This window comes from Pseudomonas sp. G.S.17 (assembly GCF_038096165.1).
GTDB lineage: Bacteria > Pseudomonadota > Gammaproteobacteria > Pseudomonadales > Pseudomonadaceae > Aquipseudomonas.
The window spans coordinates 5,988,289-6,044,645 of record NZ_CP151076.1 but is presented as its reverse complement, the minus strand read 5'-3'; the positions used below and the strand labels follow the sequence as shown (position 1 = coordinate 6,044,645).

54 protein-coding genes (2 of these 54 only partly in view) are annotated in these 56,357 nt (G+C 59.7%); 34 read left to right on the top strand and 20 right to left on the bottom strand.

Features of this window, described 5'->3' with window-relative positions; genetic code table 11:
* Both AABC73_RS28195 and AABC73_RS28190 read right to left on the bottom strand, forming a co-directional pair.
* Positions 1-280, bottom strand: the 5' portion of a protein-coding gene (locus AABC73_RS28195) for a Bro-N domain-containing protein (protein ID WP_341521812.1). 230 nt of this gene lie to the left of the window's left edge; 280 of the gene's 510 nt are visible here — the first part of the coding sequence; it begins with the start codon at positions 278-280; the stop codon falls past the left edge of the window.
* A complete protein-coding gene (locus tag AABC73_RS28190; RefSeq protein ID WP_341521811.1) occupies positions 277-843 on the bottom strand; it encodes a hypothetical protein in 567 nt (188 codons plus the stop codon). The genes AABC73_RS28195 and AABC73_RS28190 overlap by 4 nt, the downstream gene beginning before the upstream one ends.
* Positions 844-1,489: 646 nt before the next feature.
* Here AABC73_RS28190 and AABC73_RS28185 point away from each other — a divergent pair.
* The 4 genes from AABC73_RS28185 to AABC73_RS28170 are packed head-to-tail and all read left to right on the top strand — an operon-like array spanning position 1,490 to position 4,645.
* On the top strand, positions 1,490-2,887 hold the full coding sequence (locus AABC73_RS28185; RefSeq protein WP_341521810.1) for a hypothetical protein: 1,398 nt from the start codon (positions 1,490-1,492) through the stop codon (positions 2,885-2,887).
* Positions 2,888-2,900: 13 nt separating this feature from the next.
* Positions 2,901-3,272, top strand: a complete 372-nt coding sequence (locus tag AABC73_RS28180; RefSeq protein WP_020293315.1) for a YcfL family protein — start codon at positions 2,901-2,903, stop codon at positions 3,270-3,272.
* A gap of 41 nt (positions 3,273-3,313) precedes the next feature.
* Positions 3,314-3,901: a penicillin-binding protein activator LpoB gene (gene lpoB / locus AABC73_RS28175; protein WP_177325450.1), complete on the top strand. Its 588-nt coding sequence runs from the start codon at positions 3,314-3,316 to the stop codon at positions 3,899-3,901.
* Between the two features lie 3 nt (positions 3,902-3,904).
* Positions 3,905-4,645, top strand: a complete 741-nt coding sequence (locus AABC73_RS28170; RefSeq protein ID WP_341521809.1) for a penicillin-binding protein activator LpoB — start codon at positions 3,905-3,907, stop codon at positions 4,643-4,645.
* Positions 4,646-4,699: 54 nt separating this feature from the next.
* Here AABC73_RS28170 and AABC73_RS28165 read toward each other — a convergent pair whose 3' ends face one another.
* Both AABC73_RS28165 and rph read right to left on the bottom strand, forming a co-directional pair.
* Entirely contained in the window at positions 4,700-5,068 is a 369-nt protein-coding gene (locus tag AABC73_RS28165) for a DUF4870 domain-containing protein (RefSeq protein WP_331149049.1), read from the bottom strand.
* A gap of 23 nt (positions 5,069-5,091) precedes the next feature.
* Positions 5,092-5,814, bottom strand: a complete 723-nt coding sequence (gene rph, locus AABC73_RS28160; protein WP_331149050.1) for a ribonuclease PH — start codon at positions 5,812-5,814, stop codon at positions 5,092-5,094.
* Between the two features lie 301 nt (positions 5,815-6,115).
* Here rph and AABC73_RS28155 point away from each other — a divergent pair, with 301 nt between their 5' ends.
* The 6 genes from AABC73_RS28155 to AABC73_RS28130 all read left to right on the top strand — a co-directional run bounded on the left by AABC73_RS28155 (position 6,116) and on the right by AABC73_RS28130 (position 11,381).
* Complete coding sequence (locus AABC73_RS28155) at positions 6,116-6,979, top strand: YicC/YloC family endoribonuclease (protein WP_341521808.1); 864 nt, start codon at positions 6,116-6,118, stop codon at positions 6,977-6,979.
* A gap of 13 nt (positions 6,980-6,992) precedes the next feature.
* A complete protein-coding gene (gene gmk / locus AABC73_RS28150; RefSeq protein ID WP_341521807.1) occupies positions 6,993-7,613 on the top strand; it encodes a guanylate kinase in 621 nt (206 codons plus the stop codon).
* Positions 7,614-7,760: 147 nt separating this feature from the next.
* Positions 7,761-8,024, top strand: coding sequence for a DNA-directed RNA polymerase subunit omega (gene rpoZ, locus AABC73_RS28145; RefSeq protein ID WP_020293322.1), 264 nt, complete (start codon positions 7,761-7,763; stop codon positions 8,022-8,024).
* A 60-nt stretch (positions 8,025-8,084) separates the two neighbouring features.
* Positions 8,085-10,190 (top strand): bifunctional GTP diphosphokinase/guanosine-3',5'-bis pyrophosphate 3'-pyrophosphohydrolase, encoded by a 2,106-nt coding sequence (spoT, locus tag AABC73_RS28140; protein WP_341521806.1) that lies wholly within the window; start codon positions 8,085-8,087, stop codon positions 10,188-10,190.
* 23 nt (positions 10,191-10,213) lie between these two features.
* Complete coding sequence (locus tag AABC73_RS28135) at positions 10,214-10,594, top strand: RidA family protein (protein WP_065831783.1); 381 nt, start codon at positions 10,214-10,216, stop codon at positions 10,592-10,594.
* A gap of 52 nt (positions 10,595-10,646) precedes the next feature.
* Entirely contained in the window at positions 10,647-11,381 is a 735-nt protein-coding gene (locus AABC73_RS28130; RefSeq protein WP_341521805.1) for a hypothetical protein, read from the top strand.
* 307 nt (positions 11,382-11,688) lie between these two features.
* On the opposite strand, the gene AABC73_RS28125 is transcribed toward AABC73_RS28130, so the two are convergent.
* Positions 11,689-12,537: an SDR family oxidoreductase gene (locus AABC73_RS28125; RefSeq protein ID WP_341521804.1), complete on the bottom strand. Its 849-nt coding sequence runs from the start codon at positions 12,535-12,537 to the stop codon at positions 11,689-11,691.
* Positions 12,538-12,752: 215 nt separating this feature from the next.
* Here AABC73_RS28125 and exbB point away from each other — a divergent pair, with 215 nt between their 5' ends.
* From exbB to AABC73_RS28095, 6 genes are all read left to right on the top strand, one after another.
* The gene (exbB, locus tag AABC73_RS28120) at positions 12,753-13,709 is read left to right on the top strand and encodes a tonB-system energizer ExbB (RefSeq protein WP_341521803.1); all 957 of its coding nucleotides are present in this window, start codon (positions 12,753-12,755) and stop codon (positions 13,707-13,709) included.
* 3 nt (positions 13,710-13,712) lie between these two features.
* Complete coding sequence (gene exbD / locus AABC73_RS28115; RefSeq protein WP_341521802.1) at positions 13,713-14,138, top strand: TonB system transport protein ExbD; 426 nt, start codon at positions 13,713-13,715, stop codon at positions 14,136-14,138.
* Positions 14,135-14,887 carry an energy transducer TonB gene (locus AABC73_RS28110; protein WP_341521801.1) on the top strand — a complete coding sequence of 251 codons (753 nt, stop codon included), beginning with the start codon at positions 14,135-14,137 and terminating at the stop codon, positions 14,885-14,887. Before exbD ends, AABC73_RS28110 begins: the two co-directional genes overlap by 4 nt.
* A 92-nt stretch (positions 14,888-14,979) precedes the next feature.
* A complete protein-coding gene (locus AABC73_RS28105; protein ID WP_331149873.1) occupies positions 14,980-15,903 on the top strand; it encodes a hydrogen peroxide-inducible genes activator in 924 nt (307 codons plus the stop codon).
* Positions 15,904-15,911: 8 nt separating this feature from the next.
* Positions 15,912-17,987 carry an ATP-dependent DNA helicase RecG gene (gene recG / locus AABC73_RS28100; protein WP_341521800.1) on the top strand — a complete coding sequence of 692 codons (2,076 nt, stop codon included), beginning with the start codon at positions 15,912-15,914 and terminating at the stop codon, positions 17,985-17,987.
* 86 nt (positions 17,988-18,073) lie between these two features.
* Positions 18,074-19,474 carry an HDOD domain-containing protein gene (locus AABC73_RS28095; protein ID WP_341521799.1) on the top strand — a complete coding sequence of 467 codons (1,401 nt, stop codon included), beginning with the start codon at positions 18,074-18,076 and terminating at the stop codon, positions 19,472-19,474.
* Between the two features lie 147 nt (positions 19,475-19,621).
* Here the strand turns inward: AABC73_RS28095 and AABC73_RS28090 are convergent, their stop codons facing one another.
* Positions 19,622-20,023 (bottom strand): GFA family protein, encoded by a 402-nt coding sequence (locus tag AABC73_RS28090; protein WP_341521798.1) that lies wholly within the window; start codon positions 20,021-20,023, stop codon positions 19,622-19,624.
* 332 nt (positions 20,024-20,355) lie between these two features.
* On the opposite strand from AABC73_RS28090, the gene AABC73_RS28085 reads away from it, so the two are divergent.
* The 9 genes from AABC73_RS28085 (at position 20,356) to AABC73_RS28045 (ending at position 30,925) form a co-directional block, all read left to right on the top strand.
* On the top strand, positions 20,356-21,663 hold the full coding sequence (locus tag AABC73_RS28085; RefSeq protein ID WP_341521797.1) for a CitMHS family transporter: 1,308 nt from the start codon (positions 20,356-20,358) through the stop codon (positions 21,661-21,663).
* Positions 21,664-21,732: 69 nt separating this feature from the next.
* Positions 21,733-22,500: a TerC family protein gene (locus tag AABC73_RS28080; RefSeq protein WP_331149878.1), complete on the top strand. Its 768-nt coding sequence runs from the start codon at positions 21,733-21,735 to the stop codon at positions 22,498-22,500.
* 221 nt (positions 22,501-22,721) lie between these two features.
* Complete coding sequence (locus AABC73_RS28075; protein WP_341521796.1) at positions 22,722-24,374, top strand: Na/Pi cotransporter family protein; 1,653 nt, start codon at positions 22,722-22,724, stop codon at positions 24,372-24,374.
* 72 nt (positions 24,375-24,446) lie between these two features.
* The gene (locus AABC73_RS28070; protein WP_341521795.1) at positions 24,447-25,829 is read left to right on the top strand and encodes an insulinase family protein; all 1,383 of its coding nucleotides are present in this window, start codon (positions 24,447-24,449) and stop codon (positions 25,827-25,829) included.
* A 222-nt stretch (positions 25,830-26,051) separates the two neighbouring features.
* On the top strand, positions 26,052-27,239 hold the full coding sequence (locus AABC73_RS28065; RefSeq protein WP_341521794.1) for a DUF5924 family protein: 1,188 nt from the start codon (positions 26,052-26,054) through the stop codon (positions 27,237-27,239).
* 11 nt (positions 27,240-27,250) lie between these two features.
* Entirely contained in the window at positions 27,251-28,438 is a 1,188-nt protein-coding gene (locus tag AABC73_RS28060; RefSeq protein ID WP_341521793.1) for an ABC transporter permease, read from the top strand.
* A 5-nt stretch (positions 28,439-28,443) separates the two neighbouring features.
* Entirely contained in the window at positions 28,444-29,232 is a 789-nt protein-coding gene (locus tag AABC73_RS28055; protein WP_341521792.1) for an ATP-binding cassette domain-containing protein, read from the top strand.
* A 2-nt stretch (positions 29,233-29,234) separates the two neighbouring features.
* Positions 29,235-30,173: an MlaD family protein gene (locus tag AABC73_RS28050; protein ID WP_341521791.1), complete on the top strand. Its 939-nt coding sequence runs from the start codon at positions 29,235-29,237 to the stop codon at positions 30,171-30,173.
* 80 nt (positions 30,174-30,253) lie between these two features.
* Positions 30,254-30,925, top strand: a complete 672-nt coding sequence (locus tag AABC73_RS28045; protein ID WP_341524347.1) for an ABC-type transport auxiliary lipoprotein family protein — start codon at positions 30,254-30,256, stop codon at positions 30,923-30,925.
* On the opposite strand, the gene AABC73_RS28040 is transcribed toward AABC73_RS28045, so the two are convergent.
* From AABC73_RS28040 to AABC73_RS28015, 6 genes are all read right to left on the bottom strand, one after another.
* Entirely contained in the window at positions 30,895-32,136 is a 1,242-nt protein-coding gene (locus tag AABC73_RS28040) for a nucleoside recognition domain-containing protein (protein WP_341521790.1), read from the bottom strand. The genes AABC73_RS28045 and AABC73_RS28040 overlap by 31 nt on opposite strands.
* A gap of 221 nt (positions 32,137-32,357) precedes the next feature.
* Positions 32,358-33,689: a glutamate/aspartate:proton symporter GltP gene (gene gltP / locus AABC73_RS28035; protein WP_341521789.1), complete on the bottom strand. Its 1,332-nt coding sequence runs from the start codon at positions 33,687-33,689 to the stop codon at positions 32,358-32,360.
* 665 nt (positions 33,690-34,354) lie between these two features.
* Positions 34,355-34,822 carry an inhibitor of vertebrate lysozyme family protein gene (locus tag AABC73_RS28030; protein WP_020293346.1) on the bottom strand — a complete coding sequence of 156 codons (468 nt, stop codon included), beginning with the start codon at positions 34,820-34,822 and terminating at the stop codon, positions 34,355-34,357.
* Between the two features lie 3 nt (positions 34,823-34,825).
* Entirely contained in the window at positions 34,826-34,990 is a 165-nt protein-coding gene (locus AABC73_RS28025) for a DUF1328 domain-containing protein (RefSeq protein ID WP_002555679.1), read from the bottom strand.
* Between the two features lie 62 nt (positions 34,991-35,052).
* Positions 35,053-35,334, bottom strand: a complete 282-nt coding sequence (locus AABC73_RS28020) for a hypothetical protein (protein WP_341521788.1) — start codon at positions 35,332-35,334, stop codon at positions 35,053-35,055.
* A gap of 247 nt (positions 35,335-35,581) precedes the next feature.
* Entirely contained in the window at positions 35,582-36,430 is an 849-nt protein-coding gene (locus AABC73_RS28015; RefSeq protein ID WP_341521787.1) for a BON domain-containing protein, read from the bottom strand.
* A 243-nt stretch (positions 36,431-36,673) separates the two neighbouring features.
* On the opposite strand from AABC73_RS28015, the gene algB reads away from it, so the two are divergent.
* The 3 genes from algB to AABC73_RS28000 all read left to right on the top strand — a co-directional run bounded on the left by algB (position 36,674) and on the right by AABC73_RS28000 (position 40,888).
* Complete coding sequence (algB, locus tag AABC73_RS28010; RefSeq protein WP_341521786.1) at positions 36,674-38,020, top strand: sigma-54-dependent response regulator transcription factor AlgB; 1,347 nt, start codon at positions 36,674-36,676, stop codon at positions 38,018-38,020.
* 10 nt (positions 38,021-38,030) lie between these two features.
* Positions 38,031-39,818 carry a KinB sensor domain-containing domain gene (locus AABC73_RS28005; RefSeq protein WP_341521785.1) on the top strand — a complete coding sequence of 596 codons (1,788 nt, stop codon included), beginning with the start codon at positions 38,031-38,033 and terminating at the stop codon, positions 39,816-39,818.
* A 641-nt stretch (positions 39,819-40,459) separates the two neighbouring features.
* Entirely contained in the window at positions 40,460-40,888 is a 429-nt protein-coding gene (locus AABC73_RS28000; RefSeq protein ID WP_341521784.1) for a hypothetical protein, read from the top strand.
* A 217-nt stretch (positions 40,889-41,105) separates the two neighbouring features.
* Here the strand turns inward: AABC73_RS28000 and AABC73_RS27995 are convergent, their stop codons facing one another.
* From AABC73_RS27995 to AABC73_RS27970, 6 genes are all read right to left on the bottom strand, one after another.
* Positions 41,106-42,725 carry an EAL domain-containing protein gene (locus AABC73_RS27995; RefSeq protein ID WP_341521783.1) on the bottom strand — a complete coding sequence of 540 codons (1,620 nt, stop codon included), beginning with the start codon at positions 42,723-42,725 and terminating at the stop codon, positions 41,106-41,108.
* An 83-nt stretch (positions 42,726-42,808) separates the two neighbouring features.
* The gene (locus tag AABC73_RS27990) at positions 42,809-43,585 is read right to left on the bottom strand and encodes an N-acetylmuramoyl-L-alanine amidase (protein ID WP_341521782.1); all 777 of its coding nucleotides are present in this window, start codon (positions 43,583-43,585) and stop codon (positions 42,809-42,811) included.
* A gap of 77 nt (positions 43,586-43,662) precedes the next feature.
* Positions 43,663-45,753, bottom strand: coding sequence for a diguanylate cyclase (locus AABC73_RS27985; protein WP_341521781.1), 2,091 nt, complete (start codon positions 45,751-45,753; stop codon positions 43,663-43,665).
* Entirely contained in the window at positions 45,750-46,628 is an 879-nt protein-coding gene (locus tag AABC73_RS27980) for an endonuclease/exonuclease/phosphatase family protein (protein ID WP_341521780.1), read from the bottom strand. Before AABC73_RS27980 ends, AABC73_RS27985 begins: the two co-directional genes overlap by 4 nt.
* 12 nt (positions 46,629-46,640) lie before the next feature.
* Positions 46,641-47,273, bottom strand: a complete 633-nt coding sequence (locus AABC73_RS27975; protein WP_341521779.1) for a thiol:disulfide interchange protein DsbA/DsbL — start codon at positions 47,271-47,273, stop codon at positions 46,641-46,643.
* A gap of 310 nt (positions 47,274-47,583) precedes the next feature.
* Positions 47,584-48,198 carry a c-type cytochrome gene (locus AABC73_RS27970; protein ID WP_065834613.1) on the bottom strand — a complete coding sequence of 205 codons (615 nt, stop codon included), beginning with the start codon at positions 48,196-48,198 and terminating at the stop codon, positions 47,584-47,586.
* A 355-nt stretch (positions 48,199-48,553) separates the two neighbouring features.
* Between AABC73_RS27970 and yihA the strand changes: the two genes are divergently transcribed.
* Positions 48,554-49,207: a ribosome biogenesis GTP-binding protein YihA/YsxC gene (gene yihA / locus AABC73_RS27965; RefSeq protein ID WP_341521778.1), complete on the top strand. Its 654-nt coding sequence runs from the start codon at positions 48,554-48,556 to the stop codon at positions 49,205-49,207.
* Between the two features lie 379 nt (positions 49,208-49,586).
* Here yihA and polA read toward each other — a convergent pair whose 3' ends face one another.
* Positions 49,587-52,349 carry a DNA polymerase I gene (polA, locus tag AABC73_RS27960; protein ID WP_341521777.1) on the bottom strand — a complete coding sequence of 921 codons (2,763 nt, stop codon included), beginning with the start codon at positions 52,347-52,349 and terminating at the stop codon, positions 49,587-49,589.
* 74 nt (positions 52,350-52,423) lie between these two features.
* Here polA and AABC73_RS27955 point away from each other — a divergent pair, with 74 nt between their 5' ends.
* Together AABC73_RS27955 and AABC73_RS27950 are read left to right on the top strand one after the other, a co-directional pair.
* A complete protein-coding gene (locus AABC73_RS27955) occupies positions 52,424-52,711 on the top strand; it encodes a DUF2782 domain-containing protein (RefSeq protein ID WP_020293359.1) in 288 nt (95 codons plus the stop codon).
* A 36-nt stretch (positions 52,712-52,747) separates the two neighbouring features.
* Positions 52,748-53,698, top strand: a complete 951-nt coding sequence (locus AABC73_RS27950; protein WP_341521776.1) for a homoserine kinase — start codon at positions 52,748-52,750, stop codon at positions 53,696-53,698.
* 127 nt (positions 53,699-53,825) lie between these two features.
* On the opposite strand, the gene AABC73_RS27945 is transcribed toward AABC73_RS27950, so the two are convergent.
* Positions 53,826-54,749, bottom strand: coding sequence for a zinc ABC transporter substrate-binding protein (locus AABC73_RS27945; RefSeq protein WP_341521775.1), 924 nt, complete (start codon positions 54,747-54,749; stop codon positions 53,826-53,828).
* Positions 54,750-54,816: 67 nt separating this feature from the next.
* Here AABC73_RS27945 and AABC73_RS27940 point away from each other — a divergent pair, with 67 nt between their 5' ends.
* The 3 genes in view from AABC73_RS27940 to znuB are tightly spaced (each overlapping or abutting the next) and all read left to right on the top strand, a layout consistent with a single transcriptional unit that may run on beyond the window.
* The gene (locus tag AABC73_RS27940) at positions 54,817-55,299 is read left to right on the top strand and encodes a Fur family transcriptional regulator (protein ID WP_341521774.1); all 483 of its coding nucleotides are present in this window, start codon (positions 54,817-54,819) and stop codon (positions 55,297-55,299) included.
* On the top strand, positions 55,299-56,096 hold the full coding sequence (znuC, locus tag AABC73_RS27935) for a zinc ABC transporter ATP-binding protein ZnuC (protein WP_341521773.1): 798 nt from the start codon (positions 55,299-55,301) through the stop codon (positions 56,094-56,096). Before AABC73_RS27940 ends, znuC begins: the two co-directional genes overlap by 1 nt.
* Positions 56,089-56,357, top strand: partial view of a zinc ABC transporter permease subunit ZnuB gene (znuB, locus tag AABC73_RS27930; RefSeq protein ID WP_341521772.1) — the 5' end (the start) only. 520 nt of this gene lie beyond the right edge of the window; the window shows 269 of its 789 coding nt (coding positions 1-269); the start codon lies at positions 56,089-56,091; the stop codon falls past the right edge of the window. The genes znuC and znuB overlap by 8 nt, the downstream gene beginning before the upstream one ends.

The following is a 56,357-nucleotide window of genomic DNA, read 5'->3' as shown; positions in this document are numbered from 1 at the left end:
GCAAACCCCGATTGGCATCAGTCAGGTGGTACACCAGCAGTGCGTAGACGCCCGACTCGCTGAGCATCAGCGCTTGCTCGGCTTCGCCGTAGCGATATAGCCACAGCGTTTGACGTTGGTCCGGGTCAAGCTTGCGCGCCAGACGCCCATCGAGAAAAAAGCCCATCAGATGCCCCAGATCACGAGCGCAGAACCAGGCCTGATTGTCGATCAGCAGGGCGTGGAGTCGGGTTTTGTTGCGGGTGAAGCAAATTGGGGTGTGCGGCAAGGTTGCTGTCATATCAGTAAAAATCTCTTCTGTTTCATCATCGCCGCCCAAACCGTCGCCAAACAGAAAGGGTGGCCGTTGTGTGCAGGTTGGCGAACCGGCAGAAGAGCAAATCCGGCAGACCCGAAGGTCTCCCACACACAACCGCCATTACGAAACCAAGCCATCAACGACCTGGTTTTGAAATGCTCGCACATTGTGAACGCTCTAATTCGGATCGCCAAACCCGGTGCTGAATCGTCAGCAGGCGGAGAATATGGCCGTGATATGCCCCGGGCAAGCCTGAATGCCGAGGGGACAGAAGCTTCAGTCTTGGCTGACTGGAAGATGGTTTTTGCCCTACAGCCGAGTCGGAATCGTCTGATTTCAAGCCGTGAGAGATAGCTGAATACTACGGCGCACACTCTCTGCCACAGGCTATTCCAATGACCAACAAGTCGCCTGAACCGCCCTTTCAAGTCTGCCGTGACCTCGCGCGAATCCATGCCGCCGCCGAGCAGCGAGGTGGCATCTGCCTGAGCGATACCTACCAAGGCATACAACACCGCTACCACTTGCGCTGTAATGCCGGCCACGAATGGCTCTCGACAGGCAGCAACATAATGTTGGGCCGATGGTGCGAGATCTGTTTCAAGGCAAGCACGCGATTGAGCCTCGACAGCGCCCGCCAGCTAGCAGTGGAAAGGGGCGGTCAATGCCTGTCGACGGAATACAGAGGTGTGAAGACGTTGATGCAGTGGTCGTGTGCCCGAGGTCATGTGTGGGAAGCAAGGTTCACCAACATTCGCCAAGGGGCATGGTGCCGACTGTGTTACGACCAGTGCCGTAGTGCAGTCCCGATAAAACGGGAGAAGTACCAAGGCACGTCCGTCGAAGCTGACTAAACGAAGAAACTTTGCCTACAACAATGCCGGAAACGTCTGGTTTCACCTGTTTCAGACGATGGATACCATTCGTGTTCCGGCAACCGCTCGCAGGGTTCTACCGCTGATCATGTCTCGAGACGAGAAATTGAACTTATTGCAGAATTTGTAACAGTGGTCACACAACATGGATGTCAAATCGCTACTTCAGCGTTTACAATCCCGCGCTCTCTCTTTTCGCCGACAGCTTTTCAACACGCGGAAGAAGGCCCATCGAGCAGTGCAACTGCTCATTCAAACGGACTTGAATAGCGCGACGCCTTCGGCCTGCTATCGAATTTCAGGGATTGAACGCTCTATGTCATCTCGTGCCTTGACCGCGCTTACGCTGATTGCTGCCATCCAATTGGCGGGCTGTTCCGCCTTTCGCAGCTACGATAATGAACTCAAGGAAACCAACCAGAACCTGGTCAGCGGCAACGTTGATGGGGCGTTGGTCATTCTTGAGAAGAACAACACCAGCGCCGACAAAGACCTGCTCTATTACTTCGAGAAGGGTGAGTTGCTGCGTGCCAAGGGCGATCTCGCTGGCAGCCAGACCGCATGGCGCGCCGCCGATCTGGTGGTCTACAAGTGGGAAGAATCGGTCAAGCTCGACACCGACAAGTACCTGGCCCAGTTCGGCAGTTTCCTGGTCAACGACAAGGTCCGTCGTTACGAAGGCTATGACTACGAAAAGGTCATGCTGACCACGCAGATGGCGCTGAACCTGCTGGCCAAAAACGATTTCGAAGGCGCACGGACCGAGATCAAGAAGACTCACGAGCGTGAAGCCGTGATCGCCGATCTGCGCGACAAGGAATACCTCAAGAGTGAGCAGGAAGCCGAAAGCAAGGGCGTGAAGACCGAGTTCACTGAGCTGAAGGGCTATCCGGTTGCGTCCCTGGATGCGCCGGAAGTCGTCGGCTTGAAAAACAGCTACCAAAGTGCGTTCAGTCATTACCTGTCAGGCTTCGTTTATGAAGCGCTGGGTGAAAAAGGTCTGGCGGCACCGGGTTATCGCAAGGCTGCCGAGTTGCGTCCGAACACGCCGCTGCTCAAGGAAGCCCTGCTCAAACTCGACGATGCGCAAAGCAAGGACGGCTACAGCGAAGTCCTGATCGTGGTGCAAAGCGGCTTTGCCCCGGCGCGCGACTCAGTGCGCATCCCGCTGCCGTTGCCGATCAGTGGCAATCTGGTGATTACGCCGCTGTCGTTCCCGGTGATCAAGCCGGACACCTCAACCGCAGCGTTCTCGCAGATCGGTCTCGACGGCCAGCAGATCAACCTGACCAAGCTCAACAGCACCACCGACATGTCGCGCCGCGCCCTGCGTGACGACATGCCGGGCATCATTTTGCGCACCACGGTCCGCGCGATCACGCGCGGCGTGGCGCAGAAGCAACTCAACGACGTGAATCCGCTGGCCGGTCTGGCCGTGGGCATTGCTTCGGCCATTACTGAGGGCGCCGACACCCGCACCTGGCGCACCTTGCCGGACAACACGCTGGTCGCGCGTCTGCGTCTGCCGCAAGGCGTCCATCAAGTGATATTGCCTTCGTCCACGGGCGGCACTCATGTGCAGGTCAAGGTCGATCAGCGTTATCAAGTGATCGCCTTGCGCGCCATCGGCAATCAGGTTTTCGCTGACGGGCTGGCCGCCAATGTCATGCCGTCGTCCCTGCCACAAGCCGTGGCCACTACCAAACAACCCTGATCGGAGACATTCCATGCGTATCAAGATTTTCGGCGTGCTGGCGCTGGCCCTGCTCGCCGGATGCGCGACCCCGCCGCCTCCCGCTCCCGGTAGTGCCGCGAGCAAAGTTGTCGCCATGGGTGACATGAAGAACATCGAAGTGGGCGCCATGCGTGTGGCCCGGGAAAACGGTTTTCTGACCGTCAATGTGCAGCTCAATAACACCAGCAGCCGCAACAAACAGATGTATTACCGCTTCGCCTGGCTGGGCAACGACGGTTTCCCGGTTGCCGATGCCGAGGGCTGGAAAAGCCTGACGCTGTACGGCTCGCAGACCAGTTTCCTGCCTGCCATTGCGCCGGTGCCGAAGGCGACTGACTTTCGCCTCGAAGTGAAAACGCCTTGATCCACCCCTTATTTTGTTCAGTTGAAGAGAACTCTCGCATGTTGTCGATTCGTCTTTGCTCCATCGCCGCCGTCGCCCTGCTGGCCACCGGTTGCGCCAACAATTCCCCGTCCCTGGGCAGCAAGAACATCAACTACGGCGATACCAAGGCTGTGGAAACCGTGACCAACGAATTCGGCTCGACCGATTTGCAGATGATCGCCGAGTCCATGACCCGCTCCCTGGCGCAATCCGGCATCCTGCAAGGCCGCCCGGTGGTTCAGGTCTACGACGTGAAGAACAAGACCAGCGAGTACATCGATACCCGCGAGATCACTACGTCGATCAAGACCCAGCTGATGAAAACCGGCACCGCCCGTTTCGCCAGTGACAACACCCAGATGCAAAGCCAGGTCGATCAGCTCAAGCTGCAAAACCAGAGCGGCCTGTACAAACAATCGACGGTCAACAAGACCGGCAACATGATCGCCGCCAAGTACCGCCTGGAAGGCTCGATCAGCTCCATCGTCAAGCGCAGCAGCGATTACAAGGACGTGTTCTACAAATTCAGCCTGCAATTGATCGACGTTGAAAGCGGTCTGGCCGAGTGGATGGACGAGAAAGAAATCCGCAAAACCACGGAGCGCTAAGCAATGCGTGCATGGATGGGCATCGTCGGCCTGATGTGCGCCTTTGGCGTACAGGCCGCGCCGAAAATCGCAGTGACGGACATGGCATTCCAAGAACGTGTGGAGCATTACATCCACACGGTTTCGGCGCAGAGCAACGTGCGGATCAATGCCTACAGCGCCAGCGGGTCGGCCAGTTACAACGAATACGAAGAGCGTTACAGCTACATCGAGCAAGGCGAGCTGCGCAAATTCAGCGGCGACATCAAGGGCGAGATTCTCAAGTCCGGCATGTTCCAGCTGGTGCAGGGCACGCCTTACACGGCCAAGTCCAAGGAAGACGTTTATGACGTCATCAAGCGCATCAAGAACGGTAACTTCAGGGGCGCGGACTACGTGCTGTTCGGCACGGTGTCGGATATCGACTTCCGTCAGGACATCAACGAGCTGGCGAACACTGACAGCCATTCTGCGGTTCTGGGGCTGACGCTGGTCAGCGACTTCAGCCTGATCAACACGCGCACCTTTGAAATCACCTCGGCCTTCACGGCCATGGGCGAAGGTCAGGACACCAAGCTGGTGAACGGTCGGGATATCAAGGTCACGCCCAATCGCGGTCGGGTCGTGCGGGATGTGTCCAAGTCGATTGGCATGGACGTCGCCCGCCAGCTGCGCGAGCAACTGCGTGGCGAAGTGGAGTACACCGATCAGCCGATGCCGCAGAACAATCTGCCGCGCGATGAAGCGCCGCGGATCCTGCGCTGATTCAGGCTATCGACTGGCGAGCAATGCGCCCATGCCAATGGGCGCATTTGATCGTTACTTGATCAGGCGCCAGGTGAACGGATAGCGATAGGCCAGACCATCGTTGGCTTTCAAGCCGCCAATAATGGTCAGGACCAGCGCGCCGATACCCACCAGGGCCATCAGCGGGAAGCCGATGATCAGCACCATGAGCAACATGCAGATCATGACGGCGATGGAAACGGTGATCTGAAAGTTCAGCGCTTCCTTGCCCTGGGCATCGATGAATGGATCGGCTTCTTTCTTGATCTGCCAGATGATCAGCGGCCCCAAGAGGTTGCCGAACGGGAAGATCAAGCCGAAGAACGCGGCAAAGTGACAGAACATCGCCCACTGGCGAATCTCTGAGCTGGGTTTCGGAAGCGGTAGCTGGCTGTCACTCATGTGCGATCCCTCGGGTTTGTCGATCAGTCGGCCAAAGCAGCGGTTTGCAGCGCGAACAATTCAGCAATGCCCTTCTGGGCCAGAGCCAGCATCGCGTTCAGCTCTTCCGGCTGGAACGGCGCGCCTTCAGCGGTGCCCTGCACTTCAATGAAGCCGCCTGCGCTGGTCATGACCACGTTGAGGTCGGTCTCGGCTGCGGAATCTTCAAGATAGTCCAGATCGAGCACAGGCTCGCCCTGATACATGCCCACCGAAACGGCGGCGATCATTTGCTTGAGCGGGTCACCGCCTTTGAGGCCGCCGCGTTTCTTGATCACTTTCAAGGCATCGGCCAGGGCAACCATGGCGCCGGTGATGGACGCTGTGCGCGTGCCGCCGTCAGCCTGAATGACATCGCAATCGACGTAGAGGGTCACGTCGCCCAGCTTGGACATGTCCAGTGCCGCGCGCAGCGAACGACCGATCAGACGCTGGATTTCCAGCGTGCGACCGCCTTGCTTGCCGCGACTGGCTTCACGCTGATTACGCTCGCCGGTGGCGCGCGGCAGCATGCCGTATTCTGCGGTCAACCAACCTTGGCCCTGACCTTTGAGGAACCGCGGTACGCCGCTCTCGACGCTGACGGTGCAAATCACTTTGGTATCACCAAACTCGACCAGTACAGAACCCTCGGCGTGTTTGGTGTAGTTGCGGGTGATGCGGATCGAGCGCAGCTGATCGGCGGCGCGACCACTTGGACGTTTCATTGGGAATACCTGTACTAAGACGGAAAACTGCCGAGCATTATAGAGGCGACAGTCGAGACTGGGCACATCTAAAACTCAGGTGAGGCCGATCCAGCGTGCTGGCAGGCTCTGGAACGGGAGTTTGCAGGCGCTGACGGCGCGGCGCGCGACACCATGCATCGCTTGTCGCATTCCCGGATTGGGAGCATCCGTCGCACTGCGCTACAATCCTGCGCCTTTACAGCCTCTCGACTTTTCGTGACATCTTTTGGTCACTGGCCGAAACAGTGCGCTGTTCACCGGATTTATAGAGGTGTTTGCCATGGTCCACAGCATGACGGCTTTTGCCCGGGTCGAACGGGCCGGGGCTCAGGGCACACTGAGTTGGGAGCTGCGCTCGGTCAATCATCGTTATCTGGAGCCGCATCTGCGCCTGCCAGAATCCTTCCGCGACCTCGAAGGCGCGATCCGCGAAGCGCTGCGCCAAGGGCTTTCCCGAGGGAAAGTGGAATGCACCCTGCGTTTCGTCGAAGAAACCGCCGGCAAGCCGCTGCAGGTTGATCGCGAACGCGCCGCTCAGTTGGTGGCCGCCGCAGAAATCGTGGCCAGCCTGATCAAGCAGCCCGCGCCGCTCAATCCTTTGGAAGTGCTGGCCTGGCCTGGCGTTCTGGTGGGCGATGCCAGCGATCCGCAGGCACTTAATAATGAAGCATTGGCGTTGTTCAATGAGGCGCTGACCGAGCTGAAAAACGGTAGGGGCCGCGAAGGTGCCGATCTGGCCAAGCTGCTCAATGAGCGCCTGGACTCGATCACCGCCGAAGTCGCAACCCTGAAAACCCTGGTGCCGCAGATGCTCGCGGCCCAGCGCCAGAAGGTTCTGGACCGTTTCGCCGACATGAAGGCCGAACTTGATCCGCAACGCCTGGAGCAGGAAATGGTCCTGCTGGCACAGAAAAGCGATGTCGCCGAGGAGCTTGATCGCCTCAGCACCCACGTCACTGAGGTGCGCCGTGTGCTAAAAGCTGGCGGCCAAGCCGGGCGTCGTCTGGATTTTCTGATGCAAGAGCTCAACCGCGAAGCCAATACCCTGGGCTCCAAAGCCTTCGACACGCGCAGCACCCAAGCGGCGGTCAACCTCAAAGTGTTGATCGAGCAAATGCGCGAACAAGTGCAGAATATTGAGTAAGGCTAACCCTGACATGACCCACAGCACCGGCACCCTGTATATCGTTTCCGCCCCTTCCGGCGCAGGCAAGACCAGTCTGGTCAAGGCCCTGGTCGACGCTCAGCCGTCGATCCGCGTTTCGGTTTCGCACACCACCCGCGCCATGCGTCCGGGCGAAGTGGACGGCGTGAACTATCACTTCGTTGATCGCGCCGAGTTCCTGCGCATGATCGAGCACAACGATTTTCTCGAGCAGGCCGAGGTTTTCGGCAATCTGTACGGCACCTCGCAAAGCCATTTGCAGCAGACGCTGGACGAAGGCCATGACCTGATTCTGGAAATCGACTGGCAGGGCGCCGAGCAGGTTCGCGCAGTGATGCCGTCGGCCACGTCGATCTTTATTCTGCCGCCGACCCAGCAAGCGTTGCGTCAGCGCCTGACCAATCGCGGCCAGGACAGCGATGAAATCATCGAGGGCCGCATGCGTGAAGCGGTCAGCGAGATGAGTCATTACAAGGATTACGACTACGTTGTGATCAATGACGATTTCGCCACCGCGCTGGAAGACCTGAAAGCGATTTTCCGCGCCAATCTGCTGACCCAGCCGCATCAACAGCAGCGTTTCAGTCACTTGCTCGCGCAATTGCTGGCCTGAAATTGACCCATTGCAAGCCCCCTTCGGCCAGCTAAATAAGGCCGCTGGTGGCTTGCCGCTTGAAGCATAGGGCTCCGAGCTTGTAAACTACCGAGTCCGCTCGCCCATCCGGGCATCGCGCATCCGCATTTGCTACGAGGAATACCCATGGCCCGCGTAACCGTTGAAGACTGCCTAGAACACGTGGATAACCGCTTTGAGCTGGTCATGCTCTCCACCAAGCGTGCCCGTCAACTGGCAACCGGCGGCAAAGAACCAAAGCTGGCCTGGGAAAACGACAAGCCCACCGTTATGGCCCTGCGTGAAATCGCAGCGGGCTTGATGAGCTACACCGTAATCGCCGAAGCTGAAATCGTTGAAGATGAACCATTGTTCGCAGCGTTTGAGGACGAGTCCAACGAGGCCGTCTAAGCCTATGCCGGGTCGACGTAGTACGGCGCAGGGTACAAGCCATCGGCAGGGGGTAATCCCTTGCCGAGCATAGACGCCCTCGCCGAAAGACTGTCGACCTACCTCGGCAAGGAACAGGTCAATCTGGTCCGCCGAGCGTATTTCTACGCCGAACAAGCCCACGACGGCCAACGCCGTCGCAGCGGTGAAGCCTACGTCACGCATCCTCTTGCGGTGGCCAATATCCTTGCTGACATGCACATGGATCATCAAAGCCTGATGGCCGCGATGCTGCATGACGTCATCGAAGACACCGGTATCGCCAAGGAAGCGCTCTGCGCCCAGTTTGGCGAAACCGTGGCCGAACTGGTCGACGGGGTCAGCAAACTGACCCAGATGAACTTCGAGACCAAGGCCGAGGCCCAGGCCGAGAACTTCCAGAAAATGGCCATGGCCATGGCCCGCGACATTCGGGTGATTCTGGTCAAGCTCGCCGACCGGCTGCACAACATGCGTACCCTGGAAGTCCTTTCCGGTGAAAAGCGCCGCCGTATCGCCAAGGAAACCCTGGAAATCTATGCACCCATTGCCAACCGGCTGGGCATGCACAGCATTCGTATCGAATTCGAAGACCTGGGCTTCAAGGCCATGTACCCGATGCGCTCGTCGCGTATCGGTCAGGCGGTCAAGCGCGCGCGGGGCAACCGCAAAGAGCTGGTCAACAAGATCGAAGAATCCCTGAGCCATTGCCTGGCGGTCGATGAGATCGAAGGCGAAGTCAGCGGGCGGCAGAAACACCTGTACGGCATCTACAAGAAGATGCGCGGCAAGCGTCGCGCCTTCAATGAAATCATGGATGTCTACGCGTTTCGCATCATCGTCGACAAGGTCGATACCTGCTACCGCGTGCTTGGCGCTGTGCATAATTTGTACAAGCCGCTGCCCGGCCGCTTCAAGGATTACATCGCGATTCCCAAAGCCAACGGCTATCAGTCGCTGCATACGACTTTGTTCGGCATGCATGGCGTACCCATCGAAATCCAGATTCGTACACGCGAAATGGAAGAAATGGCCAATAACGGGATCGCCGCTCACTGGCTGTACAAGTCCTCGGACGACGAAGTGCCAAAAGGCACTCACGCCCGGGCTCGCCAATGGGTCAAGGGCGTGCTGGAAATGCAGCAGCGCGCCGGCAATTCGCTGGAATTCATCGAGAGCGTGAAGATCGACCTGTTCCCGGACGAGGTGTATGTCTTCACGCCCAAAGGCCGGATCATGGAGCTGCCCAAAGGCTCCACGGCAGTGGACTTTGCCTATGCGGTGCATACCGATGTGGGCAACAGCTGCATCGCCTGTCGGATCAATCGTCGTTTGGCGCCGTTGTCCGAACCGCTGCAAAGCGGCTCGACGGTCGAGATCGTCAGTGCGCCGGGTGCGCGTCCGAATCCGGCATGGCTGAATTTTGTCGTCACCGGCAAGGCTCGCACCCACATCCGCCACGCCCTCAAGCTGCAACGCCGCTCCGAGTCCATCAGCCTTGGTGAACGCCTGCTGAACAAAGTGTTGAACGGCTTTGAGAGCAGCCTGGAAAAAATCCCGGCCGAGCGTGTGCAGCTGGTTCTGGCTGAATACCGCGTCGAAGTCATCGAAGATCTGCTTGAAGACATCGGTCTGGGCAATCGCATGGCTTACGTGGTCGCGCGCCGCCTGTTGGGCGAAGGCGAACAACTGCCGAGCACCGAAGGCCCGCTGGCGATTCGCGGCACCGAAGGTCTGGTGCTCAGCTACGCCAAGTGCTGCACGCCGATTCCTGGCGACCCGATTGTCGGCCACCTGTCCGCAGGCAAAGGCATGGTTGTGCACCTGGACAACTGCCGCAACATCAGTGAAATCCGCCACAACCCGGAAAAATGTATCCAGCTTTCCTGGGCCAAGGACGTCACCGGCGAATTCAATGTCGAGCTGCGCGTCGAGCTGGAGCATCAACGCGGCCTGATCGCGCTTCTGGCCAGCAGCGTCAACGCCGCCGACGGCAACATCGAAAAAATCAGCATGGATGAGCGCGATGGGCGCATCAGCGTGGTTCAGCTGGTGGTCAGCGTTCATGACCGTGTGCATCTGGCCCGCGTTATCAGAAAACTGCGTACCTTGACCGGGGTCATCCGCATTACCCGCATGCGTGCGTAGCCAACCATAATCAGGAGTTCTTCATGACCAAGACTGTTATCACCAGCGACAAGGCACCTGCGGCCATCGGCCCTTACTCTCAGGCCATCAAAGCTGGCAATACTGTCTACATGTCCGGGCAGATCCCGCTGGACCCGAAAACCATGGAGCTGGTCGAAGGCATCGAAGCCCAGGTCGTTCAGGTGTTCGAAAACCTGAAGTCGGTTGCCGAAGCTGCGGGCGGTTCGTTCAAGGACATCGTCAAACTCAACATCTTCCTGACTGATCTGGGCAACTTCGCCAAGGTCAACGAGATCATGGGCAAGTATTTCGAGCAGCCTTACCCGGCACGTGCAGCCATCGGCGTTGCGGCCCTGCCGCGCGGCTCGCAGGTCGAAATGGACGCGATTCTCGTCATCGAATAAATCCCCAGCGGGGCGCCACCGCCCCGCCGCACCTGAAAGGAAGGACTCTGTTATGCGCTTTGCGCTTGCCCTCTCGCTGGTTGCCGTTTTTTTGACCGGCTGTGCCAGCCACGCTGACCGCAATCCCGACGGCACCTGGATCAACCAGGCTGCCATCGACGCCGCCGTCAAGGGCGACAATCTCCGTCAGGCGTTGCTCGCCAACGGTCCGAACCTGGAATGGCAAATTAACACCAAAGCTGCTCAAGCCCTGTATTCGAACGGTTTTGAAGTGGGCGAAGGCAAGATTGCCAGCGCCGCCGATGGCAAACTGCGCATCGACTACTACAACTCTGTCGAAAACTTGCAGATCAAGGGCGATCAGTTGATTCAGGCCGCCAGCGAATCCGGCCCGGAACAGCGCTTCCAGAAACCTGAGACCCCTGCTCCTGTGGGTGCTCCAGCGGGCAGCAGCTTCGAAAAAGCCCTGTACGGTGCTTATCTGGGCGGCAAATGGACCATCGTCAGCGGCGACGGCCAAGGCAGTTCCGTGCAGTTCATGGCGGATGGCAGCGTGCAGGGTCTTCCGGAAAACGATCGTTACGCGCTGTGTCTGGCGGGCGATTGTGCGGCGATGAGCGGCGAATACGACAGCATGTGGCTGGAAAAAGCCGAGCAAGGCAATGCGTGGATCTTCTCGCGCACCGGCAAGCAGTTGGAGATATTCCAGGCAGTCAACAACGCTGGCGCAGACCAGATGCCAGAGCTACGCCCAGGCGCACGCCGCTGGTTGCTTGAGCGCAATTGATTTAGCGCGGTTCCCGCAACCATTTGAATTGGAATGCATTTCGTAGGACCGGCTTCAGCCGGGAGGGGGCAGCCACTCGCAGCAATTGCGTCGGCTGACCCCATGCTCTCCCGGCTGAAGCCGGTCCTACGGAGCCATGTTCAACCAAGCAACGCCGCATACCCTTCCCGATACGTTGCTATAGCGTTTGCTCCCGGATTTCGTATTTCGTAGGACCGGCTTCAGCCGGGAGGGGGCAGCCACTCGCAGCAATTGCGTCGGCTGACCCCATGCTCTCCCGGCTGAAGCCGGTCCTACGGAGCCGTGTTCAACCAAACAACGCCGCATACCCTTCCCGATACGTCGCATAACGCGGCATCCAGCCCAATGCTTTGGCGCGGGCGTTGCTGCAGCGTTTGCTGCCGGAGCGGCGCAGGGCTGAGTTTTCCGCCCACTCGGTGACACCCAGGTAGTCGCGCATCCAGTCGACCACCTCGGCCAGCGGCGCGGGTGCGTCGTCGACGCCGATGTAGCACTCTTCCAGCGTAATTCCCCGAGAATCCGCCTCAAGCAGGTAGGCCAGCAGCCCCGCTGCGTCATCGGCGTGAATCCGGTTGGCATATAAAGGTGGTTCTACGGCCACGCTGTATCCCTGACGAACCCGGTTGGCCAAATCGCTGCGCCCTGGCCCATAAATCCCGGTCAAGCGCACGACGCTGGCCGGAAAACCGCTCTGCAGTGCGACTTGTTCCGCCTCCAGCATGACCTTGCCGGAAAAGCCGCTGCCGTCGGTCGGCGAGGTTTCGTCGACCCATTCGCCGTGCTGCTGACCATAAACGCTGCTGCTGGACACGAAAACAATGCGCTTGGGCTGCTGGCCATGTTGGGCGAGCCAGGCCAGTACGTGCTGCAACCCTTCTATATAAGCTGCGCGATAACCGGCTTCGTCGCGCTCGGTCGGGGTGGCGCAATACACCAGGTAATCGAGGTCAGTTGCAGGCCAGTCGGCGGGCGCCTGGGCTTGAAACAGATCGCCCGCAATCCCGATCACACCTTCTGGCAACTGGGCAATCGTGCGGCGCAGCCCGTAGACGGTCCATTGCTGGGGCAGCAGCTGATTAGCCAGACGGCTGCCGATATCGCCACAGCCAGCAATCAAAACGGAGGGGGCAGACATGTCGAATCTCCACAACAAATGGCGTGTTAAAGCAGCTGGAACGGGGGTGAAAGCTGATCAGCCAACTGCGATTGATAGAAAAAAAGATACTGTATTACTTTTGTTAACAAGAATTACTTGCAATAATGACGGCCCGTTTGTTCTCCTCCCTGCGTCGAACGCATCGCGCGACGTAGCAGAACGACCCACCTTTTCTTCTCTCAGGTCCGGCCAGCATGACACGTATCAACTCTTCCGCTTCGCCAACCAAACTCCCCAGCCTGCCACGCGCATGGCGGGCAATCGCAGCGTTGCTGCTGAGCCTGATGATCGTCCCTGTCGCATTGGCCGATCAAGCTGCGCCAACCGCGCCGGCCGGCACACCAGCGACTTCGGCTGCTCCGGCACCGGCCGCAGCGCCGGTTCTGCAGGAGAACACCGCGCCCGTTGAAGGCCCGGCAGTTGTCGAAGAAGATAACAGCCTGGGCATGGCCCATGACCTGTCGCCGTGGGGCATGTACCAGAACGCCGACATTATCGTCAAAGCGGTAATGATCGGTCTGGCAATTGCCTCGATCATTACCTGGACCATCTGGATCGCCAAGGGTTTCGAGCTGCTGGGCGCCAAGCGCCGTCTGCGCACCGAAATCGCCAACCTGAAAAAGGCGCGCACCCTGACCGAAGCCAGCGAAAGCGCCGCCAAACAAGGCACGCTGGCAAATCTGCTGGTCCACGACGCCCTGGAAGAAATGCGTCTGTCGGTCAACAGCCGCGAACGTGAAGGCATCAAGGAACGCGTCAGCTTCCGTCTTGAGCGTCTGGTTGCAGCCTGTGGCCGCAACATGAGCATGGGCACCGGCGTCCTCGCGACCATCGGTTCCACTGCGCCGTTCGTAGGCTTGTTCGGTACCGTCTGGGGCATCATGAACAGCTTCATCGGCATCGCCAAAACCCAGACCACCAACCTCGCCGTGGTTGCGCCGGGTATCGCCGAAGCCTTGCTGGCTACCGCGTTGGGCCTGGTTGCCGCGATTCCTGCGGTGGTCATCTACAACGTCTTCGCCCGTTCCATTGCCGGTTACAAGGCGCAAGTGTCCGACGCATCGGCTCAAGTCCTGCTGCTGGTCAGCCGTGACCTTGACCACCAGCCGAACGAACGCTCCCAGTCGCCGCACATGGTCAAGGTGGGCTAAACCTTGGGCATGCATCTGAAGGAAGGCGACGACGATCTCGCCGAAAACCACGAAATCAACGTAACGCCGTTCATCGACGTCATGTTGGTCCTGCTGATCATCTTCATGGTGGCCGCGCCATTGGCAACGGTCGATATCAAAGTCGACCTGCCTGCCTCGACCGCCAAGCCGCAGCCTCGGCCTGAGAAGCCGATCTTCCTCAGCGTCAAGGCTGACCAAAGCCTGTTTCTGGGCGATGACAAGGTTGCCCGTGAACAGCTCGGGCAGATTCTCGATGCCAAGACCAAAGGCAAGAAGGAGACGACGATCTTCTTCCAGGCCGATAAAGGTGTGGATTACGGCGATCTGATGGAAGTCATGAACGCCCTGCGCGGCGCGGGCTACCTGAAAGTCGGTCTGGTCGGTCTCGAGACGGTTGGTAAGAAATGATCAATTCGCGCCAAAAACTGACGCGCTATGGCGGTAGTCTGTTGTTGGTGCTTGCCGTGCATGCCATCGCAATCGTTGTTGCGCTGCGCTGGCCGGCATCCCAGGCAATCGAGCTACCACCGGCGGCAATGATGGTCGAGCTGGCTCCCGAGCCTGTTCCGGCACCGCCGCCTCCACCTGCCGTCGTGCAGCCGCCGCCACCGCCAGAGCCCGAGGAGCAGATCCCCGAGCCGAAAGTGGCTGAAGCGCCGAAGCCGGAAATCGCCGTGCAGAAGCCGGTGGAGAAACCCAAGCCCAAGCCCAAACCACAGCCGCCCAAGCCGATCAAGAAACCTGAGCCGCCTCAGGAAAAACCGGTCGAAGAAAAGCCGATGGACACGCCGCCGACGACCGCCAAGGTCGAGAAATCTGCTGCGCCGACCCCGCCGAGCCCACCTTCGCCGCCGAGTACGGCGTTGCCAAGCTGGCAAGGCGACTTGCTGCGCCACCTGGCCAAGTTCAAGAAGTATCCCGAGGACGCACGGCGGCGCGGCATGCAGGGCGTCAGCCGTCTGCGTTTCGTGGTCGATGCCGATGGCAACGTCTTGTCGTACTCGATTGCCAGCAGCTCAGGCAGTTCGTCACTGGATCGGGCCACGATGGAAATGATCCGTCGCGCCCAGCCATTGCCCAAGCCGCCGGCAGAAACCCTGAACAACGGCACTATCGAGATCCTGGCGCCGTTCGTTTATTCGCTGGATAAGCGCTGAAACGCAGTTTTGATACACAGGAGTGGCCTTGATAACGTGCGTCTATCGATTGCAGCCGCTATGCTGGGGCCGCAACTTCATGGACGCATGCTATGACTCTCACAGAATTGCGCTACATCGTTACCCTCGCCCAGGAACAGCATTTCGGCCACGCGGCTGAACGTTGCCACGTCAGCCAGCCGACATTGTCGGTGGGCGTCAAGAAGCTGGAAGACGAACTGGGTGTGCTGATCTTCGAGCGCAGCAAGAGCGCCGTGCGCCTGACTCCGGTCGGCGAAGGCATCGTCGCTCAGGCGCAGAAGGTTCTCGAACAGGCTCAAGGCATCCGCGAACTAGCGCAGGCCGGCAAGAACCAGCTGACCGCTCCCCTCAAGGTCGGCGCGATCTATACCGTCGGTCCTTACCTGTTCCCGCATCTGATTCCGCAGCTGCATCGCGTCGCGCCGCAAATGCCGTTGTACATCGAAGAAAACTTCACCCATATCCTGCGCGACAAGCTGCGCAACGGTGAACTGGACGCGATCATCATTGCGCTGCCGTTCAACGAAGCCGATGTGCTGACGCTGCCGCTGTACGACGAACCCTTCTACGTCTTGATGCCCGCAGACCATCCGTGGACCAAGAAAGACTCCATCGATGCCTCGGCGCTCAACGACAAGAGCCTGCTGTTGCTGGGCGAAGGTCACTGCTTCCGGGATCAGGTGCTTGAAGCCTGCCCGACGCTGGTCAAAGGCAGCGAAGGCGCACGACACACCACGGTGGAATCCAGCTCACTGGAAACCATTCGCCACATGGTCGCGTCCGGCCTGGGTATTTCGATCCTGCCAATGTCCGCTGTCGACAGCCATCACTATGCCCCGGGCGTGATAGAGGTTCGTCCGCTGACGCCACCGGTGCCGTTTCGTACCGTGGCCATCGCCTGGCGCGCAAGCTTTCCACGGCCTAAAGCGATTGAAATCCTCGCGGACTCCGTGCGGCTGTGTTCCGTCGCGCGTCCGAAAGCCGAAGCGAGCTAAGTCGGGCCATGGGCGAGCTTTCCACGGTTTCGGTCACGGCGCTCAAGGGCGTCGGCGAGGCCATGGCTGAAAAACTGGCCAAGGTCGGTCTGGAAAACCTGCAGGACGTGCTGTTCCACCTACCCTTGCGTTATCAGGATCGCACCCGTGTGGTGCCCATCGGCCAGCTGCGACCTGGACAGGACGCGGTAATCGAAGGTGTGGTCAGCGGCGCCGACGTGGTCATGGGCAAGCGGCGCAGTCTGCTGGTGCGGCTGGGCGATGGCACTGGCACTTTGAGTCTGCGCTTCTACCATTTCAGCAATGCGCAGAAGGAAGGCATGAAGCGCGGCACCCATTTGCGTTGTTTTGGCGAAGCGCGTCCTGGCGCGTCCGGACTGGAAATCTATCACCCGGAATACCGCGCCCTGACCGGCGCCGAACCCGCGCCCGTCGAACAAACCCTGACCCCGATCTACCCGACTACCGAAGGCCTGACCCAGCAACGTTTGCGTCAATTGTCCCAGCAGACATTGGCGATGCTGGGTCCGAAAAGCCTGCCTGACTGGCTGCCTGAAGAGCTGGCGCGGGATTATCAACTGGCGCCGTTGGACGACGCGATTCGTTACCTGCATCACCCGCCGGCCGACGCCGATGTTGAAGAGTTGGCTATCGGCCACCATTGGGCGCAGCACCGCCTGGCCTTCGAAGAGCTGCTGACCCATCAACTGTCGCAGCAGCGCTTGCGTGAAAGCCTGCGTTCCCAGCGCGCCCCGGCCTTGCCCCTGGCGAAGAAGCTGCCGAAGCAATTTCTCGATAATCTGGGCTTCCCGCCCACGGGTGCGCAACAGCGTGTCGGAAATGAAGTGGCCTATGACCTGAGCCAGCCCGAACCGATGCTGCGCCTGATTCAGGGTGATGTCGGCGCCGGGAAGACCGTGGTTGCGGCGATGGCGGCGTTGCAGGCGCTGGAAGCCGGTTATCAGGTGGCGCTGATGGCGCCCACGGAAATCCTCGCCGAACAGCACTTCATCAACTTCCAGCGCTGGCTTGAGCCGTTGGGCATTGAAGTCGCGTGGCTGGCGGGCAAGCTCAAGGGCAAGGCGCGGGTTGCGTCGCTGGCGCAGATTGCGGGCGGCACACCCATGGTGGTGGGCACCCATGCGCTGTTTCAGGACGAAGTGCAGTTCAAGAATCTGGCGCTGGTGATCATCGACGAGCAGCACCGCTTCGGCGTGCAGCAACGTCTGGCCCTGCGCAAAAAAGGCGTCGGCGGCCTGATGTGCCCGCATCAGTTGATCATGACCGCAACGCCCATCCCGCGAACCCTGGCCATGAGCGCGTACGCCGATCTTGATACTTCGATCCTCGATGAGCTGCCGCCGGGCCGAACGCCGGTCAATACCGTGCTGGTAGTGGATACCCGGCGCATCGAAGTGATCGAGCGGGTGCGCGCGGCCTGCGCCGAAGGGCGTCAGGCCTATTGGGTCTGCACCTTGATCGAAGAATCCGAAGAACTGACCTGCCAGGCAGCCGAGACAACCTTTGAAGACCTGACCAGCGCCCTGGGCGAATTGCGCGTCGGCCTGATCCACGGGCGCATGAAGCCCGCCGAGAAAGCCGCAGTGATGGCGGAGTTCAAGCAAGGCGCGTTGCAATTGCTGGTGGCGACCACTGTCATCGAAGTCGGCGTGGACGTGCCCAACGCGAGCCTGATGATCATCGAAAACCCCGAGCGTCTGGGGCTGGCGCAATTGCACCAGTTGCGCGGGCGTGTCGGTCGGGGCAGTGCAGCCAGTCATTGCGTTCTGCTTTACCACCCGCCATTGTCACAGATCGGCCGTCAGCGCCTGGGCATCATGCGCGAAACCAACGACGGCTTTGTCATTGCCGAAAAAGACCTGGAGCTGCGTGGCCCCGGCGAAATGCTCGGTACCCGGCAAACCGGCTTGCTGCAGTTCAAGGTGGCCGACCTCATGCGCGACGCAGACTTGTTGCCTGCGGTGCGTGACGCCGCGCAAGCGTTGCTCGAACGCTGGCCGCAACATGTCAGTCCGCTATTGGAGCGCTGGCTGCGACACGGCCAGCAATATGGTCAGGTGTGATGCGGGTCAGGCTTTGATGAGTGCTTCACACTCTGAATAACTAAGCTGGTTATACTTCAGCGATTGTAGGAACTTGGATACAGACCATGACAGAAGTCGCCCACGTTGATGACGCTCCCCATGCGCCGACCGTTATTCGTCAATTGCTTGGCAAACTAGCGATCAGCTACAGCGAAGTTCTTGAGGACACTCACCTGCCTGCAGAGCGCAAGGTGCAGGCGGTGTTGGTCGAGGACGCTGTCGGCGCGCTTCTGATCCTGTTTCCGCAAAATCAGTTGCTGGATCTGAACCGGATCACCGAGTTGACCGGCCGCAAGCTGACGGCGGTCCCTCATGATCGTTTGCTGCGCATGCTGGCCAAACACAGCCTGCACACGCTGCCGGGCATCCCGGCGCTGACCAGCTCACCGTGTCTCTATGAAGAGCGCCTGCTGCACGAGCCAACCGTGCTGGTTGGATCCGGGGAACCGGGCATTCTGCTGGAAATCAGCAGTGAAGACTTCAAGACCATGCTCAACAAAGCCAGCGCTGCGCATTTCGGCGAGCTGTTGAGCACGATTCATCCCAACCTGGATCGTCCCGACGACGACCGCGAAGAAATCACCCAGGCGATGCACGCCTTCACGGCGCGGCGCATCCAGCAGCGCCTGGAAGCGACCCTTGAAATCCCGCCGCTGGCCGAAACGGCGCAGCGCATCATCAAGCTGCGCGTCGATCCCGATGCCACTATCGATGACATTACCGGCGTGGTCGAAACCGATCCGGCGTTGGCAGCTCAAGTGGTAAGTTGGGCGGCGTCGCCGTATTACGCGTCGACCGGCAAGATTCGCTCGGTGGAAGACGCCATCGTGCGCGTGCTGGGTTTCGATCTGGTGATCAATCTGGCGCTGGGCCTGGCGCTGGGCAAAACCCTCAGCCTGCCCAAGGATCATCCGCAACAGACCACACCTTACTGGCAGCAGTCGATCTACACCGCTGCGGTCATCGAGGGCCTGACTCGCGCGATGCCTCGCGCCAAACGCCCCGAAGCCGGCCTCACCTACCTGGGCGGTCTGCTGCACAATTTCGGCTATCTGCTGCTGGCCCACGTGTTCCCGCCGCATTTCTCGCTGATCTGCCGCCAGCTGGAGGTCAACCCGCACCTGCATCACAGCTATGTCGAGCAGCATTTGCTGGGCATCAGCCGCGAACAGATCGGCTCCTGGCTGATGCGCTACTGGGACATGCCGGACGAACTGGCCACCGCGCTGCGCTTTCAGCACGATCCGTCTTATGACGGCGAACACTCCGAGTACGCCAATCTGGTGTATCTGTCGGTGCGTTTGCTACGCCAGAACGGCATCGGTTCCGGCCCCAAGGAAGAGATTCCCGAAGAACTGTTCGAGCGCCTGGGCCTGAGCCGCGAAAAAGCCGAAGATTCGGTGCGCAAGGTCCTGGAAGCCGAAGTGCTGCTGCGCGAACTGGCTTCTCAGTTTGCGCCGCAGTAAAACCGCCATGGCACCTTGATTGCAATCCCGGTAGGACTTGTCCCCGAAAAGGCCGCCCTGCCGGTGCTGATCTGACTGACGGATTTCCGTATCCGGGCCGACGCCTTCCCGGACAAGTCCGGTCCTACCAAAGGGAGCAAATCGCTCTTACAACGTCTCCCCCGGCTCTTTTGGCAAATGCTCGTCCAGATGCAGCCACGGCAAGCGGTTGGCGGTCCAGATGTGGCGGTCGGCGGGTGCCTGTTCCGGGTGATCGAGGGTGGCGATGGTCACGTCCATCTCTTCGGGGCTGTTGCGGGAAAACAGCGCCAGTTGCGCGCCACAGTTGCCACAGAAATAGCGCACGCAGGTCGGGCCTGAATCGTAGGTCGCCGGGCTGCCTTCAACCCACTTGAATGACGTCAACGGCACCGTTATCCAGGTCATGACGATGCCGCCCGAGGTCCGTCGGCAGATCGAACAATGACAATGGGCGATGTCCTGCAAGGGCGCATCGAACTCATAACGCAGACTGCCGCAATGGCAGCCACCGGAATGTATCTGGCTCATATCCCCTCCTCTTTGCGGTCAGCGCCGACACTACCTGTGACCGCTGCCGCCGGAAATTGTCTTCGCAACAAATGATCAGTGGTTCGGGCAGCGAAAGCTGGATGAAAGTTTGGCCCATTAGGATCCTTTCACCGCCGGCAACAGACCGGTCAGCCAAACGAGTGTTTTTCTCGCGCTCAATGGCCCAGTCAACAACAACAATGGTGAACCTGATGCCCTGCAATGTCCTCCTGCACGCCCTGACTCCGCTCCGACTCCACGCGCCGCTCTTGTTGAGCTGATTCGTCGCCCTCGCCTTTTCCCAAGTCGCGTTCCGCCTGGAGTAATTCCCTATGTTGACCTTCCTCGGCTTTGCCATGGTTGTCGCCTTCATGTACCTGATCATGAGCAAGCGCCTGTCGGCGTTGATTGCCCTGATTCTGGTGCCGATCGTCTTTGCCCTGTTCGGCGGCTTCGCGTCCGACATCGGCCCGATGATGCTGACCGGCATCACCAAACTTGCGCCAACCGGCGTGATGTTGATGTTCGCCATTCTCTATTTCGCGCTGATGATCGACTCGGGCCTGTTTGACCCGGCGGTGCGCAAGATCCTGCAGCTGGTCAAAGGCGACCCGGTGAAAGTCTCCGTGGGCACCGCCGTGCTCGCGCTGGTGGTTTCCCTGGACGGCGACGGCGCAACCACGTACATGATCTGCGTCGCGGCCATGCTGCCGCTGTACAGCCGCATCGGCATGAGCCCGCGCATCATGGCGGGCCTGATCATTCTGGCCGGTGGCGTGATGAACATGACGCCTTGGGGTGGCCCGACCGCACGCGCTGCCAGCGCCTTGCATGTGGACCCTTCGGACATCTTCGTCCCGATGATCCCGGCCATGGCCTTCGGCGTGATCGCGATTCTGGTCATCGCCTACTTCTACGGCAAACGCGAACGTGCTCGTCTGGGCGAACTGCATCTGGTGGATGACGAAGTCGATCACAGCGAAATCAGTGTTTCCCAGTTCCCCGGCGCGCGTCGTCCGAAGCTGATCTGGTTCAACGGCCTGCTCACCCTGGCCCTGATGGTTGCGCTGATCATGGGGCTGCTGCCGTTGCCGGTGCTGTTCATGATCGCCTTCAGTATCGCGATGATCGTCAACTACCCGAACCTGCAAGATCAAAAGGACCGTATCGCCGCCCACGCAGGCAGCGTGCTGGCAGTGGTCGGACTGATCTTCGCGGCCGGTATTTTCACCGGTATCCTGTCCGGCACCGGCATGGTCGATGCCATGTCCAAGAGCCTGCTGGCAGTGATTCCGGACGCGCTCGGCCCTTACCTTGCAGTGATTACTGCGCTGGTCAGCATGCCGTTCACGTTCTTCATGTCCAACGACGCTTTCTACTACGGTGTGTTGCCAGTGTTGGCCGAAGCCGCTGCCCACTACGGCATCAGCCCGGTGGAAATGGCCCGCGCTTCGATTGTTGGTCAGCCGGTTCACCTGCTCAGCCCGCTGGTTCCATCGACTTACCTGCTGGTGGCCTTGGCCGGTATCGAGTTCGGCGATCACCAGCGCTTCACCTTGAAGTGGGCAGTCCTGGTTTGCCTGTGCATAATGTTTGCCGCCTTGCTGATGGGGATTTTCCCTCTGTACAGCAGTCTGTAAAAATCGGATCACTTGCCTCAAGGCCTGCCATTGCAGGCCATGAGAGTTTAACCGCTCAAAGGAATACCTATGGAATGGCTGACCAATCCTGAAATCTGGATTGCTTTCTTCACCCTGACTGCCCTGGAAATCGTCCTGGGCATCGATAACATCATCATGATTTCGATCCTGGTCAGCCGCATGCCCAAGCATATGCAGCCGCGCACCCGGATCTTCGGCCTGGCGCTGGCCATGGTCACGCGAATCCTGTTGCTGCTGTCGATCACCTGGGTCATGCGCCTTACCGATGAACTGTTTTCGATCATGGGCAAGGGCTTCTCCGGCCGCGACCTGATCCTGTTCTTCGGTGGCCTGTTCCTGCTCTGGAAAAGCTCGCAAGAGATCTACCACGGCCTGGAAGGTGAAGAAGAAACCATCGACGAGCCGAAAGGCAAGGGTGGTCAGTTCATCTACACCATCATCCAGATCGCGATCATCGACATCGTGTTCTCGCTGGATTCGGTGATTACCGCAGTCGGCATGGTTTCCCACGTGCCGGTCATGATCGCCGCCATCGTCGTTGCCGTGCTGGTGATGATGGTCTGCGCGGGCGCCATCAGCAGCTTCATCGACAAGCATCCATCGCTGAAGATGCTGGCCCTGTCGTTCCTGATCGTCGTCGGTACGGTGTTGATCGCCGATTCGTTTGGCGTGCATGTGCCAAAAGGCTACGTTTACTTCGCCATGGCGTTCTCGCTGGCGGTGGAAGCCATCAACATCAAGATGCGCATGGCCACGGCCAAGAAAAAGGCCCAGAGCGATCCGGTCAAACTGCGTAAGGATGTGCCCGGCCAATAAGCCGTTACACTCTATGAAGCGGGGCTCCATGCGAGCCCCGTTTTTCATTGAGCGAAGGCTAGAACACTGATTTATGACAGATTTGTTTCAATCGGTCCGAAGGCTATGCGATGCTTGCAGGCCAATGGCCTTAGTCAAGCGCTGCTCATAATCGCTTCGCTCGCTACACGCTGCACCTTCACTTTTTTGCCCGGTTGGGCAAACCTCAGGGGGCTCTTTGTATGCTGACCCTGCTCGATTTGTTGTCAGCGGTCGCCCTATTGATCTGGGGCACACACATCGTGCGTACCGGCATCCTTCGGGTGTACGGCTCGCAACTGCGTCAAGTCATCAGCCAGAACATGTCCAGGCGACCGCTGGCTTTCATTGCTGGCATTCTGGTCACTGCGCTGGTGCAGAGCAGCAACGCCACGGCGATGTTGGTCACCTCGTTCGTCGGTCAAGGCCTGATGGCGCTCACACCGGCACTGGCGATCATGCTCGGCGCCGACGTCGGCACCGCGCTGATGTCGCGAATCCTCACCTTCGACCTGTCGTGGCTGTCGCCGCTGCTGATCTTCCTCGGGGTGATTTTCTTCCTGTCGCGCAAGCAGACGCGCATCGGCCAGCTTGGGCGCGTCGGCATCGGCCTGGGGCTGATCGTGCTGGCGCTGCAATTGATCGTCACGGCTGCCGCGCCGATTACCCAGAACGCCGGGGTCAAGGTGCTGTTCGCCTCGTTGACCGGGGATTTGCTGCTCGATGCGCTGGTGGGTGCGATGTTCGCGCTGATCTCCTATTCCAGCCTCGCTGCGGTATTGCTCACTGCGACACTGGCCGGCGCGGAAATCATCAGCCTGCCGGTGGCCATCGGCCTGGTGATCGGCGCCAACATCGGCAGCGGTTTGCTGGCGTTCCTCAGCACCAGCATGCAGAACGTCGCCGGGCGGCAAGTGGCGCTGGGTAGCCTGCTTTACAAGCTGTTCGGTCTGCTGCTGATCATTCCGGTGCTCGATCCGCTGGTGCGCTGGATGGACACCCTGGGTTTCAGCCCGCAAGACATGGTCATCGGCTTTCACCTGACCTACAACACCGCGCGCTGCCTGCTGATGCTGCCCACGGTCGGTCCGATGGCGCGGCTTTGCTCGGCGATTCTGCCGGAGCGGCCCGAAGTCAACGGCCTGGCCAAACCGCGCCATCTGGACCTCACGGCGCTGTCGACACCCAGTCTGGCGTTGGCCAACGCGGTGCGTGAAACCCTGCGCATGGGCGACCTGATCGAAGGCATGCTCAGCTCGATGCTCGAAGTGCTGCGCGGCACCCAAACAGCGGTTACCCAGGAAATGCGCCGCCTCAATGACGACGTCGAAGCGCTGTATAGCGCGATCAAGCTGTATCTGGCGCAGATGCCTCGGGAAGATCTCAGCGAGCAGGACAACCGACGCTGGGCGGAAATCATCGAGCTGACGATCAACCTGGAACTGGCGGCCGGGCTGGTCGAGCGCATGTTGCGCAAGATCCAGCAGCAAAAAACCTCGCAACGCCGTTCCTTTTCCGAAGTTGGCCTGGAAGAGCTGGCCGGGCTGCATTCGCAGCTATTGTCGAATCTGCGCCTGGGCCTGTCGGTGTTCCTCAGCGGCGATCCGGAAAGCGCCCGCCAGTTGCTGCGCGAAAAACGTCGTTTTCGCGCCCAGGAGCGGCGTCTGGCCCATGCCCACGTCAGTCGTCTGCAACGCAAAGTGGTGCAGAGCCTCGAAACCAGCTCGCTGCACCTGGAGCTGATTGCCGACATGAAGCGCCTGAACTCGCTGTTCTGCAGCAGCGCCTACGCGGTGCTGGAAACGGCCGATACCGGCGCGTTGTCCAGCGAAAGCCAGCCGGATCAGTCTGCGTAAACAGACTCGGTGTGAACGTACCGGGCGCATCGAAGTCTGTTAAACATACTGGCCCGCAAGGAAGCATGTTTTATGCGTTGCCTGCTGTTCGCTTGTCTGTTTTTGCTTTCATCCGCGTCACATGCACTCGACCGCTTTCAGGTCGAGGGCTATCTGCTGCCCAACGGTTTGCAATTGCTGCTCAAGCCCGGCTATGAAAAAGGCCATGTGGCGATTCGCCTGGTGGTCGGCATCGGCTTTGATGATTTCAGCTGCGCGGACAAGGAACTGCCGCATTTGCTTGAGCATTTGCTGTTCAGCGGCATTGATGACAGCGGCGAAGGCGGGCTGGAAGAGCGCATGCAGGCACTTGGCGGCGACTGGAATGCGTTTACCAGCAACACTGACACGACATTCGTCATCGAAGCCCCGGCGCAGAATCAGCGCAAGGTGCTCGATCTATTGCTGGCGGTGCTAACCAAAACCCATCTGGATCAACCTGCGCTGGATACCGTGAAGCGCATCGTCGAGCGCGAAGACGGCGGCCATTATTCACACCTGCAACGCTGGCTGGATCGCAAGGATCTGGGCCACAGCGCCAGCAGTCAGCTGGCCGTCGAACTGGGTTTGAAGTGCCCCGAGCGTCCGGAGGTGGATCATCTGACCCTGGAACAGATCGAGGACGTCTACAAAAGCTGGTATGCACCCAATAACATGACGCTGATCGTGGTCGGCGATCTGGATCGATTGCTGCCCAGCTACCTGGAGCGCACTTATGGCGAACTCGATGCCGTTGACCCCATCGATCATCCGCCGCTGGATCAGGCGCGCAATACAGCCCAGGCCGAACGCAGGCTGATTCGCGGCGGTATTGGTGAAGGTGCGCGGCTGCACTTGATCCTGCCCGAGCCGCAGCTGGACGATCAGCCCGATGAAACCATGGAACTGGTCAAGGCCTATCTGGACTGGGCGCTGTACAGCGATTTGCGCCTCAAGCACGGTTTGTCTTACGGCCCGTCGATCGAGCGCGAGGTCTTCGGTGACAGCGGATTCATGAGCCTGAATGCCGATGTCGAGCGCGATGATATCGATGAAGCCAGGGACGACATCCGCGCGCTGCTCCAGCGTCTGCAAAAAGATGGCTTCGACCCGGCCACCTTCGCCCGCCTGCAGCAGACCGCCATCGCCAAGCAAGCCTGGGCGGTGCAGGGCAACAGCGCGTTGGCTGATTATTACTGGGGCGCGCTGAACGATTACGAAAAAGGCCGCTTCGCCGATCCGTCCAGGCGCATTAAGTCGGTCAGCCTGGACAACGCCAATCGAGCCATGCGCAAACTGCTGGATCAGCCGGGTTATTGGCGAATCGAGCAGCCGTTGCTGACATACACCGGTTTGTACTGGTTGGGCGCGGCGCTGGTGGGGATTCTGGTATTGATTGTGTGGTTGGCCTATCGCCGAACCAACACCCGCCGATAGACCGTCAGGAGTTATGTATGTGGGAGCGAGCTTGCTCGCGAAGACGACAGTGAACCCTCCCCGGGGGTGCCTGCCTCTTCGCGAGCAAGCTCGCTCCCACAGAAACCGCAACCGGCCCCGGCATTTGCAAACCTCAAAACCGCACACCCAAACAACGATTTCCCCGGCAGCGCTGTTATCCTGCAGCCGCTTTTTTCCGTGACACCAACGCAGATCGCTCAAATGCCCGAATGGAGTTCCTACATCACGCGTATCACCAATCTGATGAAGCGCTATCCGGGCCTCATCGCGGCGGGTGGTTTCATTTCGGGCATTGGCAGCTTCATTCTGGTGGATCGTCAGGAAGGCCTGGCGACCTGGATTGCGGTGATCATGCTGGTCAGCTGGGTGTGGCTGATGATCGAAAGCAGCGCCGTGGTGCTGTTCACCAAGGTGTTCAAACGCGAAATCCCCACCGGTCTGCTGCGCTACGGCACGCAGATGATCCACCAGGAAAGCCTGTTCTTCGTGCTGCCGTTTTTCTTTGTCACCACGACCTGGAACAGCGGCCAGTCGATTTTCACTGCCGTACTCGGCGCAGCGGGACTGGTCTCGATCATCGATCCGCTCTACTACAAATGGCTGGCGACGCGGCGCTGGCTGTTCATGGCCTTCCACACGCTGACATTGTTTGCAGCGCTGTTGACCGCCTTGCCGATTATCGTGCACCTGACCACGGCCCAGAGTTACAAGTGGGCACTAATTATCGCCATCGTCCTGTCGTTTCCCAGTTTGATCTCCGCGTTGCCGGTGACCACCTGGCGGCGCGGCATGGCGCTGGTTCTGGCGGTTTTGCTGATGGGTGGCGCGGGCTGGTTGCTGCGCTCGTGGGTGCCGCCGGCAACGCTCTGGTTGACCGAAGTCGCGGTCAGCACGGATTTTGATAACAAAAACCGCGCGCCCGGCGATAGCATCAAGCAGGTCAGCGCGAGCCAGGTCCGCAATGGCGGCCTTTACGCTTACACGGCCATCAATGCGCCTCGGGGTCTGGACGAGCGGATTTATCACGTCTGGCGCCATAACGGCAAAGAAGTGGATCGCATCGCCCTGGATATTCGTGGCGGGCGCAAAGAAGGTTATCGTGCGTGGACGCACAAGCAGAATTTCCCACCCGATGCGGTCGGCAAATGGCAGGTTCGGGTGTTGACCGAGGATGGGCAGATGATTGGCGTATTGCGCTTTGAAGTCACCGGCACCGATCAGCCAGCGGTCATTCGGCCTGTCGGGAAAATCACCCGCTTGAAACCGGGTGGCGATGACGGCGCTGGCGATGCAGAACCGCAAACGCCGAAAGCCGAAGATGCCAAGCCAGCCACCGATGCGCCGAGTGCGCCGGCCGCTCCGGATCAGCCGGCGGTTCCAGATAACTGACAGGCCCGACCATGACCACGCGCACGCTGGCCACATCCACAGCAGTCAGCCCCGCCAGTGCTTCGGCGCTGGCGGGCACGGCGTTTCTGGACACGACAAGCAACCCGGCCCAGCTGCGGATTTCCGGTGACTGGACGCTGGCGCACTATCGAACCTTGAAGCAGCAGACCGACACGCTGGGCGGCAATTACGACGCCAGCGTCCCGGTGGACATGACGCGCCTGCACGCGCTCGATACCGCCGGCGCCTCGTTGCTGGTGGAATTGCTGGGTACCGAGCGCCTGGCCAAATTGTCGGTACAGGCTCCGGACCTGCCGTTGTCCAGCCGCGCCTTGCTGCAAACCATCCAGTCCGCGTTGTGCGATTACTGCGCGCCGGTCAAGGATCCGGAAATCGCCGTCGGCATGCAGTTGCTGTCGCGGATTGGCTGCGCAGTCGACAAGGTATGGACCGACACCCTGCAATTGCTGGGCTTCATTGGCTTGATCCTGGAAACCATTGCGTCCAATGCATTGCGTCCGCGACGCTGGCGCATGACGTCGGTATTCGTCCATATCGAACAGACCGGTCTGGACGCAGCGCCCATCGTGGCGCTGCTGACGTTTCTGGTGGGCGCGGTGGTGGCTTTTCTTGGCGCCACGGTACTCAAGATATTCGGCGCGACGGTGTTCACGGTGGACCTTGTGGCGTTTTCGTTTCTGCGCGAGTTCGGCGTACTGCTGACTGCCATTCTGCTCGCCGGACGCACCGCCAGCGCCTTCACGGCGCAGATCGGCTCGATGCAGGCCAACGAAGAAATCGACGCGATCCGCACGCTGGGCTTGAGCCCGGTAGAGCTTCTGGTGGTGCCGCGCGTGCTGGCGTTGCTGGTTTCGCTGCCGATTCTGACCTTCGTGGCGATGCTCTCCGGGATCATCGGCGGCGGTGTGGTGTGCGCGGTTTCCCTGGATATTTCCCCGGCGATGTTCCTTTCGCTGCTGCAAGCCGATATTGGCGTGCAGCACTTTCTGGTGGGCATGGTCAAAGCGCCGATCTTCGCTTTCCTGATCGCTGCCATTGGTTGTCTCGAAGGCTTCAAGGTGAGCGGCAGCGCCGAATCCGTGGGCGCGCACACCACGTCCAGCGTGGTGCAGTCGATTTTCGTGGTGATCGTGCTTGATGCCATGGCCGCGTTGTTTTTCATGGAGATGGGTTGGTGAGGACGATGCCGAAAACGCGTGATCCGGTGATTGAAGTGCGCGGCCTGTGCAATCGGTTTGGTAGCCAGAGCGTGCACGAGAACCTCGATCTGGATTTGTATCGCGGGGAAATTCTTGCGGTGGTCGGCGGCTCGGGCAGCGGCAAGTCGGTGTTGCTGCGTAGCATTGTTGGCCTGCGCCGTCCCGATGCGGGCAGTGTTCGGGTGTTTGGCCAGGACCTGCAAGGCGCGTCGGATCAGGAGCGCTCGTTGGTGGAGCGGCGTTTTGGCGTGCTGTTTCAGAAGGGCGCCTTGTTCTCTTCGCTGACCCTGACCGAAAACGTCGCGTTGCCGCTGATCGAACATGCGGGCCTCAATCGCGAAGAGGCGGAGCATCTGGCGGGGGTGAAGCTGGCCCTGGCCGGGCTGCCGCTGTCCTCGGCGCACAAATACCCGGCTTCGCTGTCCGGCGGCATGATCAAGCGCGCCGCGCTGGCCCGCGCGTTGGCGCTGGATCCGGACATCCTGTTTCTCGACGAGCCGACTGCGGGTCTTGATCCGATTGGTGCGGCGGCGTTCGACCAGTTGATCCTGACCCTGCGCGATGCCTTGGGCCTGAGTGTGTTTTTGGTCACCCATGATCTGGACACGCTGTACACGATCACCGACCGGGTCGCCGTTCTGTCGCAGAAACGCGTGCTGGTGGCGGATCAGATCGACAAGGTCTCGGCCACCAACGACGCCTGGATCCACGAATACTTCCATGGCCCGCGTGGCCGCGCGGCATACTCCGCTTCCTTGCCTAAAGAGGTCTGACGATGGAAACCCGTGCCCATCATGTATTGATTGGCCTGTTCACCGTGCTGGTGGTGGCTGCGGCGCTGCTGTTCGGCTTGTGGCTGGCCAAGTCCAGCGTCGACAGCGCGTTCAAGGATTACGAAGTGGTGTTCAACGAAGCCGTTACCGGCCTTTCGCAAGGCAGCGCGGTGCAATACAGCGGGATCAAGATTGGCGATGTGATCACGCTGCGTCTGGACCCGAAAGATCCGCGCCGGGTGCTGGCGCAGATCCGTGTCACCGGCGAAACGCCCATCAAGCAGGATACTCAAGCCAAGCTGGCACTGACCGGCATTACCGGCACTTCGATCATCCAGCTCAGTGGCGGCACGCCGCAGAGTCCGGAATTGGTCGGGCATGACGGCAACCTGCCGATCATCATTGCCTCGCCATCGCCTATTTCGCGGTTGCTCAACGATAGCAGCGACCTCATGAGCAGCGTCAATCAGCTGCTGCAGAACGCCAATCTGATGTTCTCCGCCGATAACGTGAAGAGCCTGAGTCGCACGCTGGACCATCTTGAACAAACCACGGGCGCGATTGCCGATCAGCGCGACGATATTCGCCAGACCCTCAAGCAGCTCGCCCAGGTCGGCAAACAGGCCAGCGCGACCATGGAACAAACGGCAGCGCTGATGCGCAACGCCAACGGCATGCTCAACAGTGATGGCAAACAGATCTTCAACAGCGCTGAACAGGCAATGAAGTCGTTGCAACAAAGCAGCGCGACCATCAACCGGTTGCTCAATGGTAACCAGCAATCTCTGGACAGCGGCATGCAGGGCCTGGGTGAGCTGGGCCCGGCGGTACGCGAACTGCGCGACACCATGAGTTCACTGCGCGGGATTTCCCGCCGCCTGGAAGCCAATCCCAGCGGTTACCTGCTGGGCAGCGACAAGAACAAGGAGTTTGAGCCATGAGGTTGTCCAAGACCGACGCTGAACCTGTGGGAGCAAGCTTGCTTGCGAAGGCATTCCATCAGGTTCAAAAAATACGCTGGATGCTGCGCCCCCTTCGCGAGCAAGCTCGCTCCCACTGCCGTCGTATTTCAGCTGGCGTCCTACTCGGCACCTTCCTTCTGACCAGCGCCTGCTCGATCCTGCCCAAATCCGAGCCGAGTGACGTTTACCGCCTGCCGATCAATTCGGCTGCGGGCAAACCGGCCAACGTCCAACCGATGAATTGGTCATTGCGTCTGGCGCGGCCCAAGGCCAGTGAAACCCTCGACAGCCCGCGCATTGCCGTAGTGCCGCAGGGCGATTTGATCAGCAGCTACAAAGGCGCGCGCTGGAGTGATCCGGCACCGGTGCTGTGGCGCAATCGCCTGCTCGACGCGTTCGCCCGTGACGGCCGCGTGCCGCTGCTGAGTACCGACGAGAGTAATTTGCAGGCTGACTTTGAAGTCGGTGGCGAATTGCAGGCGTTTCAGAGCGAATACCACGGTGAAGCCATCGATGTGGTGATCCGCCTGGATGCCCGCTTGGCCAGTGCCAATCAGCGCATTGTCGCCACCCGCCGCTTCGAGGTGCGTCAACCGCTCAAGGACAAGCAGCTACCCGCCGTGGTGGCGGGCTTTGGCAAAGCGGCTGACGCGCTCGCCGCGCAGGTCTTGCAATGGACGGTCGAACAGGGCCAGCAGCACTACGCAGCGGTCGCGCCGAAGAACCAGTAGCAGACGAAGATCGCCGCGATCACCCCGGCCAGTTCCGCCAGCAGCGCGCAACCCACGGCGTGGCGCGCACGCTGGATGCCGACCGCGCCGAAATACACCGCCAGTACATAGAAGGTGGTTTCGGTACTGCCTTGAATGGTCGCGGCCACCAGCGCCGGGAAGCTGTCGACGCCTTGGGTTTGCATGGTTTCGATGAGCATTGCCCGGGCCGCGCTGCCGGAGAGCGGCTTGACCAGCGCGGTGGGCAGCGCATCGACGAAGCGTGTGTCCAGGCCGAACCAGGTGACCACATGGCGAATGCCTTCCAGGCCGAAATCCAGCGCCCCGGAAGCGCGTAACACGCCTACCGCACACAGCATCGCCACCAGATACGGCAGCAAACTCTTGGCGACGTCGAAGCCTTCCTTTGCGCCTTCGACAAACGCTTCGTAGACCTTCACTTTGCGTAACGCGCCGATGATCAGGAACAGCATGATCAGGCCAAACAGCGTCAGATTGCCGAGGATCGACGACAAACCCGCCAAGGCCGCTGCCGACATGGTTGCCAGCAAGGCCATGAAACCGCCGAGGATCAGCGCGCCGGGGATCAGATACGCGAGCACCACCGGGTCCCACAAGCGCAAGCGCTGCATGACCGCCACCGACAGCAGGCCAACCAGGGTCGAAGCGCTGGTCGCCAGCAGAATCGGCAGGAATACCAGGGTCGGGTCCACAGCGCCTTGCTGGGCGCGATACATGAAGATCGTGACCGGCAGCAAAGTGAGTGACGAGGCGTTGAGCACCAGAAACAGGATTTGCGCGTTGCTGGCGGCGGTCTGGCTGGGATTGAGTTCTTGCAGCGAACGCATGGCTTTCAAACCGATGGGTGTGGCGGCGTTGTCCAGGCCCAGTGCGTTGGCGGCGAAGTTGAGGGTAATCAGGCCGATGGCGGGGTGCCCGGCCGGGACTTCCGGCATCAGGCGCAGGAACAGCGGGCCAAGCGCTTTGGCGAGCCATTCGACGATCCCGGCTTTTTCGGCAATCCGCAAAAAGCCCAGCCAGAGGGTGAGGGTGCCGAACAGCAGGACCATCACTTCGACGGACAACTTGGCCATGGCGAAAATGCTTTCGACCATCGCCGCGAAAATCCCCGCGTTACCGCCAATCAGCCACTGCGCCAAAGCAGACACGGCCGCCACGACAAAAAAACCAAGCCATAGGCCATTGAGCATCAGTAAGTCCCCCCAAGATGCGGCGATGATAGCGGTGGGGGGATAAACAACAAAGGGTGAATGGCAAAAGGGCTTGATTGATCCGTAGGACCGGCTCGTAGGACCGGCTTTAGCCGGGAGGGCGTCGGTCGCTCGACGCAACCTCGGTGCCGCAAAGACTGCCCTCCCGGCTGAAGCCGGTCCTACGGATTGCGTTCAAATATCCCGGATATCGGCAACGCTCAGTTAGACGCCGTCTTACCCGCTGGCAACGGGTCTTTGCTGCGCCAGTGTGGCAGGGAGTTCCAGTAGCGTTGGCCTTTGGCGTCGTCGTACATGCCTTCCCAGCGGGAGATAACCAGGACGGCCAGGGCATTGCCGATCACGTTCAACGCTGTGCGCGCCATGTCCATGATGCGGTCCACGCCGGCAATAAATGCCAGGCCTTCCAGCGGAATGCCCGCGCTGCCCAGTGTCGCCAGCAGTACCACGAACGAAACGCCCGGAACCCCGGCGATGCCCTTGGAAGTAACCATCAAGGTCAGGACCAGCATCAGTTGCGCGCCGATCGACAGATCAATGCCGTACAACTGCGCGATGAAAATAGCCGCGATGCTTTGATACAGCGTCGAACCGTCAAGGTTGAACGAATAACCGGTCGGGACCACGAAGCTGCAAATCGCTTTGGGCGCGCCGTAGGCTTCCATCTTCTCGATGACGCGGGGCAACACGGTTTCGGAACTGGCGGTGGAGTACGCCAGAACCAGTTCGTCCTTGAAGATGCGCATCAGCTTCACGACCGAGAAGCCGAACATTTTCGCAATCAGTCCCAATACCACGAAGGCGAAGAAGGCGATGGCCACGTAAACCAGAATCACCAGCTTGGCCAACGGCAGCAGCGAAGCAAAACCGAAGTTCGCCACGGTCACGGCAATCAGGGCGAAGACGCCAATCGGCGCGTAGTTCATGATCATGTGAGTGACCTTGAACATGGTTTCCGAAACGCCCTGGAAAACCCGTACCAGCGGATCACGCACTTCGGCCTGCAGGCTGGACAAGCCCAAGCCGAACAGCACCGAGAAGAAGATGATCGGCAGCATGTCGCCACGGGCGATGGCGGCGAAGATGTTCGACGGGATCAGGTTGAGGATCGTCGCGATGAACGCGTGATCGTGCTGAACCTCGGCAGTGGTCTTCTGATACTGCGAGATATCCACAGTGCCCAGCGTGCTCATGTCGATGCCGGAGCCCGGCTGGAACAGATTGGCCAGCACCAGCCCGACCAGAATGGCGACGGTGGTGACGATTTCGAAGTAAATGATGGTCTTCAGGCCGATGCGACCCAGCTTCTTGGCGTCGCCCACACCGGCGATGCCCACCACCAGCGAAGAAACGACAATCGGAATGACGATCATCTTGATCAAGCGGATAAAGATGTCGCCCGCAGGTTGCAGGATATTGCTTATCCACCACGCTTTTTCAGCGCTGAAATGGTTAAGCAGTGCTCCCAGCGCGATCCCGAGAACCAGACCAATGAGAATCTGCCAGGCCAGGCTCAGCTTTGCCTTCTTCATGTCGTTACCTTTTTCAAGTGGCTAGGACATCTCTAAAACCGACGCGCTCGACGTTGCTCTTTCCACAGCAGCTACGAGGGCATGGATGCCTTTAGAGCTGTCCTGAGAAGGTCGCCGCAAACGAGCATCCTGGCTCTGTAGCGGGCGAAAAAAGGCGCAACTATTAGCACCGGACGCCGCACCGTCTAATGCCGAAAACGACTACCCCATGCCGAATAGGCATAATGTCGTTTTAGCCTGAAAGTGTCGTAAAGCGTCGGATAGATACCGTTATTCGGCTGGGAAGTGGCTAATACGTCGCCTGTGGCGCGATAGGCCTACAGAATTGGGGAGGATTTCGAGTGCGGATATAGGGTTGGGGCGGGGAAATTTCCTACAGATTTTGACTGACGTGCGGCGATGTGACGCGCGGGCAGAACAGCCCGGAAATGGTAAAGCGCAACGCAGGTCCCGGAATGACACTCGACGCTATTCGAGAAGCCAATCATGGACTTGCGCTGCGGTTTTTCCTGACCCGGCCCTTGCGGAAGTACTCCCTGTACTCCTAGGTCACTTCGATCCGAACAATCAAAGCATCCCGGCCCCTTGGTCATGCGCCAGTCGTCATCGGACTGCGCAGCGCTCAAAAGAGCAGCCCTCAAGAGGGGCGCTCTTCTGTCTTTAAATCAGTACCAGTTCGGGTCCTTGCGCAGCTGCTCTTGCAGCAAAGCCTGCATGCCTTCGTCCGGTTTACCCAGGAAACGATAAGTGGCATGGCGAGTTGGCGATTTGTCAGCGGGCAAACCCGCAGGCACATCTACCAGCATCGCGTAGGCATCCTGCTTGTCGAGGCTGTACGCCACGATCAAGCGCTCGCTGCGGCATGAGTCAGCCTTTTCGCACAGCGGCCCGACTATATAAGGCTTGCCGTCTTCCGTAACGGCATTCATCTGTTGCTCAGAGACACCAGAAAGATTGATCACCCAGTCGGGCAAGCGCTCTTCCTTCTTCACGACGCCCATCCATGTCTGCCGATACTCGGGGGCGGAACTCAAGAGCTCGTTGACCCGGGTCTGTCCATCATTGGCAGCCATTGCCATGGCGCTACCGCCCATAAGCAGGGCGGCGGCCAGAGAGTGGAGAGAAGCGCGCATGTGTCAGCCTCGGCCGCGACGGCCAAAGAAGAAGGACACAACGAACATGACCAGGAACACGACGAACAGGATCTTGGCGATACCTGTAGCGGTGCCCGCGATACCGCCGAAGCCCAGAACTGCAGCGACGATGGCGATGATTAGAAACGTGATTGCCCAACTCAACATGGTGATTCTCCTTCACTACTGTTTTAAATAATGTGGTGTGCTGCGTTCACTGCAAGGCGGGTTTAAAAAACCCAGGTTTGCCTCTGCGGCATTTCACTGACTTCCACGTTGCCATCTACCGGCATCAAGCTCAGGGCAGTGTCCCTGACCATCGGCACGCTGACCGTGGAAAAGGACTGGCTGTGAGTGAACTGCTGTTTGATCTGGGTCGCTTCGTGAGCGCTGCTCCAGTGTTGATACTGTTGGATCGAAAGCAATGTGACCAAGAGTGCCAAGGTGGCGAACAAGCCTTGCTGAATGTGCAGAGGCGAAATACGCAGTTGTGCAAGACGCTGGCTGTTCATCCGAGTGCTCCTTCCACCGTGGTGGACGTTCAATCTTGATCTTGTGAGCCGGTAGATTCACGGCTGGGGTTAAGAGGTGTAGTGCAGACTGCATGCCAGCTTTTTATTCTTTGTAAAACCTATATAAATCAGTTGTTTACAAAGGATATTCGCGGCGAGTGAGTAGCATCTTGCACGATTGACCCTTTGCCATCGTGCGTTCTGCACGAACGCACGATGTCCACAGGTGATCAAAGCGCTGCGCAGGTCAGCCCGCAGTGCGCGCCATGACCTTCAAGGCGTCGGCATTGACGCCTTTGACGCCGCGAATGTTGCGCGCGGTTTCCACGGCCAATTCCTTCTCGGCGAAGTTGGCGACGATGCCATTGAGGGTCACCAGTCCTTCCTTGGTTTCCACTTTGATATTCAGGCCGTCGAGGTTGCGGCTGTAAATCAGGCTGGATTTCACCTTGCTGGTAATCCAGGTATCGCTAAGCTGTTCCACAGGATTGGCGGACGGTGGCTGAACCTTGGAAGCAATCGAATCCTGAGCGCTCAGGCTGATCAGATTGTTGACGGTGGTGACCCCGTTGGTATTGCTCGCCAGGCTGCCGGCCAGTTCCTTGGCTTCAGGGCTGGTGGCACGACCTTTGAGGGTGACGACGCCGTCTTTGCTGTTCACATCGATGTTCAGCGCTTCAGTGACGCTGTTCCACAGCAGCTTGGATTTCACGGTGGCGGTCAGCGTGGCGTCCTCGAAACTCTGCGCCAGATTGGCCTTGGCGCCAGGTTCTGCGGCGACGTTGGCATCGATTTCCAGCTGGTTATCGACTTTATCGATACCGCTGACATCCAGAGCAATCCGTTGCGCCAGCTCGCGATCCACTTCGTTTTCAACTTTGCCTTTGAGAATGGCAGTGCCCTGTTCGACGTTGACGTCGATCTTGAACGGGCTCAAGTGACGATTGAGCGCGAAGGCGGTCCAGATCGAACCTTCCTGCCGCGCTTCGGCCAATTGGCTGGGCAAATCTTGCTGGGCGGCGCTGGCAAGCAGCGGATTCAACGCCAACACGGTGGTTGTTGCGGTGGCCAGAGCGAGCTTTTTCAGCGGGTGCATAGCGCATCTCCATCAATTGCGGTACGTAAATTTCATTTCATCGCCTGAGGCGAAAAGCCAAAGAAACCCGCAAGGCCCATGCCAGCGAATTTTCCTACTGAATTTTCAACAAATTCAGCGTCTTACTGTTTAAGGTGGTAGACAGTTACCATGCAGCACGCCGAATCAATCAGAATTAACCATGCAACTTGCCCGATTATTCTGAGACTAACCCAAGACAATTCACTTAGGAGCGTAGGAAAAATGGAAGCAGCCACTGAGAATCAGGGCCGTATTCTGCTTGTGGATGACGAATCCGCGATCCTTCGCACGTTCCGTTATTGCCTGGAAGATGAGGGCTACAGCGTCGCGACCGCCAACAGCGCAGCGCAGGCGGAAACGTTGCTGCAACGCCAGGTGTTCGACCTGTGCTTTCTGGATTTGCGACTTGGCGAAGACAATGGCCTGGATGTTCTGGCGCAAATGCGTATCCAGGCGCCGTGGATGCGGGTTGTGATCGTCACCGCGCACTCGGCCGTCGATACTGCGGTGGATGCCATTCAGGCGGGTGCCGCCGATTATCTGGTCAAGCCCTGCAGCCCCGACCAATTGCGCCTGGCCACGGCCAAGCAACTGGAAGTCCGCCAGTTATCGGCGCGGCTCGAAGCGCTGGAAGGCGAAGTGCGCAAACCCAAGGACGGCCTGGATTCCCATAGCCCGGCGATGATGGCGATCCTGGAAACCGCCCGGCAAGTGGCCAATACCGACGCGAACATCCTGATCCTGGGCGAGTCCGGCACCGGTAAGGGCGAACTGGCGCGGGCCATTCACGGCTGGAGCAAGCGCGCGAAAAAGTCCTGCGTGACCATCAACTGTCCGTCGCTGACCGCAGAGCTGATGGAAAGCGAGTTGTTCGGTCACAGCCGAGGCGCCTTTACCGGGGCCAGCGAAAGCACCTTGGGTCGCGTCAATCAGGCCGATGGCGGCACGCTGTTTCTCGACGAGATCGGCGATTTTCCGCTCACGTTACAACCCAAATTGCTGCGCTTCATTCAGGACAAGGAATACGAGCGGGTGGGCGATCCCGTCACGCGCCGCGCCGACGTGCGCATTCTTGCCGCGACCAATTTGAATCTGGAAGACATGGTGCGCAGCGGACGTTTCCGTGAAGACTTGCTGTACCGCCTGAACGTCATCACCCTGCATTTGCCGGCATTGCGCGAACGCAGCGAAGACATCCTGACCCTGGCCGATCGCTTCCTGGCGCGCTTCGTCAAGGAATATGCCCGTCCCGCTCGCGGTTTCAGCGAAGAAGCGCGGGCCGCGCTGCTCAACTATCGCTGGCCCGGCAACATTCGCGAGCTGCGTAACGTTATCGAGCGCGCCAGTATCATTTGCCCGCAAGAGCGCGTTGAAATCAGCCACTTGGGCATGGCTGAGCAACCTACCAGCAATGCTCCACGCGTTGGCGCGGCGCTGAGCCTGGATGAGCTGGAAAAAGCTCACATCGGCGCAGTGCTGGCAACCAGCGAAACCCTGGACGCGGCGGCCAAAACGCTGGGCATTGATGCCTCGACGCTTTACCGAAAACGCAAGCAGTACAACCTATGAATCGCCGCCCATGAAATTGGCGATGAAGTTGCGGACTCGCCTGTTCCTCAGCATTTCTGCCTTGATAACCGTTGCGTTATTGGGGTTGATGCTGGGATTGGTCAGCGTCATGCAGATGGCCAAGTCGCAGGAGTCGTTGATTCAGCAGAACTTCGTGACGCTGGATATCGGCTTGAAACTGCGGCAGAACCTCGGCGATCAGTTGGTCATGATGCTCAACGAGGCGCCCGAGCCCACGGCCCTCAAGGCGACTCAGGATCAATTTCGCGAGTTGCTGGTGCAGGGCATTCAGCACGATGAGCAGTACGAAACGAACAATGGTTTCAAGGACGCCAGCGCTGATTATCAGAAATTCCTTGAAGCGTATGCGCAAACCCGGGAAGACCCTCGGGGCCTGCGCGACAACTCGGAGCTGAGCCAGCGTTTCAACACTCTGCGCAACAATTTGCTGGCCGCCCATCGACAATCCCTGACCAATATCAGCGAGGCCGAAACCCATTCCCGGGATCGGGCGTTGTGGGTGGCCGGGTTGTTGGGGCTGGTGGGCATTGCCGTGCTGATCATCGGGTTCATTACTGCTCACGGCATCGCGCGGCGGTTTGGCGCGCCAATCGAGGCATTGGCCAAGGCCGCCGACAAAATCGGCCAAGGCAATTTCGAGGTCACGCTGCCGATTTCTTCAGCGGCAGAAATGAACCTGCTGACTCGCCGGTTTGGCGTGATGGCTGAAGCGTTGCGTCAGCATCAGGCAACCAATGTCGACGAACTGCTCGCCGGCCAGCAACGCTTGCAGGCGGTGCTGGACAGCATCGATGACGGCTTGTTGATGATCGACCGCCAGGGCCGCCTGGAGCATCTTAATCCGGTTGCCCAGCGCCAACTCGGCTGGGACGAGGAAAGGCTGGGCCAGGGCCTTGGCGAAGCATTGCAGCGTCCCGAGCTGGACGAACAGCTGTATCTGACCCTGCGCGGCGGCACGCTGGAGCGGGCGCCGGAAGACTTGTCCATTGAGATCGACGGCGAAACCCGCTTGCTGACCTACAGCCTGACGCCGGTAAGCCATACCAAAGGCCACATTCTGGGCGCGGTGATGGTGCTGCACGACGTCACCGAACAGCGCGCCTTCGAACGAGTGCGCAGCGAGTTTGTGCTGCGCGCCTCCCATGAACTGCGCACGCCGGTGACCGGTATGCACATGGCGTTCGGCCTGCTTCAGGAGCGGGTGCATTTCGCCGAGGATTCCCGCGAAGCTGACCTGTTCAACACCGTCAACGAAGAAATGCAGCGCTTGATGCAGCTGATCAACGACCTGCTGAACTTCTCCCGTTATCAGAATGGTCTGCAAAAGCTGACGCTGGAGCCGTGCTCGGTCGACGAAATGCTCGAGCAGGCGCGCTTGCGCTTTGAAGAGCGGGCCGGGGAGCAGGACATCGTGCTGACCGTGGAAGTCGAGGATCAACTGCCGGAGCTGAATGGCGATCGCGCGCAGTTGGAGCGGGTGCTGGATAACCTGCTCGACAACGCCATCCGCCATACACCGGAGAAAGGCCTGATCCGCCTCCAGGCCCGGCGCCACGGCGAGCGGGTGATCATCAGCGTCGAGGACAATGGCGAAGGTATTGCCTATGGCCAGCAGGGGCGCATTTTCGAACCGTTCGTCCAGGTCGGCCGCAAGAAAGGCGGCGCCGGACTTGGCCTGGCGCTATGCAAGGAAATCGTGCAACTGCATGGCGGCCGCATGGGCGTTTATTCCCGGCCGGGGCAGGGCACGCAGTTTTACATGGCGTTGCCGCTTTGACGGGACACCTGTGGGAGCGAGGCTTGCCCGCGAATCGGGCTGATGCGGCTCATCAGGAATACCGCGTCAAATTCTTCGCGAGCAAGCTCGCTCCCACGGAATATGAGATACCTGTGGGAGCGAGACTTGCCCGCGAATTGGGCTGATGCGGCTCATCAGGAATACCGCGTCAAATTCTTCGCGAGCAAGCTCGCTCCCACGGAATATGAGATACCTGTGGGAGCGAGACTTGCCCGCGAATTGGGCTGATGCGGCTCATCAGGAATACCGCGTCAAATTCTTCGCGAGCAAGCTCGCTCCCACGGAATATGAGATACCTGTGGGAGCGAGGCTTGCCCGCGAATTGGGCTGATGCGGCTCATCAGGAATACCGCGTCAAATTCTTCGCGAGCAAGCTCGCTCCCACGGAATATGAGATACCTGTGGGAGCGAGGCTTGCCCGCGAATTGGGCTGATGCGGCTCATCAGGAATACCGCGTCAAATTCTTCGCGAGCAAGCTCGCTCCCACGGAATATGAGATACCTGTGGGAGCGAGGCTTGCCCGCGAATTGGGCTGATGCGGCTCATCAGGAATACCGCGTCAAATTCTTCGCGAGCAAGCTCGCTCCCACGGAATATGAGATACCTGTGGGAGCGAGGCTTGCCCGCGAATCGGGCTGATGGGGCTCATCAGGAATACCGCGTCAAATTCTTCGCGAGCAAGCTCGCTCCCACGGAATATGAGATACCTGTGGGAGCGAGCTTGCTCGCGAATCGGGCTGATGCGGCTCATCAGGAATACCGCGTCAAATTCTTCGCGAGCAAGCTCGCTCCCACGGAATATGTGATACCTGTGGGAGCGAGCTTGCTCGCGAATTGGGCTGATGCGGCTCATCAGGAATACCGCGTCAAATTCTTCGCGAGCAAGCTCGCTCCCACGGAATATGAGATACCTGTGGGAGCGAGCTTGCTCGCGAATCGGGCTGATGCGGCTCATCAGGAATACCGCGTCAAATTCTTCGCGAGCAAGCTCGCTCCCACGGAATATGTGATACCTGTGGGAGCGAGACTTGCCCGCGAATTGGGCTGATGCGGCTCATCAGGAATACCGCGTCAAATTCTTCGCGAGCAAGCTCGCTCCCACGGAATATGAGATACCTGTGGGAGCGAGCTTGCTCGCGAATCGGCCGTAGGAGCAGCCGTAGGAGCGACTTTAGTCGCGAGGACATCAGTTGCCCTCCCGGCTAAAGCCAGTCCTACAACAGTCCTACAGCAAGCCTCGCTCTAGCGAAGGTGCGAGCGGCGATTTACGCCACATCTTCCGCTCGACGCCCTGTGCTGCGTCGGCCGCCGGTGACCAGTTCAGTAAACTTGCTGGCCGTCAGCGGTCGAGCGAAGAGCCAGCCCTGGCCGTAGATCACGCCTTCGCTCTGCAGCAGTTGCGCCTGGGATTCGAATTCGATGCCTTCGGCAATTACCCGCAATTGCAGCGCATGGGCCATGCGAATGATGTGCGGGGCGACACCGCTGCTGGCCGCGTCATGGCCGAGGGCGTCAATGAAAGCCTTGTCGATTTTCAGGCAATCCACGGGAAGGGTTTGCAGATAGGCAAGGCTGCAATAGCCGGTGCCGAAATCATCGATCAACACCTGATGGCCCTTGTCGCGCAGCCCTTGCAGGTGATTGCGCGCCACGACCACATCGATCAGCCCGCGCTCGGTGACTTCAAAGGCAATCTGTCGTGCGGCGACCCTGTGCTGAGCCAGCAAGCGAGCCGTTACTCGCCCAATTCGTGGGGCCATGACGTCGCACGCCGCCAGGTTCACGGAAATATACAGCTGCGGGTTGGCGCGCAGCAGCGGGCCGAGTTGTTCGAGCAGTTGTTGCAGGACAAAGTCGGTGATCTGTCGGATCTGGCCGGTGTTTTCCGCCAGCGGTATGAACAGGTCGGGACTGGTCAGCGTGCCGTCGGGCCTGCGCCAGCGCACCAGGGCTTCGGCGCCGACACAAAGGCGGGTATTGAGATCGAAGATCGGCTGAAATAAAACCTTCAGTTCGCTGCGCCGCAGCGCACCCTGCAATTCACCGCCCAGCGACTGGCGCTGGCGAGCCAGTTGCAGCACCAGCAGGCCAATGCATAGGGAAACCAGCAGGCTGACGGGGACCAGCAGCCACCAGGCTCCGGCGATTTTTTCCTGGAGCCCGCTGCGTGGCGTCGTCAGCACCAGTTGGTATTCGGGACTTTGCGTGGGCATTCGGTAAATCAGCCGCGAAGAGGTGGTGAGCAACGTTTCATCGGTGGCGGAAGACCAGTTCTTCGTAGGCGGCCAGGATTGCTCCGGTCCGAGAACGGTGACTGCCTTGCTGCCGTGATTGAGCACCACCAACAAGCTGCCGCCTGCAGGCAGGTCGACCACATCAGTGAGGTGTCCGCGAGACGTGGTAACCCTGAAATCGCCGCGCCCCATCATCAGCGCCGCAAGGTTATCGTCCGGCTGGGCCGAGGTATTGAGCCAATAATCGTAAGTCGGCCCGCGAATGTCCGGTTCGCGCGGCGTGCCGAGTTTGCTGTTGAGCGGCCAACTGGAGCACAGGCTTCGGTCACCGACGAACCCTGCTTCATAAATGAAGCGATAGCTGGAGATGACCTGGCGCAAGCGATCGACCATTTGCGGCGTGCAGTGACGTAAAGGCTGCGCTTCGAGCTGGTCCAGGCCGGTGCGCAACTGGCCGAACAGCTGTTCAAGGCGAACCAGAAACCGCTCGCCCTGGGCTTTCATCTGTTCGCTTTCATTCTGCCGGGCTTGATGGATCGCCAGGGCAAAACTGCCGCATAGCAATAAGACCGCACTCAAAAGGGCTGCAAGCAATGCCATCAGCCATGGGCGGTAAAGGTTCAAACGAAAGGGTATTGCCGCATCAAGCATCGGTGGGTATCCGGATGAATACCCTTCAGGTTAGCAACAAGCCAGAAAATCGCCTGCCTAAATGGACGATCGAGCGAAAATTGTCATTTGGACCGATTGAGTACCTTGAGCAGCGCGGCGGTGCGGGCGTCCGGATCGCCCGTGAAGCGTTCGGGGCGATAGTGCATCTGAAAGGCTGCGATGACGTGACGCGTGGCGACGTCCAGCTCGCCGGTCTGCGGTGTTTCATATCCCAGGCGCGCCAGTTGTTGCTGAAACCAGGAAATGCTCGGCAAGGCGTCCATCAATAACGCCTGCTCCTGGGCAACGAGTCTTTCGTCGGGCCAGATACCCAGACCTTCTGCGGCCAGTCGCTTCCAGGGGAACAACGGGCCTGGATCGAGCTTGCGCAACGGCGCGATATCGCTGTGGCCGATGATGTGTCGAGGATCGATGTGATTGCGCTTGACGATATCCTTGAGCAGCACGATCAGCGCCTGAACCTGGCCCTCGGTGTACGGATACCAGACGCGTCCGGTGGGCGTGTCGCTGAAACCCGGATTGACGATTTCAATGCCGATCGAGCTTGAGTTGAGCCAGGTTCGGCCTTCCCACTCGCTTTCGCCGGCATGCCAGGCCCGTGCGGATTCATCGACCAGCTTGTAAATGGTCGGCGGTGTATCGCCGATGAGGTAATGGCTGCTGACTTCACCGTGGGTCAGCAAGGACAGCGAGCGCTCAAGGTTCGCCGAGGTGTAATGCACCACCACGAACTGCACGCGATTGTCGAAATTCACCGAAGCATGACTGGTGTCGAATCGCGGCCCGCTGGTGCAGGCCGTCAGCGTGAGGAGTAACAGGGCAGGGAAAAACAGCTTCATGAACATCGGCACACGCTGGCAGTTAAAGGGTGAGCATAACGTACTGCGGCAATAACGCTTATTACAGCAGCAATCGGTCACCCTTGTTCGATCCGGTTGCGGCCGTTTTCCTTGGCTCGATACAACGCCTGATCGGCACGCTTGAGCGCTACATCGCTACGCTCGCCCGCGCGAAATGCCGTGACCCCCATTGAAACGGTGACGGTCACCGGCTCGCCCTTGAAGTGGAACGGGCAGAGTTCGACCGCAGCGCGCAGCTTGTCGAGCAGGGTTAGCCCGGTACTGACCGCTGTCGCGGGTAACAGCAAGACAAACTCCTCACCGCCGAAGCGCGCGATGAAGTCACTGCTGCGCAGCCTTTTTTTCAGCACCGTGGCAATGATCTTCAACACCCGGTCGCCCGCCAGATGGCCGAAGCCATCGTTGATGCGCTTGAAGTGGTCGAGGTCGAGCATGCACACCAACAGGCTGTTCTTGTGCTGCTGCCATTCGGCCATTTCCTGCTCAAGACGCTCGCCCCAGGCTGCACGATTGGGCAGGCTGGTGAGCGGGTCGATCAGTGCTTTCTGTCGTTGCTCTTCCAGATGACCTCGAAATCCCAAGGCTTCCTGTTCCATGGTCGCAACACGAGTTGCCAGGCTGTGCAGGCGCTCGGCGACTTCCTGTTCGCGCGCATCGCGTTGCACCTGATGTTGATCCATCGTGCTCAGCAGGCCTTCGAGTCGGTTCTCAAGCACGCGCTTGAGGCTGGACAGGTCCGGAGCGTCCTGCACGCTGCTTTGCAGGCCGTCGACCTGCTCGCGGAGTTGGCTGTTCAGGTCGCGGGAGACCGATTGGTTGTCGGCATAACCTGCGCTCGCCGCTTGAAGGTTGCTCTGAAACGACTCCAGACGCTCGTTCAGCTGCTTGAGATAGATTTCGAACTCATGCTGGCCGGTGTCAGTAATGGCCAGCATCAATATGGCAAGATCGTCGAGGATCGGCAGCAGTTCGTACCAGTTAAGGCCATGTTCCAGCCGCTTGCGCATCGCCTCGGCCTGAGGTCGATGGTGTTCTGGAAGCGTCAGATCATCGAGCAGCCCCAGCAGCGTCTGTTCGATGTGAGCGGCCACCGAGCTATAACTGGGTTCGGGCGAGGCGGGGAGTGCAAAACCAACACCCTCTTCGTCGAGTGCTTGCTCATCGCTTTCATCGTCACCTTCAACTTCAACTTCAACTTCAACTTCTTCCTCGGAAGGCGCTTCAATCGCAGCTTCAGGCAGTTGCTCGAAAGGTACAGATGGCGTGGGCGTGAGCAGATCCTTGATCGCAAAGGCCTCAACCGCTACGGCAGCTACGGGAATTGGCGGCTCACTGAGCGGCTGAGGCGCATCGAGCTGCACGGGCGATTCAGCAACCGGTTCGAAGACGTCGGCGACAACAGGCGACAACGCTTTGGCAAGCGGCGCTTGCGCCGTGTAGTCGGTTTCGTCTGGCTGATGCTGAACCTGCACATCGACACGCTCAGGCTCAGATTTCGGCTCCGACGCCAGGACCTGATCGGGTGCAGCAACGGGCTCGACCTGGTGTTGCTCAGGCTGATAATGCTCTGTGGCGGGATGTTGTATGTGTTCAGGGGCCAGCGGCGCAGCGTCATTGGGTGTTTCATGGCCGCCAAACAGGCGCTGCAACAAACCGGGGCGTGACGCCTCTTCGGGCTTGTCCATCAATGTCAGCGCCTGACCTTGCAGGCCGCTCAATTCCCCCAGCAACAACGGCAATTCCCGCGATTGGGAGGCGCGCTCTTCGAGATCCTTGGCGAATTTCTTCAGCGGCTTGCGTACATCCTTGGGCAGCGGCAATGCTTGCAATTGCGTAACCAGGGCAGTCAACGCGGTACTGATCTGGCCAGCACGGACTTCCCGGCGTTGCTCGGAATCCAGCACGGCTTTTTCAAGGCGCGGAATAAGCGCGGCCAGGCCAGCGTCCATGTCGTCCTTGCGTACGATTTCGCGCATTTCCTTCATGCACTGGTCGACCGCGCGGTCCGAGCCTTCCGCCGCCAGACTGCTGCGCACCAGACCGCGACGCAGAAGATCGAGGCGAGCTTCCCAACGTTTTTCGAGCTTGTCTTGCTGCTCGATGCCCGTCAGGTACTTTTCTTTCCAGCGCTGCGCTTCATCGCTCATGCAATGGGCTCGCCACTGGCCGTGCTGGCTACCGGTAGAGAATCCTGGGTCATGGACGCGGGCAGACGAATTTCTACGGCAACCGGAAGGTGGTCCGAGATCGGCTGAGCCAGAACCTGAACCCGCTCCAGGGTCAGAGTCGGGCTGAGCAAAATGTGATCAAGGCAACGCTGCGGTCGCCAGCTCGGGAACGTCGCTTCGATCTGCGGCGCCAGCAGGCCAAGGTCGCGCAGCGGCGAGTTTTGCAGCAAGTCCAGGGCGTGAGTGTTCATGTCCCCCATCAGCACCTGATGGCGATAGTCGCCGATCAACTCGCGGATATAAGCCAGTTGCCGGGTTCGGGTACGTGCGCCGAGGGCCAGATGCATCATGACCACGATCAACGCGTCCGCGCCTTCGCCGAAGCGCACCAGAATCGCGCCACGCCCGGCGGGGCCCGGCAGCGGATGGTCTTCGATGGCCGTCGGCCGCAAGCGACTGAGCACACCATTGCTGTGCTGGCCGAAGCGTCCGAGGTTGCGATTGAGTTGCTGATACCAGTAAGGGAAAGCACCGAGCTGGGCCAGGTGTTCCACTTGATTGACGTAGCCAGAGCGCAGACTGCCGCCGTCAGCTTCCTGCAGGGCGACCAGATCGAAGTCGCCCAACAGATCGCCGATCTTCTGCAGATTGCCGGCGCGGCCACCATGAGGCAGCAAATGCTGCCAGCCTCGGGTCAGGTAATGACCATAACGCTCAGTGCTGATGCCGACCTGAATGTTGAAGCTGAGCAAGCGCAGCCGACCATCGGCCGGCAAGCCGCTTTCCAGTACATGGTGTTCGTTGACCCTGGGGTCGTGCAGGCCAACGATCCGTTCCGTTCTCCAGCGCCGCATGGCAGGCGCCGCTTACTTGGCCGCTCGCTCTTTGGCGATGAGCTGATCGGCGACCTGCAGGGCTTGCTCTGCACCACCTGCGGAACCCAGGTCGAAACGGTATTTGCCATTGACGATCATGGTGGGTACGCCCGTGATTTCGTACTTCTTGGCCAGTTCTTTGTATTGGGCGATCTTGCCTCTTACAGCGAAGGAGTCGAAGGTTTTCAGGAACTGCTCCTTGTCTACGCCTTGAGTGGCGACGAAGTCAGCCATGTCATTTTTGTCGGTCAGACGCTTGCCGCCCTTCTGGATCGCTTCGAATACTGCTGCGTGAACCTTGTGCTCTACACCCATGGTGTCCAGGGTGATGAACAGCTGGCCGTGAGCATCCCACGGGCCACCGAACATGGCGGGGATCCGCACGAAGTTAACGTCGGCAGGCAGTTTTTCCACCCATGGATTGATGGTGGGTTCGAAGGCATAGCAATGCGGGCAGCCATACCAGAACATTTCCACGACTTCGATCTTGCCTGGCACGGAAACCGGGACGGCGCTGCTCAGCTCGATGTACTGCTTGCCTGCTTCGATGGGCTCGGCTGCTTGCGCCGTAATACCGAACAAACTGGCGGCAACCAGAGCGGCGCTGAGGATCAGATTACGCATGCTTTACTCCTGAGACAGATTTTGAGTCGCCTTCAAACGACCGGCTTTGGACCGGACGGGTGGGCGCGAGTTCGCTAGTGTAACGCTGGCGACAATAAAAAAGGGCAGCCGAAGCTGCCCTTTTTCAGTTGAAAACCCATCGGAGCGATGCTCGCCTGCAAAGAAGGGTAACGCGGTGTGTCAGGCTTGCCGCAGTGACCGATTCGCGGGCAAGCCTCCAACGGGTTACTCAGATCTTTCGGCTGAGCGCCTCAGACTCTGTTGGAGCGAGGCTTGCCCGCGAAGGCGTTGGCCCGCGCCAACGGGTTGCTTAATGCAGGCCCTGGATATATTGCGACAGCGCGTCGATATCCTTGTTGCTCAGCTTGGCCGCGATGGAGCGCATGACCATGGTGTCGCCGTCGTTGGTGCGGTCGCCTTCGCGGAAAGCGACCAGTTGTTTCTTGATGTAGTCGGCATGCTGGCCACCCAGATGCGGGAAGCCGGCCTGTGCGTTGCCGACGCCATTAGGCGAGTGGCAGCCGGTGCAGGCGGGCATGCCTTGATCCAGCTTGCCGCCACGGAACAATGCTTCACCCTGGGCCACGAGTTTTGGATCGGCAGCGCCAACGCTGCCTTTCTGGCTGGCGAAATACGCCGCGATGTCGGCCAGATCCTGATCGTTGAGGTTGGTCAGCAGGCCGGTCATTTCCAGGACGACGCGTTTGCCGTCCTTGATTTCGTGCAGCTGCTTGAGCAGATAACGATCACCCTGGCCTGCCAGCTTGGGGAAATTCGGGGCCATGCTGTTGCCGTCCGGGCCATGACAGGCGCCACACATGGCGGCTTTGGTCTGGCCAGCGGCAGGATTTCCAACCTCACCAGCAGCCTGCGCCGCACCGCAGATGCCCAAGGTCAACAGCAGACTCACGAGTATTTTGTTCATCAGGTAATCCAAATCGGCTAAAGGTGAAAAGTTATGTAGGAGATGACTCGCTCATCCGAAGATGAAGGCTCGCAAATCCTCGCTACTGCTGTCCTTGCACAATCCACGCGGCGGCATCGCTTTGAACTACCGGACACAGGCAACTCCAAAGCCTTCATACTTAACAAAACCTTTTCAGGTTCAAAGCGGACTGCGTTCTAATGCGCATCGATATGTCTCGCTCAGGTTGTGATCTTGGCCCTGTTCTCAGGACAAAGCACACACAAAATCTGCGGCATTATATACTGGCGCTACTGAAACGGAAACGACACCTCTTGCCGCACCCCTTGCAGGCACCGCCCTCACCGGAAATCACATGCAACTCAAGAATCCCATCCTCGGCCTGTGCCAACAGTCCACCTTCATGCTCAGTGCAGCCAAAGTCGATCAGTGCCCTGACGACGAAGGCTTTGAAGTCGCCTTCGCCGGGCGCTCCAACGCGGGCAAATCGAGCGCGCTGAACACCCTGACTCATGCCAGTCTAGCTCGTACTTCGAAAACCCCCGGCCGAACTCAGCTGTTGAACTTCTTCAAGCTGGACGACGAGCGTCGCCTGGTCGACTTGCCGGGTTACGGCTACGCCAAAGTGCCGATCCCGCTCAAGCTCCACTGGCAGCGCCACCTGGAAGCCTATCTGGGCAGCCGCGAAAGCCTGAAGGGTCTGATTCTGATGATGGACATCCGTCATCCAATGACCGACTTCGACCTGCTGATGCTGGACTGGTCGATTGCCAGTCACATGCCAATGCACATCCTGCTGACCAAAGCCGACAAGCTGACCTACGGCGCCGCGAAGAACGTTCTGCTCAAGGTTCAGGCCGATATCCGCAAGGGTTGGGGCGATGCGGTGAGTATCCAGTTGTTCTCGGCCCCCAAGCGCATGGGCCTGGAAGACGCCTACACCGTGCTGGCCGGCTGGATGGAGCTGGAAGACAAGGCTCCGGCCGAATCTGCTCAGCCTGCTCAGTAAAAAAGCGCAGGCAAAAAAAACCCCGGACTTCGTATGGGGAGGGGAAGTCTGGGGTCTAAGTTTTCAGACCTTTAGGGTGGGGTCTGAATATCTGCCAACACTTAACACAACTAGGAGCATTGATCGGCTTCGCTGCCAATCGAGAACTCTGACTCGATTTTCATGGCTTAAGTTCCTGGCCCGCTGAAATTCTCCAGCCAGATTGCGTTTTGGCAGAACCGGCCTCTTCGGGGACGAGTCCCCTCCTACCGTTTGTGTAGATCGGGTAGGACCGGACTTGTCCGGGAAGCTGTCCATCCGGGCAAAGGGACAAAAGGTAGAGCCGGCAGACCCGAGTGCGCAACGTAAGCGTGCGCGCGCTCGGTCTGAACACCCGCTATCAGTGCGCCTCGTCCCAGTTGTTGCCGACACCCACTTCAACCAGCAGCGGCACATCCAGTTGCGCCGCACCGCTCATGTGTGTGCGGATCTGCTCGCTGATCTTCTCCACCAGATCCTCGCGAACCTCCAGAACCAGTTCATCGTGCACTTGCAGGATGACCCGCGCGTCCAGGCCTGATTCGTTCAGCCAGCCGTTCACCGCGACCATGGCTTTCTTGATGATGTCGGCGGCGGTGCCTTGCATCGGCGCGTTGATCGCCATGCGCTCGGCGCCTTTGCGCAGGGCCTGGTTCTTGGCGTTGATGTCCGGCAGGTACAGGCGACGGCCGAAGATGGTTTCGACGAAACCCTGCTCGGCGGCCTGGGTGCGCGTGCGCTCCATGTAGGCCAGCACGCCGGGATAACGGGCGAAGTAGCGATCCACGTAGGCTTGCGACTGCTTGCGGTCGACGCCGATCTGCTTGGCCAGGCCAAACGCGCTCATGCCGTAGATCAGGCCGAAGTTGATCGCCTTGGCGCTGCGGCGCATGTCGGTGGTGACGCCTTCAAGCTCGACGCCGAAGACCTCGGCAGCCGTCGCCCGGTGCACGTCGAGGTTGTTGCGGAAGGCGTGCAGCAACCCTTCGTCCTTGGCCAGGTGCGCCATGATGCGCAGCTCGATCTGCGAATAGTCCGCCGCCAGCAATTTGTAGCCTTTGGGCGCAACGAACGCCTGCCGGATCCGGCGGCCTTCGGCGGTGCGGATCGGGATGTTTTGCAGGTTTGGATCACTGGAAGACAGGCGTCCGGTCACCGCCACCGCTTGATGGTAAGACGTGTGAATACGCCCGGTGCGCGGGTTGATCTGTTCCGGCAGACGATCGGTGTAAGTGCTTTTCAGCTTGCTCATGGAGCGGTACTGCATCAGCACGGTCGGCAGCGGAAAGCCTTGTTCGGCCAGTTCCGCCAGCACCGCTTCGGCCGTGGATGCCTGGCCTTTGGCGGTTTTGCTGAGGATTGGCATGCCGAGTTTTTCGTAGAGAATCACCCCCAGTTGCTTGGGCGAGCCGAGGTTGAATTCTTCCCCGGCGATCTCGAACGCTTCACGCTCAAGGGCGATCATTTTGTCGCCCAGCTCGACGCTCTGGATGCCGAGCAATTTCGCATCGACCAGCGCGCCCTGGCGTTCGATACCCGCCAGAACCGGCACCAACGGCATTTCAATTTCATTGAGCACGGGCAGCAGGCTCGGAATTGCGTTGAGCTTTTCCTGCAATGCCTCATGCAAGCGCAAGGTCACGTCGGCTTCTTCGGCGGCGTATTGCGCAGCCAGCTCCAGGGAAATCTGGTCGAAGGTCAGCTGCTTCACGCCCTTGCCGGCGATGGCCTGCATGGCGGTGGTGGTATGGCCGAGGTATTTCAGCGCCAGGCTTTCCCGGTCATGCCGCGTCGCGGTGGAATCCAGCACGTAGGATTCGAGCATGGTGTCGTACACCAGGCCGCGCACGGTAATGCCCTGGCTCTGATCGCCGTCGATGGCGCAGTTGGCCAGAATATTGATGTCAAACTTGGCGTGCTGGCCGACCTTGATCTTGCTCGGGTCTTCCAGCAGCGGCTTGAGCTGCTTGAGCACATGGTCGCGATCCAGCTGCTGCGGCACGCCCATGTACGAGTGCGTTAGCGGAATATAAGCGGCTTCGTTGGTCTGCACCGCGAACGACAGGCCGACCAATTGCGCCCGTTGCGCATCCAGACCGTTGCTCTGGGTGACGAAGGCGACCAGCTTGGCTGCGTTGAGCTTTTTCAGCCACGCGTCGAGCTGATCCTGTTCGAGGATGGTTTCGTACTGGGTTTCGCTCGTCGGCGGTGCTTCGGCGATGGCGACTTCCAGCCCGGCACGCTGTGCATCGCGATGCAGGTCTTCAATCCAGCTTTTGAATTCCAGCTCGGCGTACAGCTCCAGCAAGGCTTCGCGGTCCGGTTCGCCGCAGTGCAGCGCGTCGAGTTCGATGTCCAGCGGCACGTCGATCTTGATGGTCGCCAGCTCGTAGGACAGAAATGCCATGGCGCGGTGTTCTTCAAGCTTGGCCGCCAGGGTTTTCGCCCCGCGAATCGGCAGCGCCGCCACGGCCTCAAGGTTGCCGTACAGCTCAACCAGACCGCCGCCAACGCCGACCAGCAGGCCAACCGCGGTTTTTTCGCCAACCCCGGGAACGCCCGGAATGTTGTCGACCTTGTCGCCCATCAGCGCCAGATAATCGATGATGTGCTCGGGACCGACACCGAACTTCTCCTTCACGCCAGCCACGTCCAGCACGCTACCGGTCATGGTATTGACCAGCGTAATGTGGCCGTCGACCAGCTGCGCCATGTCCTTGTCGCCGGTGGAGATGATCACCGGACGATCTGCCGCCGCGCTGCTGCGCGCCAGCGTGCCGATCACATCGTCCGCTTCGACGCCGTCGACACACAACAGCGGGTAACCCAGGCCTTTGACGCAGGCGTGCAGCAGATCAATCTGCACGCGCAGATCATCCGGCATGCTGGGCCGATTGGCTTTGTATTCGGCGTAGAGATCGTCGCGAAATGTGCCGCCTTTGGCGTCGAAAACCACTGCGAAAGGGCTTTCCGGGTATTGCCGACGCAGGCTTTTGAGCATGTTCAGCACGCCTTTGACCGCGCCGGTTGGCAGGCCCTTGGACGTAGCGAGCGGTGGCAGCGCGTGAAAGGCGCGATACAAGTATGAAGAACCGTCCACCAGGACGAGGGGCGCTTGGCTCATGAGCAGAATCAACCTTTTCGGCGGGGTCGGCGCTAGAATGCGCGGACCATTGACGACAAAGGGACAAGGTTATCATGCGTACGACAAATCGCTTGTTGCTGGCGGGCCTGTTTGCATTCTGCCCGCTGATTGCTGTTGCTGCGGACGATGCACCGTCGGCAGATCCAGATGTAACGATCCGCACCGAAGGCGACAAGACCATCCAGGAGTACCGCCAGAACGGATTTCTGTATGCAATCAAAATCACGCCAAAGGGCGGCAAGCCTTATTTTCTGGTGCGCGCCGATGGCACTGACGCCAATTTCATTCGTTCAGACCAGCCGGATATGCTGATTCCTTCGTGGAAAATATTCGAGTGGTAACGTCCCACATTCACTTTTTTTGCTGGCAGTCCTGATATGTCCGTGTTCACCCCTCTGGCTCGGCCCGAGCTGGAAACTTTTCTCGCCCCTTACGGGCTTGGCCGTCTGCGCGATTTCCAAGGCATCGCCGCCGGCAGCGAGAACACCAACTACTTCATCAGCCTGGAGCAGGGCGAATTCGTCCTGACTCTGGTCGAGCGCGGGCCGGTTCAGGATTTGCCGTTCTTCATTGAATTGCTGGATGTACTGCACGAAGCGGACCTGCCGGTGCCTTACGCGCTGCGCACCACGGACGGCAGCGCGTTGCGCGAGCTGGCCGGCAAACCGGCGCTGTTGCAGCCGCGCCTGCCGGGCAAGCACATCAGTGAGCCGAACACGCAGCATTGCGTGCAGATTGGTGAGTTGTTGGGGCATCTGCACCTGGCGACCCGCGACCACGTGCTGGAGCGCAAGACTGATCGCGGGCTGGACTGGATGCTGACTGAAGGTGCCGAACTGGTTTCGCACCTTGATCCGGCATCGGGCCAGTTGCTGGAAACCGCGCTGGAAGAAATCGAGCGGCTCAAGCCGAAAATCATGGCATTGCCGCGCTCCAATCTGCATGCCGACCTGTTTCGGGACAACGCGCTATTCGAAGGCACGCACCTGACCGGGCTGATCGACTTTTACAACGCCTGTTCCGGGCCGATGCTTTACGACCTGGCGATTGCGCTGAACGACTGGTGCTCGCGGGAAGACGGCCAGATCGACCCGCAACGCGCCCGCGCCATGCTCGGCGCCTACGCCGCGCTGCGCCCGTTCACCTCAGGTGAAGCCGAATTGTGGCCGACCATGCTACGCGTGGGCTGCGTCAGGTTCTGGCTATCGCGCCTGATCGCCGCCGAATCCAACGCCGGGCAAGACGTACTGATCCACGACCCGATGGAGTTCCAGAAACGCCTGGAACAGCGCCAGGAAACGCATATTCCGTTGCCGTTTGCGTTGTAGGCCGCCAATCATTTTTGAGAGCGAGCTTGTGTGGGAGCTTGCTCGCGAATCAGGCTCACTTCGGTGCGTCAGATACACCGCGTTAGGGTTCTTCGCGAGCAAGCTCGGCTCCCACAGGTCCCCTGGCTTACAACGACTCCAGGCACCCAACCAGATCATCCCCAAGCGTGCTCAACAGCAGCTCATAACCTTGGGCGTTGATCGGGGTGTCGCTGCCGAGGGCGTCGAGTTCCGCCAGTTTTGCCGGCAGGCCTGCGGTCAGGGTTTCGGCCAGGCGTGGGCGCAATGGCGGTTCGCTGAATACGCAGGTCTTGCCCATTTCGGTCAGGCGCTCGCGCATCGCCGCAACATGCCGGGCGCCCGGCCGGACTTCTGCCGCAACGCTGAACACGCCCGCATGCTTGAGGCCATAGGCATCTTCGAAATAATCGAACGCTTCGTGAAACACAAAATACGGCTTGCCGGAAATTCCTGCGACACGGGCCTTGATCCGCGTATCCAGCGCATCCAGCCGCGTGTTGAAGGCCTGGGCGTTGCTGCTGTAACGCGCGGCATTGGCCGGGTCGGCGGCGCTCAGGTCGGCGGCCATCTTCGCGGCGATCACCCGGGCATTGAACGATGACAACCACAAATGCGCGTCAAGACTGCCTGGACGGTGATCATGGTCGTGCTCGTCCGGGTCTTCTTCCTCATGGGAAGCGCTGTCCGCAGCAAAGTGGCGTAGGCGCATGCCCGGCAGCGACTGGACATCGACAGTAGGCAATGTGCGATTTTTCAGCACGCGCGGCAGGAAGCTTTCCATGTCCGGGCCGATCCAATAGAGCAGATCCGAGTCGCGAACGCGCCGCACGTCGGATGGCCGCAAAGCATAGTTATGCGGCGACGCGCCCGGCGGCAGCAGCACCTCTGGCGAGCCAACGCCGTCCTGCACAGCTGCGGCAATCAGCTGCAATGGCTTGATGCTGGTGAGGACGTGAACCTCGGCCTGAGCCGGGGCATTTGCCAGGAAACTGGCCGATAAAGCGATGAAAAGGGCAAAAAGACGGTGCACGTGGGCCACTCATTGACGGCGGGAACAGGTAACATAATAACGTCTCTCACAAAAATCGTCGCCGCTCATGCCTATAACACCGTTGGCCAGTCGTCCCCATGATCACTCCCACTGCGTGCACACCGCGCTCGCCGAGGCCGATGCGCTTTGCGCCGAGAAAGGCCTGCGCCTGACCGCATTGCGTCGTCGCGTCCTGGAATTGGTCTGGCACAGTCATAACCCCTTGGGTGCCTACGACATCCTCGCGGTCCTCAGCGAAGAAGACGGTCGCCGCGCCGCGCCGCCGACGGTCTATCGGGCACTGGATTTCCTGCTGGAAAACGGTCTGGTGCATCGCATCGCATCGCTCAACGCCTTCACCGGCTGCAATCACCCGACCCACGCCCATCAGGGCCAGTTCCTGATTTGCCGGGAATGCCACGCCGCCATTGAGTTGCAGCATCCGGCCATCAGCGATGCGGTGATTGCCGCTGCGGCCGAAGTCGGCTTCGCGGTGGAAGGCCAGACCGTGGAAATCGTCGGTATCTGTTCCGGCTGCAAGGCAGCCTGATGAGCAATGCACTGATCACCCTTGAGCAGGTGCGCGTCACGCTGTCCGGGCAAAACGTGCTGGAAAACATCCAGCTGAGCGTCAAGCCAGGGGAAATCGTCACGTTGATCGGGCCCAACGGCGCGGGCAAGACCACGCTGGTGCGTGCGGTGCTCGGCCTGCTCACCCCGGATTCCGGTAAGGTCTGGCGCAAGCCGAAACTGCGCGTGGGCTACATGCCGCAAAAACTGCACATCGACGCGACATTGCCGCTGTCGGTGCTGCGCTTTTTGCGTCTGGTGCCGGGCGTGGATCGCGCGGCAGCCCTTGCCGCATTGGCCGAAGTCGGTGCCGAAAAGGTCATCGACAGCCCATTGCAGAGTGTTTCCGGCGGGGAAATGCAGCGCGTGCTGCTCGCCCGCGCGTTGTTGCGCGAACCGGAATTGCTGGTGCTGGACGAGCCGGTGCAAGGTGTTGACGTGGCCGGGCAGGCCGAGCTTTACAGCCTGATCACCCGTCTGCGGGATCGTCACGGCTGCGGCGTGTTGATGGTTTCCCACGACTTGCATCTGGTGATGAGCACCACCGATCAGGTGGTGTGCCTGAATCGCCATGTGTGCTGCTCCGGCCACCCGGAGCAGGTCAGTCATGACCCGGCGTTCGTCGAGCTGTTCGGCAAGAACGCCCAGAGCCTGGCGATTTATCACCACCATCACGACCACGCCCATGACCTGCATGGCGAAGTCGTGGCGGACGCCGCGGAACCCGCGCCTCACACCCACAATCACGTTCATGGAGATAGCTGCAAGCATGGCTGATTTTCTACTGTATGCCTTGCTTGCCGGGCTGGCGTTGGCGCTGGTGGCCGGGCCGTTGGGCTCGTTCGTGGTCTGGCGGCGCATGGCTTATTTTGGCGATACGTTGTCCCACGCGGCATTGTTGGGCGTTGCCTTGGGCTTTTTGCTGGATGTCAGCCCGACCATCGCGGTGACTGTCGGCTGTCTGTTGCTGGCAGTTCTGCTAGTGACCCTGCAACAGCGTCAGCCGCTGGCGTCGGACACGCTGCTGGGGATTCTGGC

Bases quoted from the DNA above. Each gene is read 5' to 3' on its own strand.
- AABC73_RS28185 (WP_341521810.1), top strand. From the start codon at position 1,490: ATGTCATCTCGTGCCTTGACCGCGCTTACGCTGATTGCTGCCATCCAA.
- AABC73_RS28180 (WP_020293315.1), top strand. From the start codon at position 2,901: ATGCGTATCAAGATTTTCGGCGTGCTGGCGCTGGCCCTGCTCGCCGGA.
- AABC73_RS28170 (WP_341521809.1), top strand. From the start codon at position 3,905: ATGCGTGCATGGATGGGCATCGTCGGCCTGATGTGCGCCTTTGGCGTA.
- AABC73_RS28165 (WP_331149049.1), bottom strand. From the start codon at position 5,068: ATGAGTGACAGCCAGCTACCGCTTCCGAAACCCAGCTCAGAGATTCGC.
- rph (WP_331149050.1), bottom strand. From the start codon at position 5,814: ATGAAACGTCCAAGTGGTCGCGCCGCCGATCAGCTGCGCTCGATCCGC.
- AABC73_RS28155 (WP_341521808.1), top strand. From the start codon at position 6,116: ATGGTCCACAGCATGACGGCTTTTGCCCGGGTCGAACGGGCCGGGGCT.
- gmk (WP_341521807.1), top strand. From the start codon at position 6,993: ATGACCCACAGCACCGGCACCCTGTATATCGTTTCCGCCCCTTCCGGC.
- rpoZ (WP_020293322.1), top strand. From the start codon at position 7,761: ATGGCCCGCGTAACCGTTGAAGACTGCCTAGAACACGTGGATAACCGC.
- AABC73_RS28135 (WP_065831783.1), top strand. From the start codon at position 10,214: ATGACCAAGACTGTTATCACCAGCGACAAGGCACCTGCGGCCATCGGC.
- AABC73_RS28130 (WP_341521805.1), top strand. From the start codon at position 10,647: ATGCGCTTTGCGCTTGCCCTCTCGCTGGTTGCCGTTTTTTTGACCGGC.
- AABC73_RS28125 (WP_341521804.1), bottom strand. From the start codon at position 12,537: ATGTCTGCCCCCTCCGTTTTGATTGCTGGCTGTGGCGATATCGGCAGC.
- exbB (WP_341521803.1), top strand. From the start codon at position 12,753: ATGACACGTATCAACTCTTCCGCTTCGCCAACCAAACTCCCCAGCCTG.
- AABC73_RS28110 (WP_341521801.1), top strand. From the start codon at position 14,135: ATGATCAATTCGCGCCAAAAACTGACGCGCTATGGCGGTAGTCTGTTG.
- AABC73_RS28105 (WP_331149873.1), top strand. From the start codon at position 14,980: ATGACTCTCACAGAATTGCGCTACATCGTTACCCTCGCCCAGGAACAG.
- recG (WP_341521800.1), top strand. From the start codon at position 15,912: ATGGGCGAGCTTTCCACGGTTTCGGTCACGGCGCTCAAGGGCGTCGGC.
- AABC73_RS28095 (WP_341521799.1), top strand. From the start codon at position 18,074: ATGACAGAAGTCGCCCACGTTGATGACGCTCCCCATGCGCCGACCGTT.
- AABC73_RS28090 (WP_341521798.1), bottom strand. From the start codon at position 20,023: ATGAGCCAGATACATTCCGGTGGCTGCCATTGCGGCAGTCTGCGTTAT.
- AABC73_RS28085 (WP_341521797.1), top strand. From the start codon at position 20,356: ATGTTGACCTTCCTCGGCTTTGCCATGGTTGTCGCCTTCATGTACCTG.
- AABC73_RS28080 (WP_331149878.1), top strand. From the start codon at position 21,733: ATGGAATGGCTGACCAATCCTGAAATCTGGATTGCTTTCTTCACCCTG.
- AABC73_RS28075 (WP_341521796.1), top strand. From the start codon at position 22,722: ATGCTGACCCTGCTCGATTTGTTGTCAGCGGTCGCCCTATTGATCTGG.
- AABC73_RS28070 (WP_341521795.1), top strand. From the start codon at position 24,447: ATGCGTTGCCTGCTGTTCGCTTGTCTGTTTTTGCTTTCATCCGCGTCA.
- AABC73_RS28065 (WP_341521794.1), top strand. From the start codon at position 26,052: ATGCCCGAATGGAGTTCCTACATCACGCGTATCACCAATCTGATGAAG.
- AABC73_RS28060 (WP_341521793.1), top strand. From the start codon at position 27,251: ATGACCACGCGCACGCTGGCCACATCCACAGCAGTCAGCCCCGCCAGT.
- AABC73_RS28055 (WP_341521792.1), top strand. From the start codon at position 28,444: ATGCCGAAAACGCGTGATCCGGTGATTGAAGTGCGCGGCCTGTGCAAT.
- AABC73_RS28050 (WP_341521791.1), top strand. From the start codon at position 29,235: ATGGAAACCCGTGCCCATCATGTATTGATTGGCCTGTTCACCGTGCTG.
- AABC73_RS28045 (WP_341524347.1), top strand. From the start codon at position 30,254: ATGCTGCGCCCCCTTCGCGAGCAAGCTCGCTCCCACTGCCGTCGTATT.
- AABC73_RS28040 (WP_341521790.1), bottom strand. From the start codon at position 32,136: ATGCTCAATGGCCTATGGCTTGGTTTTTTTGTCGTGGCGGCCGTGTCT.
- gltP (WP_341521789.1), bottom strand. From the start codon at position 33,689: ATGAAGAAGGCAAAGCTGAGCCTGGCCTGGCAGATTCTCATTGGTCTG.
- AABC73_RS28030 (WP_020293346.1), bottom strand. From the start codon at position 34,822: ATGCGCGCTTCTCTCCACTCTCTGGCCGCCGCCCTGCTTATGGGCGGT.
- AABC73_RS28025 (WP_002555679.1), bottom strand. From the start codon at position 34,990: ATGTTGAGTTGGGCAATCACGTTTCTAATCATCGCCATCGTCGCTGCA.
- AABC73_RS28020 (WP_341521788.1), bottom strand. From the start codon at position 35,334: ATGAACAGCCAGCGTCTTGCACAACTGCGTATTTCGCCTCTGCACATT.
- AABC73_RS28015 (WP_341521787.1), bottom strand. From the start codon at position 36,430: ATGCACCCGCTGAAAAAGCTCGCTCTGGCCACCGCAACAACCACCGTG.
- algB (WP_341521786.1), top strand. From the start codon at position 36,674: ATGGAAGCAGCCACTGAGAATCAGGGCCGTATTCTGCTTGTGGATGAC.
- AABC73_RS28005 (WP_341521785.1), top strand. From the start codon at position 38,031: ATGAAATTGGCGATGAAGTTGCGGACTCGCCTGTTCCTCAGCATTTCT.
- AABC73_RS27995 (WP_341521783.1), bottom strand. From the start codon at position 42,725: ATGCTTGATGCGGCAATACCCTTTCGTTTGAACCTTTACCGCCCATGG.
- AABC73_RS27990 (WP_341521782.1), bottom strand. From the start codon at position 43,585: ATGAAGCTGTTTTTCCCTGCCCTGTTACTCCTCACGCTGACGGCCTGC.
- AABC73_RS27985 (WP_341521781.1), bottom strand. From the start codon at position 45,753: ATGAGCGATGAAGCGCAGCGCTGGAAAGAAAAGTACCTGACGGGCATC.
- AABC73_RS27980 (WP_341521780.1), bottom strand. From the start codon at position 46,628: ATGCGGCGCTGGAGAACGGAACGGATCGTTGGCCTGCACGACCCCAGG.
- AABC73_RS27975 (WP_341521779.1), bottom strand. From the start codon at position 47,273: ATGCGTAATCTGATCCTCAGCGCCGCTCTGGTTGCCGCCAGTTTGTTC.
- AABC73_RS27970 (WP_065834613.1), bottom strand. From the start codon at position 48,198: ATGAACAAAATACTCGTGAGTCTGCTGTTGACCTTGGGCATCTGCGGT.
- yihA (WP_341521778.1), top strand. From the start codon at position 48,554: ATGCAACTCAAGAATCCCATCCTCGGCCTGTGCCAACAGTCCACCTTC.
- polA (WP_341521777.1), bottom strand. From the start codon at position 52,349: ATGAGCCAAGCGCCCCTCGTCCTGGTGGACGGTTCTTCATACTTGTAT.
- AABC73_RS27955 (WP_020293359.1), top strand. From the start codon at position 52,424: ATGCGTACGACAAATCGCTTGTTGCTGGCGGGCCTGTTTGCATTCTGC.
- AABC73_RS27950 (WP_341521776.1), top strand. From the start codon at position 52,748: ATGTCCGTGTTCACCCCTCTGGCTCGGCCCGAGCTGGAAACTTTTCTC.
- AABC73_RS27940 (WP_341521774.1), top strand. From the start codon at position 54,817: ATGCCTATAACACCGTTGGCCAGTCGTCCCCATGATCACTCCCACTGC.
- znuC (WP_341521773.1), top strand. From the start codon at position 55,299: ATGAGCAATGCACTGATCACCCTTGAGCAGGTGCGCGTCACGCTGTCC.